The organism is Mesorhizobium sp. M0166 (genome assembly GCF_040322255.1).
Classification (GTDB): Bacteria; Pseudomonadota; Alphaproteobacteria; order Rhizobiales; family Rhizobiaceae; genus Mesorhizobium.
Genome location: NZ_JAMYTD010000003.1, coordinates 221,560 through 279,031, shown reverse-complemented (window position 1 = coordinate 279,031; position 57,472 = coordinate 221,560). Strand labels below are relative to the sequence as shown.

50 protein-coding genes (2 of these 50 running past the window's edge) are annotated in these 57,472 nt (G+C 63.4%); 27 read left to right on the top strand and 23 right to left on the bottom strand.

The window, feature by feature from the left end; translation table 11 throughout:
• The 5 genes from NKJ46_RS05955 to NKJ46_RS05935 form a co-directional block, all read left to right on the top strand.
• Window positions 1-1,519 carry the 3' portion of a trimethylamine methyltransferase family protein gene (locus NKJ46_RS05955; protein WP_352663052.1) on the top strand. The gene continues 32 nt to the left of window position 1, outside the view, so only the last 1,519 of its 1,551 coding nucleotides appear in the window; its start codon lies beyond the left edge, outside the window; its stop codon occupies window positions 1,517-1,519.
• Between the two features lie 41 nt (window positions 1,520-1,560).
• The gene (locus NKJ46_RS05950) at window positions 1,561-3,210 is read left to right on the top strand and encodes an ABC transporter substrate-binding protein (RefSeq protein WP_352663049.1); all 1,650 of its coding nucleotides are present in this window, start codon (window positions 1,561-1,563) and stop codon (window positions 3,208-3,210) included.
• A gap of 105 nt (window positions 3,211-3,315) precedes the next feature.
• Window positions 3,316-3,795: a DUF3828 domain-containing protein gene (locus NKJ46_RS05945; RefSeq protein WP_352663046.1), complete on the top strand. Its 480-nt coding sequence runs from the start codon at window positions 3,316-3,318 to the stop codon at window positions 3,793-3,795.
• 4 nt (window positions 3,796-3,799) lie between these two features.
• Window positions 3,800-4,357 (top strand): hypothetical protein, encoded by a 558-nt coding sequence (locus NKJ46_RS05940; protein ID WP_352663043.1) that lies wholly within the window; start codon window positions 3,800-3,802, stop codon window positions 4,355-4,357.
• Between the two features lie 11 nt (window positions 4,358-4,368).
• Window positions 4,369-5,553, top strand: a complete 1,185-nt coding sequence (locus NKJ46_RS05935) for a mandelate racemase/muconate lactonizing enzyme family protein (RefSeq protein ID WP_352663040.1) — start codon at window positions 4,369-4,371, stop codon at window positions 5,551-5,553.
• Between the two features lie 29 nt (window positions 5,554-5,582).
• Here NKJ46_RS05935 and queF read toward each other — a convergent pair whose 3' ends face one another.
• Window positions 5,583-6,044 carry a preQ(1) synthase gene (queF, locus tag NKJ46_RS05930; RefSeq protein ID WP_023674394.1) on the bottom strand — a complete coding sequence of 154 codons (462 nt, stop codon included), beginning with the start codon at window positions 6,042-6,044 and terminating at the stop codon, window positions 5,583-5,585.
• A gap of 114 nt (window positions 6,045-6,158) precedes the next feature.
• Here queF and NKJ46_RS05925 point away from each other — a divergent pair, with 114 nt between their 5' ends.
• Complete coding sequence (locus NKJ46_RS05925; protein WP_352663037.1) at window positions 6,159-8,204, top strand: oxidoreductase; 2,046 nt, start codon at window positions 6,159-6,161, stop codon at window positions 8,202-8,204.
• Between the two features lie 140 nt (window positions 8,205-8,344).
• Here NKJ46_RS05925 and NKJ46_RS05920 read toward each other — a convergent pair whose 3' ends face one another.
• Window positions 8,345-8,752, bottom strand: a complete 408-nt coding sequence (locus NKJ46_RS05920) for a hypothetical protein (protein ID WP_023674396.1) — start codon at window positions 8,750-8,752, stop codon at window positions 8,345-8,347.
• Window positions 8,753-8,870: 118 nt separating this feature from the next.
• Here NKJ46_RS05920 and NKJ46_RS05915 point away from each other — a divergent pair, with 118 nt between their 5' ends.
• A complete protein-coding gene (locus tag NKJ46_RS05915) occupies window positions 8,871-9,299 on the top strand; it encodes a MarR family winged helix-turn-helix transcriptional regulator (protein ID WP_352663034.1) in 429 nt (142 codons plus the stop codon).
• A gap of 22 nt (window positions 9,300-9,321) precedes the next feature.
• Window positions 9,322-9,564, top strand: coding sequence for a type II toxin-antitoxin system Phd/YefM family antitoxin (locus NKJ46_RS05910; RefSeq protein WP_352663031.1), 243 nt, complete (start codon window positions 9,322-9,324; stop codon window positions 9,562-9,564).
• Between the two features lie 5 nt (window positions 9,565-9,569).
• On the opposite strand, the gene NKJ46_RS05905 is transcribed toward NKJ46_RS05910, so the two are convergent.
• A complete protein-coding gene (locus NKJ46_RS05905; protein WP_352663028.1) occupies window positions 9,570-11,642 on the bottom strand; it encodes a putative bifunctional diguanylate cyclase/phosphodiesterase in 2,073 nt (690 codons plus the stop codon).
• A gap of 264 nt (window positions 11,643-11,906) precedes the next feature.
• Between NKJ46_RS05905 and NKJ46_RS05900 the strand changes: the two genes are divergently transcribed.
• The gene (locus NKJ46_RS05900; RefSeq protein ID WP_352663025.1) at window positions 11,907-13,094 is read left to right on the top strand and encodes a glycine C-acetyltransferase; all 1,188 of its coding nucleotides are present in this window, start codon (window positions 11,907-11,909) and stop codon (window positions 13,092-13,094) included.
• 67 nt (window positions 13,095-13,161) lie between these two features.
• On the top strand, window positions 13,162-14,196 hold the full coding sequence (tdh, locus tag NKJ46_RS05895; protein WP_352663022.1) for an L-threonine 3-dehydrogenase: 1,035 nt from the start codon (window positions 13,162-13,164) through the stop codon (window positions 14,194-14,196).
• Window positions 14,197-14,438: 242 nt separating this feature from the next.
• Here the strand turns inward: tdh and NKJ46_RS05890 are convergent, their stop codons facing one another.
• Entirely contained in the window at window positions 14,439-14,882 is a 444-nt protein-coding gene (locus NKJ46_RS05890) for a MarR family winged helix-turn-helix transcriptional regulator (protein ID WP_352663019.1), read from the bottom strand.
• A gap of 140 nt (window positions 14,883-15,022) precedes the next feature.
• Here NKJ46_RS05890 and hmgA point away from each other — a divergent pair, with 140 nt between their 5' ends.
• From hmgA to NKJ46_RS05865, 5 genes are all read left to right on the top strand, one after another.
• On the top strand, window positions 15,023-16,336 hold the full coding sequence (gene hmgA / locus NKJ46_RS05885) for a homogentisate 1,2-dioxygenase (protein WP_352663016.1): 1,314 nt from the start codon (window positions 15,023-15,025) through the stop codon (window positions 16,334-16,336).
• 10 nt (window positions 16,337-16,346) lie between these two features.
• Window positions 16,347-17,210 carry an MBL fold metallo-hydrolase gene (locus NKJ46_RS05880; protein WP_352663013.1) on the top strand — a complete coding sequence of 288 codons (864 nt, stop codon included), beginning with the start codon at window positions 16,347-16,349 and terminating at the stop codon, window positions 17,208-17,210.
• Window positions 17,211-17,576: 366 nt separating this feature from the next.
• Window positions 17,577-18,599, top strand: a complete 1,023-nt coding sequence (locus tag NKJ46_RS05875) for a fumarylacetoacetate hydrolase family protein (protein ID WP_352663010.1) — start codon at window positions 17,577-17,579, stop codon at window positions 18,597-18,599.
• The gene (locus NKJ46_RS05870; RefSeq protein ID WP_352663007.1) at window positions 18,596-18,889 is read left to right on the top strand and encodes a hypothetical protein; all 294 of its coding nucleotides are present in this window, start codon (window positions 18,596-18,598) and stop codon (window positions 18,887-18,889) included. The genes NKJ46_RS05875 and NKJ46_RS05870 overlap by 4 nt, the downstream gene beginning before the upstream one ends.
• Before the next feature lie 4 nt (window positions 18,890-18,893).
• Window positions 18,894-19,454 (top strand): DinB family protein, encoded by a 561-nt coding sequence (locus NKJ46_RS05865; protein ID WP_352663004.1) that lies wholly within the window; start codon window positions 18,894-18,896, stop codon window positions 19,452-19,454.
• Here the strand turns inward: NKJ46_RS05865 and NKJ46_RS05860 are convergent.
• The 3 genes from NKJ46_RS05860 to hppD all read right to left on the bottom strand — a co-directional run bounded on the left by NKJ46_RS05860 (window position 19,433) and on the right by hppD (window position 21,216).
• The gene (locus NKJ46_RS05860) at window positions 19,433-19,807 is read right to left on the bottom strand and encodes a type II toxin-antitoxin system VapC family toxin (RefSeq protein WP_352663001.1); all 375 of its coding nucleotides are present in this window, start codon (window positions 19,805-19,807) and stop codon (window positions 19,433-19,435) included. The two genes, NKJ46_RS05865 and NKJ46_RS05860, sit on opposite strands and share 22 nt — an antisense overlap.
• Window positions 19,804-20,031 carry a type II toxin-antitoxin system Phd/YefM family antitoxin gene (locus tag NKJ46_RS05855; protein WP_352662998.1) on the bottom strand — a complete coding sequence of 76 codons (228 nt, stop codon included), beginning with the start codon at window positions 20,029-20,031 and terminating at the stop codon, window positions 19,804-19,806. The genes NKJ46_RS05860 and NKJ46_RS05855 overlap by 4 nt, the downstream gene beginning before the upstream one ends.
• 69 nt (window positions 20,032-20,100) lie before the next feature.
• Entirely contained in the window at window positions 20,101-21,216 is a 1,116-nt protein-coding gene (hppD, locus tag NKJ46_RS05850) for a 4-hydroxyphenylpyruvate dioxygenase (protein ID WP_352662995.1), read from the bottom strand.
• A gap of 153 nt (window positions 21,217-21,369) precedes the next feature.
• Between hppD and NKJ46_RS05845 the strand changes: the two genes are divergently transcribed.
• Window positions 21,370-21,837 carry an Lrp/AsnC family transcriptional regulator gene (locus NKJ46_RS05845; protein ID WP_023674409.1) on the top strand — a complete coding sequence of 156 codons (468 nt, stop codon included), beginning with the start codon at window positions 21,370-21,372 and terminating at the stop codon, window positions 21,835-21,837.
• A gap of 218 nt (window positions 21,838-22,055) precedes the next feature.
• On the opposite strand, the gene NKJ46_RS05840 is transcribed toward NKJ46_RS05845, so the two are convergent.
• From NKJ46_RS05840 to aztA, 4 genes are all read right to left on the bottom strand, one after another.
• Window positions 22,056-22,394, bottom strand: coding sequence for a protein tyrosine phosphatase family protein (locus NKJ46_RS05840; RefSeq protein ID WP_352662992.1), 339 nt, complete (start codon window positions 22,392-22,394; stop codon window positions 22,056-22,058).
• A gap of 185 nt (window positions 22,395-22,579) precedes the next feature.
• On the bottom strand, window positions 22,580-23,521 hold the full coding sequence (aztC, locus tag NKJ46_RS05835) for a zinc ABC transporter substrate-binding protein AztC (protein ID WP_352662989.1): 942 nt from the start codon (window positions 23,519-23,521) through the stop codon (window positions 22,580-22,582).
• Between the two features lie 22 nt (window positions 23,522-23,543).
• Window positions 23,544-24,419: a zinc ABC transporter permease AztB gene (aztB, locus tag NKJ46_RS05830; RefSeq protein ID WP_023674413.1), complete on the bottom strand. Its 876-nt coding sequence runs from the start codon at window positions 24,417-24,419 to the stop codon at window positions 23,544-23,546.
• Window positions 24,419-25,234 (bottom strand): zinc ABC transporter ATP-binding protein AztA, encoded by an 816-nt coding sequence (aztA, locus tag NKJ46_RS05825; RefSeq protein WP_352662986.1) that lies wholly within the window; start codon window positions 25,232-25,234, stop codon window positions 24,419-24,421. The genes aztB and aztA overlap by 1 nt, the downstream gene beginning before the upstream one ends.
• Window positions 25,235-25,445: 211 nt before the next feature.
• Between aztA and NKJ46_RS05820 the strand changes: the two genes are divergently transcribed.
• Window positions 25,446-25,790: a RidA family protein gene (locus NKJ46_RS05820; RefSeq protein WP_023674415.1), complete on the top strand. Its 345-nt coding sequence runs from the start codon at window positions 25,446-25,448 to the stop codon at window positions 25,788-25,790.
• Between the two features lie 179 nt (window positions 25,791-25,969).
• Here NKJ46_RS05820 and hutC read toward each other — a convergent pair whose 3' ends face one another.
• Together hutC and NKJ46_RS05810 are read right to left on the bottom strand one after the other, a co-directional pair.
• Entirely contained in the window at window positions 25,970-26,731 is a 762-nt protein-coding gene (hutC, locus tag NKJ46_RS05815; RefSeq protein ID WP_352662983.1) for a histidine utilization transcriptional repressor HutC, read from the bottom strand.
• A complete protein-coding gene (locus tag NKJ46_RS05810; RefSeq protein ID WP_352662980.1) occupies window positions 26,728-28,080 on the bottom strand; it encodes a formimidoylglutamate deiminase in 1,353 nt (450 codons plus the stop codon). Before NKJ46_RS05810 ends, hutC begins: the two co-directional genes overlap by 4 nt.
• Before the next feature lie 98 nt (window positions 28,081-28,178).
• Here NKJ46_RS05810 and hutI point away from each other — a divergent pair, with 98 nt between their 5' ends.
• From hutI to NKJ46_RS05770, 8 genes are all read left to right on the top strand, one after another.
• The gene (gene hutI, locus NKJ46_RS05805) at window positions 28,179-29,429 is read left to right on the top strand and encodes an imidazolonepropionase (RefSeq protein ID WP_352662977.1); all 1,251 of its coding nucleotides are present in this window, start codon (window positions 28,179-28,181) and stop codon (window positions 29,427-29,429) included.
• Window positions 29,426-30,961, top strand: coding sequence for a histidine ammonia-lyase (gene hutH, locus NKJ46_RS05800; protein ID WP_352662974.1), 1,536 nt, complete (start codon window positions 29,426-29,428; stop codon window positions 30,959-30,961). Before hutI ends, hutH begins: the two co-directional genes overlap by 4 nt.
• Window positions 30,962-31,382: 421 nt before the next feature.
• A complete protein-coding gene (gene hutG, locus NKJ46_RS05795) occupies window positions 31,383-32,201 on the top strand; it encodes an N-formylglutamate deformylase (protein ID WP_352662972.1) in 819 nt (272 codons plus the stop codon).
• Window positions 32,202-32,231: 30 nt separating this feature from the next.
• The gene (gene hutU, locus NKJ46_RS05790) at window positions 32,232-33,902 is read left to right on the top strand and encodes a urocanate hydratase (RefSeq protein ID WP_352662969.1); all 1,671 of its coding nucleotides are present in this window, start codon (window positions 32,232-32,234) and stop codon (window positions 33,900-33,902) included.
• An 8-nt stretch (window positions 33,903-33,910) separates the two neighbouring features.
• Complete coding sequence (locus tag NKJ46_RS05785) at window positions 33,911-34,498, top strand: HutD/Ves family protein (protein WP_352662966.1); 588 nt, start codon at window positions 33,911-33,913, stop codon at window positions 34,496-34,498.
• A gap of 267 nt (window positions 34,499-34,765) precedes the next feature.
• Window positions 34,766-43,336: a glycoside hydrolase family 94 protein gene (locus NKJ46_RS05780; protein WP_352662963.1), complete on the top strand. Its 8,571-nt coding sequence runs from the start codon at window positions 34,766-34,768 to the stop codon at window positions 43,334-43,336.
• A 364-nt stretch (window positions 43,337-43,700) separates the two neighbouring features.
• The gene (locus NKJ46_RS05775) at window positions 43,701-45,470 is read left to right on the top strand and encodes a glucan ABC transporter ATP-binding protein/ permease (RefSeq protein ID WP_352566279.1); all 1,770 of its coding nucleotides are present in this window, start codon (window positions 43,701-43,703) and stop codon (window positions 45,468-45,470) included.
• Window positions 45,471-45,560: 90 nt separating this feature from the next.
• On the top strand, window positions 45,561-46,316 hold the full coding sequence (locus NKJ46_RS05770) for a heme ABC transporter permease (RefSeq protein ID WP_352525380.1): 756 nt from the start codon (window positions 45,561-45,563) through the stop codon (window positions 46,314-46,316).
• A gap of 328 nt (window positions 46,317-46,644) precedes the next feature.
• Here the strand turns inward: NKJ46_RS05770 and NKJ46_RS05765 are convergent, their stop codons facing one another.
• Entirely contained in the window at window positions 46,645-47,703 is a 1,059-nt protein-coding gene (locus NKJ46_RS05765; protein WP_352662960.1) for a D-TA family PLP-dependent enzyme, read from the bottom strand.
• A 146-nt stretch (window positions 47,704-47,849) separates the two neighbouring features.
• Between NKJ46_RS05765 and NKJ46_RS05760 the strand changes: the two genes are divergently transcribed.
• Entirely contained in the window at window positions 47,850-48,536 is a 687-nt protein-coding gene (locus tag NKJ46_RS05760; RefSeq protein WP_352662957.1) for a D-lyxose/D-mannose family sugar isomerase, read from the top strand.
• Window positions 48,537-48,578: 42 nt separating this feature from the next.
• Here the strand turns inward: NKJ46_RS05760 and NKJ46_RS05755 are convergent, their stop codons facing one another.
• From NKJ46_RS05755 to NKJ46_RS05725, 7 genes are read right to left on the bottom strand one after another with little or no spacing between them, the layout of a single operon-like run.
• Window positions 48,579-48,854 (bottom strand): hypothetical protein, encoded by a 276-nt coding sequence (locus tag NKJ46_RS05755; RefSeq protein WP_352662954.1) that lies wholly within the window; start codon window positions 48,852-48,854, stop codon window positions 48,579-48,581.
• 20 nt (window positions 48,855-48,874) lie between these two features.
• The gene (locus tag NKJ46_RS05750) at window positions 48,875-49,741 is read right to left on the bottom strand and encodes an RDD family protein (protein ID WP_352662951.1); all 867 of its coding nucleotides are present in this window, start codon (window positions 49,739-49,741) and stop codon (window positions 48,875-48,877) included.
• Window positions 49,728-50,759, bottom strand: a complete 1,032-nt coding sequence (locus NKJ46_RS05745) for a stage II sporulation protein M (RefSeq protein ID WP_352662948.1) — start codon at window positions 50,757-50,759, stop codon at window positions 49,728-49,730. The genes NKJ46_RS05750 and NKJ46_RS05745 overlap by 14 nt, the downstream gene beginning before the upstream one ends.
• Entirely contained in the window at window positions 50,756-52,063 is a 1,308-nt protein-coding gene (locus tag NKJ46_RS05740) for a DUF58 domain-containing protein (RefSeq protein ID WP_352662945.1), read from the bottom strand. The genes NKJ46_RS05745 and NKJ46_RS05740 overlap by 4 nt, the downstream gene beginning before the upstream one ends.
• Window positions 52,060-53,016: an AAA family ATPase gene (locus NKJ46_RS05735; RefSeq protein ID WP_352566293.1), complete on the bottom strand. Its 957-nt coding sequence runs from the start codon at window positions 53,014-53,016 to the stop codon at window positions 52,060-52,062. Before NKJ46_RS05735 ends, NKJ46_RS05740 begins: the two co-directional genes overlap by 4 nt.
• Window positions 53,003-54,202, bottom strand: coding sequence for a DUF4350 domain-containing protein (locus tag NKJ46_RS05730; protein ID WP_352662941.1), 1,200 nt, complete (start codon window positions 54,200-54,202; stop codon window positions 53,003-53,005). The genes NKJ46_RS05735 and NKJ46_RS05730 overlap by 14 nt, the downstream gene beginning before the upstream one ends.
• A complete protein-coding gene (locus NKJ46_RS05725; protein WP_352662938.1) occupies window positions 54,199-54,831 on the bottom strand; it encodes a DUF4129 domain-containing protein in 633 nt (210 codons plus the stop codon). Before NKJ46_RS05725 ends, NKJ46_RS05730 begins: the two co-directional genes overlap by 4 nt.
• A 143-nt stretch (window positions 54,832-54,974) precedes the next feature.
• On the opposite strand from NKJ46_RS05725, the gene NKJ46_RS05720 reads away from it, so the two are divergent.
• Complete coding sequence (locus NKJ46_RS05720; protein ID WP_352662935.1) at window positions 54,975-55,754, top strand: hypothetical protein; 780 nt, start codon at window positions 54,975-54,977, stop codon at window positions 55,752-55,754.
• A gap of 47 nt (window positions 55,755-55,801) precedes the next feature.
• Here the strand turns inward: NKJ46_RS05720 and NKJ46_RS05715 are convergent, their stop codons facing one another.
• Entirely contained in the window at window positions 55,802-56,581 is a 780-nt protein-coding gene (locus NKJ46_RS05715; RefSeq protein ID WP_352662932.1) for an N-formylglutamate amidohydrolase, read from the bottom strand.
• Window positions 56,581-57,472, bottom strand: partial view of a type I glutamate--ammonia ligase gene (locus NKJ46_RS05710; protein ID WP_352662929.1) — the 3' portion only. Its footprint extends 422 nt past the window's final position; the window shows 892 of its 1,314 coding nt (coding positions 423-1,314); its start codon lies beyond the right edge, outside the window — the gene reads right to left on this strand; its stop codon occupies window positions 56,581-56,583. Before NKJ46_RS05710 ends, NKJ46_RS05715 begins: the two co-directional genes overlap by 1 nt.

The following is a 57,472-nucleotide window of genomic DNA, read 5'->3' as shown; positions in this document are numbered from 1 at the left end:
CACCAATCGTCGCGCGGGTGGCCGCCTGGGGCGCAAGGCGCTGCGGGGAGCTCCCGTAGCGTCATTTCCGACCCTGGTTCGCAAGATTCCGGTGTATCAGATGGTCCCGGACGAGGCGGTGGAGCTCATCCACCAGGAGTCGCTCTCGATCCTCGAAGAGGTGGGATGCGAGTTCCGCGACGACGAGGCTATCGCACTGTGGAAGGCGGCGGGCGCCGATGTCTCGGAGACAAGGGTCCGCATAGACCGCGCCCTGCTGATGGACCTCGTATCGAAGGTCCCGTCGGAGTTCACGCTCAATGCGAGGAATCCCCAGCGTTCCGTACGTGTGGGTGGCAACAACTCCATCTTCGTGCCGATGTACGGGGCGCCTTACGTGCGCGACCTCGACAACAACAGGCGCTACGGCACACTCGCCGACCTCAACAATTTCCACAAGCTCGCCTACATGGCGCCGGCGCTGCATTCGTCGAGCTCGATCATCTGCGAGCCGATGGAAATCGCGGTGCCGAAGCGTCACCTCCACATCATCCATTCGGCGCTGAAGCACTCCGACAAGCCGTTCATGGGCATCGTGACCTCCAAGGATCGAGCCGAAGATACGATGGCGATGGCAGGCATCGTGTTCGGCGAGGACTATGTCCGCGACAACCCAGTCCTGGTGGCCATCACCAACTGCAATTCGCCGCTGGTCTGGGATGCCACCATGCTGGACGCGATGAAAGTCTATGCGCGCCACAACCAGCCGCTGATCCTCGCGCCCTTTGCCCTTTGCGGCGCCTCGACTTCGGCCTCTGCCGTCGGTGCGGTCGCGCAGGTCAATGCCGAAGCGCTGGCGGGCGTCGCGTTCACACAGCTCTTGCGTCCGGGTTCGCCGCAGATCTACGGACAGTTCATGGTGACGGTCGACATGAAGACCGGCGCTCCCATGGGCGGCACGCCGGAGGCGGCCCAGATGATGTATCTCATGGGCGCGCTCGCGCGGAAGTATCGGCTGCCGTGGCGCACGTCCGGTTTCCATGTCGGCTCGAAGCTCAACGACGCCCAGGCGGGCTACGAGGCGAACATGCTGATGCATGCCGCCATCCTTGCCGGCGCCAACTACATCTGGCACTCCGCCGGTTGGCTCGAGGCCGGCCTGACCTGCGGCTATTCGAAATTTGCGACCGACTGCGAGCAGCTTGTCGGCTGGTACAAATATGCTGGCGGGCTGCCGTTCGACGATTTCAAGGAGGCTATGGCGGCGATCCGCGAGGTCGGACCGCAGGGCCATTTCCTTGGCACCCAGCACACGCTCGAACATTTCGAGTCCGCCTTCTTCATACCGAGCATCATGGACTTCAATTCGTTCGAACAGTGGAAGGCGGAAGGAGCAAAGGACCACGACACCCGCGGCCGCGAGAAAGCGCGCAACATGCTCGCCGATTACGAGGAGCCGAAGCTCGATGAGGGCATCGCCGATGGTCTCAAAGATTTGATTGCGCGGCGCGAGGAGAAACTGCCGGACAGCGTTAGTTGATAACGGGCGAAGACCCGATGGGAACCATAACGGAGGAAAAAATGACACTCTTCAGAAGCAACGGTGATCGCGTACCGAGCGCCATCGAAGCGATGGCCAGCGAGGCTCGTGCAGGTCGTGTGGATCGGCGCGAGTTTCTGGCTCTCGCAAGCGCCTTCGGCGCATCGACGGCCTTTGCCTACGGCATGATCGGCCTCGCCGTGCCGCAGCGGGCCTTGGCTGAAGAGCCGAAGAAAGGCGGCACGCTCCACGTTTCGATGTCGGTGAAGGCACAAAAGGATCCGCGCACCTACGACTGGGTGGAACTTGCGAACATTTCGCGCTGTTGGCTGGAGCCGCTTGTCCGCTACACGCGCCAGTTCACTTTCGAGCCGGTTCTGCTCGAAAGCTGGGAGGTCAACGACGACGCCACCGAATACGTGCTGCATGTGCGCAAGGGCATCGCCTGGAACAACGGCGATGCTTTCGGCGCCGATGATGTGGCCTATAATCTGACGCGCTGGTGCGAGAAGGCTGCCGCCGGCAATTCCATGGCCGCGCGCGTTGGTGCGCTGATCGATGCAAAGACCGGCAAGGCCAGGGAAGGGGCGATCACCAAGGTCGACGACAACACGGTGAAGCTGAAGCTGAACGAACCGGACATCTCGCTGATCCCGAACTTCACCGACTATCCGGCGCTCGTGGTCCATCGCAACTTCGACGCCGACGGCGCCAATCCGATCGAGAAGCCGATTGGCACCGGGCCGTTCGAACTGGTGTCCTATTCGGTCGGCCAGAAAGCGATCGTCAAGCGTCGTGAGACTGGCAAGTGGTGGGGCGGTGAAGCGCTTCTCGACGGCGTCGAATTCATCGACTACGGAACCGATTTCAACGCCTCGATAAATGCATTCGACTCCGGCGAAATCGATCTCAACTTCGAGACGCCGGCCGACTTCATAGACATTCTCGACAAGATGGGGCTGGTAAAATCGGAGGTCGCGACAGCGACCACGCTCGTCGCCCGGACCAACATCACGAACAAGCCCTATGAAGACAAGCGGGTTCGCAACGCCCTCCAGATGGCCGTCGACAACAAAGCGGTGCTCGAACTTGGCTACGCCGGGCGAGGCACTGTTGGTGAAAACCACCACGTCAGCCCGATTCATCCGGAATACTACGCGCTGCCCAAGAAGACACGCGACGCCGCGGGCGCCAAGAAGCTTATGACGGAGGCCGGGCAGGACGACTTCGAGCATGAACTGATCACCGTCGAGGACGATTGGCAAAAGAACACCGGCGACGCTATTGCCGGCCAATTGCGCGATGCCGGGATCAAGGTGAAGCGCACCGTGCTGCCGGGGTCGACCTTCTGGAACGACTGGACGAAATACCCCTATTCGATGACCATCTGGTACATGCGCCCGCTTGGCGTCCAGGTGTTGGCGCTCGGCTATCGCACCGGCGAGGCCTGGAATGAAACCGGCTACTCGAACCCTGATTTCGACGCCAAGCTCAAGCAGGCTCTCTCGCTCATCGACGTCGAGAAGCGCCGCGAGGTCATGAAGGACATCGAGCAGATCCTGCAGGATTCGGGCGTCATCATTCAGCCGTTTTGGCAGAAGCTGTTCAGCCACATGAACGAGAAGGTGAAGGACTACGGTGTCCACCAAACCTTCGAGATGGATCTCCAGAATGTCTGGCTGAACGCCTGAGTTGCCAGCAGAGGAGGCGTTGCAGGATTTCATGGACCGCAAGAAAGCCGACGGGCAAGATGCGTGGTACTGATAGCTTCCGTCAGTGAACAATCGGGGACACGCATGAAACTGCCACTTTTTGTTGCCGCGCTTTCGATGGCCTTGCCGGCGGCCGCGTTTGCCGGCCCGGCTGCCAACGCCGTGAAGTTCTTTTATGTCCCGTCGGTCAAATTCGAGGCCGATGCGCAATATCGCGACCGCTTCACCGCGCCAGTGACGAAACTGTTTGAACTGAACGACAATGCGGCAAAGAACCATCCGGATGAAGTTCCCTGCATCGACTTCGCCCCTGGTCTCGATGCGCAGGACTATGACGAGAAGACCGTGGCCAAGACGCTGACCCTGGCTGAAACGCTCAATGGCGACAGCGCCGAGGTGACGGCGACGTTCAACCTTTTCCCGGAAGGCGATGATTCCAAACGCGAAATGGTCTGGTCGTTGAAGAAGATCGACGGCCAGTGGAAGGTCGCCGACATTACCTCGAAGACCAGCGGCTGGACGCTGAGTGCGCTCGAATGCCTGGCCGGGCAGCCCCCGGAGTGATGCCGTGCCTTGCCGCCGTCCCTGGGTTCTGGCGACTGCGTGCCTGCTGGCCGGATTGAGCAGCGCCGCCGCTCAGGGCCTGTTGGGCGCGCCACCAGCAGACGCGCCGGCCGACAATGCGGCACCTCCGCTCGCAGTTTTGCCGCCGGCAGAAAACGCGCCGGCCGCACCCGTGCAGCCGGGCTCGCCGACTGCGGTGGTGAAGCCGTTCTACGAGCATGCCGGGCTCGAGGTCGATCCGGCTCAGCGGGGCCATTTCACCGACCCGGCAAAGTCGGTGCTGGACAAGAGCGACGTGCTGCGCAAGTCGGGGCAGGGCGAGTGCCTCGATGCCAACATGGCGCTCGACAATGCCGAATACGACAAGGCGGAGATCGACAAGAGCCTGAAGACCATCGAAGCGGTCAGGGGCGACGAGGCCAAGGTCGTCGTCGCCTTCGTCGTCTCCGGCAATCCGCACCGGCTGGAATGGAAGTTCAAAAAGGTCGACGGCGACTGGAAGATATCGGACCTGCTCTCGGTGACCGGCGAATGGGCGCTAAGCCAATACCAGTGTGAGTGAGAACGGAACCGATGAAGATCAGCAACATCCGCGTCACCCACGTCAACGTCCCGCTCGATGCTCCGTTCTGGTGGACGGCTGGTCTCTACGGCGGCGCCTCGAAATCGATCGTAGAGGTCGAGACGGACGAAGGCGTGGTCGGACTGGGCGAGGCGCCATGGTGGCATTTCGGCGAGGTGATCAAGGCCGAGATCGCGCCGGCGCTGATTGGCGCCGATCCGCTCGACATCGCCGACTGCGAGGCGCGCTGTGTGCCGCCCTGGCAGATCACCGCCAACACCGGCGAAAACGCAGCCACGGTGGCGTTCGGCGCCGTCGAACTGGCGCTGTGGGATATAAGAGGCAAGGTCTTCGGTATGCCGCTCTATAAGCTGCTCGGCGGCGCGGTGCGCAAGGACATTCCGTTTTCGGAATATTTCGCCTTTCGCGCCGCTCAAGGCGGAGCCGGCGGCGAGATGACCGCCGAAGCGATCGTCGACTACTGTCTCGGCATGCGAGAACAGCACGGCTCGACGATCTTCGAGGGCAAGCTGATTATGGGCGATCCCGAGCTCGAGATCAGGACAGTGCGCACGCTGCGCGAGGCGCTTGGCGATAAGGCGCAGATCAAACTCGATTCCAACATGCAGTGGTCGCTGACCACAGCGCGTTGGGTACTGCGCGAGATCGAGCCATTCAACATCCGCAATTACGAGGATCCGGTCGCGACCTTCGAGGAGATGGCAGCGCTGCGCCAGCATTCGCGCATTCCTTTCTCCACGCACATCCCGGATATCAGACGGGCAGTCGCGCTCGGTGCGCCGGATTACTTCGTCTGCAATTTCGCAGCACTCGGCGGATTGTCGAAAACTCTGAAATTCATCGCCGCCTGTGAGGCGATGGGCAAGGGGTTCTGGTGCTATTCGAACGATCTCGGCATCATGACATCGGCTTATCTGCACGTCGTGGCGGCGACACCGTGGATCACCGAAGCATCGCAGTCGCTGTTTCGCTGGCAGATCGGCGATGTCATCAAGGACGGTCCTTTCCGCCAGACGGGCAATACGGTGCGCGTGCCGGAGGGTGACGGGCTGGGCGTCGAACTCGATCCGGCTGCGATGAAGCGCTGGGCGGGCCACTTCGCTGAACACGGGCCGATGGGCCATTTCAGTGACCCGAACAATCCCGGCCGCTACCGGCGGCTCCCGCTCAACTGATGCTACGTATTTTCCTCAGAAACTCAGGCTCACCCGCGCCCGCGATAGGGGGCGACGCCGGTGTCGGGCAGCCACACACCTTCCGGCGGCGCGCCGGTTTGCCAGAACACGTCGATCGGAATGCCGCCGCGCGGATACCAGTAGCCGCCAATGCGCAACCACAACGGCTTGGTCGCGGCGATGATGCGGCGGCCGATCATGACGGTGCATTCTTCGTGGAAGGCGCCATGGTTGCGAAACGAGGTCATGAACAGCTTGAGCGACTTCGATTCCACCAGCAGCGCATCGGGTGCGTAGTCGATGACGATATGGGCGAAGTCCGGCTGGCCGGTGACCGGGCAGAGCGAAGTGAATTCCGGGCAGGTGAAGCGAACGATGGCCGGCGGGCCGTCGCCGCGCGAAAACGGCACGGTTTCCAGGACTGCCGCTTCGGGGCTCTGTGGCGCCTCGACGTTGGTGCCGAGCTGGGTGAGGTTTTTCGTATCGGTCATGAGCAGGTTCCTTGCTGCATGTCGCCCAAAACTGCGCAGCGATTTTGGGATAGCGACATGCGTAAAAACAAAAATTTGCCGCTCATTAGCACAATTTGAAACAGCAGGAAGACGATGACTAGCAACGACCCGCTCCTCCAGCCCTATCAGCTCAAGCATCTGACGCTGAAGAACCGGGTGATGTCGACCAGCCATGAGCCGGCCTATTCCGAGGACGGCATGCCGAAGGAACGCTACCGGCTCTACCATGCCGAAAAGGCCAAGGGCGGCATGGCGCTGACCATGACCGCCGGTTCGGCGATCGTCTCGCGCGACAGCCCGGCCGCTTTTGGCAATCTGCATGTCTATGACGACCGCATCGTGCCATGGCTCGCCGAGCTTGCCGATGCCTGCCACGAGCACGATTGCAAGGTGATGATACAGATCACCCATCTCGGCCGCCGCACCGGTTGGAACAAGGCCGACTGGCTGCCCGTTCTGTCGGCTTCGCCGGTGCGCGAACCGGCGCATCGCGCCTTTCCCAAGACTATCGAGGACTGGGATATCGAGCGCATCGTCGCCGACTATGCGGCGGCCGCCCAGCGCTGCCAGGCAGCCGGTCTCGATGGCATCGAATTCGAGGCCTACGGCCACCTGATGGACGGCTTCTGGTCGCCGGCTACCAACCAGCGCGACGACGATTTCGGCGGCTCGCTCGACAACCGGCTGCGCTTCACCGGCATGGTGCTCGATGCGGTGCGTGCCGCGGTCGGCGAAAAGTTCGTCGTCGGCATCCGCATGGTCGCCGACGAGGACTTCGAGAAAGGCCTGTCGAAACAGGAAGGCGTCGAAATCGCCAGGCGGCTGGCCGGCTCCGGCAAGGTCGATTTCCTCAACATCATCCGTGGCTCGATCGAGACCGACGCCGCGCTGACAAAAGTCATCCCGGTGACCGGCATGCGGTCGTCACCGCATCTCGACTTCGCCGGGGAAGTGAGGGCGGCGACGAAATTCCCGACCTTCCATGCGGCGCGGATTTCCGACGTCGCCACCGCGCGCCACGCCATCGCCGCCGGCAAGCTCGACATGGTTGGCATGACGCGTGCCCACATTGCCGACCCGCACATCGTCAGGAAGGTGATGGAGGGCCGCGAGCACGAGATCCGCCCTTGCGTCGGCGCCACCTATTGCCTCGACCGCATCTATGAGGGCGGCGAGGCGCTGTGCATCCACAATGCGGCGACGGGCCGCGAGGCTGATATCCCGCATATCATACCGAAAACCGAGGGACCGAAGCGGAAGGTGGTCGTCGTCGGCGCCGGCGCCGGCGGGCTGGAGGCAGCGCGCGTCGCCGCCGAACGCGGGCACCGGGTGACGGTGCTGGAAGCGTCGGGCCAGGCCGGCGGCCAGGTACGGCTGGCAACGCAGAACCCGCGCCGCAAGGAATTGATCGGCATCATCGACTGGCGCCTGGCCGAACTCGACCGGCTCGGTGTCGAGATCCGCTACGATACCTGGGCGGAGAAGGACGACGTACTGGCGCTGTCGCCGGACGTGGTGGTGATCGCCACCGGCGGCCTGCCGCAGAACCCGCCTCTGACGGCCGGCGACGATCTCGTCACATCGAGCTGGGACATCATGGCTGGCAGCGTCAAGCCGGCCGAGAATGTACTGCTCTATGACGACAATGGCGGCCATCAGGGTATGGGTGCTGCCGAACTGATCGCCAACAGCGGCGCCAGGCTGGAGCTGGTTTCACCCGAGCGCTTCTTCGCCCCAGAAATGGGCGGAATGAACCATGTGCCCTACATGCGCGCCTTCCAGGAAAAGGGTGTCACCGTCACCATCAACACACGGCTGCGTTCGGTGCGGCGCGAGGGCAACCAGCTGATCGCCGAGCTCGCTTCCGACTTCGCCGATGGCTGGCGCGGCGAGCGGCGAGTCGATCAAGTGGTGGTCGAGCACGGCACGCTGCCGCTCGACGATCTCTATCTGGCGCTGAAGCCGCTGTCGAAGAACGCCGGCGCGATCGATTACGAAAAACTGATCAATGGCGGCGACATCTTTCCGGTCCGCAATCCGCAGAGTGGCTTCGTACTCTTCCGCATCGGCGACGCTGTCGCCTCCCGCAACATCCATGCCGCCATCTACGACGGCATCAGGTTCGGCTTGCGGATCTGAGGAATATTTTGGATTGATTGGTGGCGCGCAGCCGAACCTCCGTACGGAGAGCCACCACGGTACTTCGGTCCGGTCTGCGCGCCGCGCACGCCGCCGGCCATCGCCGGGCACCGTACGATCTTGCGATTGCGGCAGGACGCTCAAAACATCCTGGCGGTGGCCATGCAGAACACGGTGATGACCAGCAGTCCGCCGGCGATGCGCTCGCCTTTTGTCATCTTCGCGCGCAACTGGGTTTGCTTCGCGGCATCAGCGCCAGCCAACTGCCTGCTGGCGGAACCCACCAGCGCGCCCTGAACCCCGGCGGCGATCAACGCCGTCAAGATGCCCAGCGCCAGTACCTTCTCCATCGAGCCGAAAGAGCCGTTGTGGAAGAAATACCACAGCAGCAAACCCGTGAGGAAAACCACGCCGGCCGCGCCCATTTGCGGCCGGAAGAAACGTTCCGCCCTGATCTCCGGTTCGCGGGCAACCGCGATGGTGGTGCCGGCCCAGAACACACCCGCCATGACGTGAAGGCCGAGGACGATAATGTAGACATATTGCATGACCGCATTTCCTCTCTTGCCCACCGCTAACCGTATTGATAGATATCAAATGATTAGATGTCAATGCATAAGCTCCGAGCCGGTTCCATAGGCTTTGCCCTTGTTCTAGTGTTGGACCATGACGCCGTTTGACCGCCCGCCGATCGGGATGAATCTCGCCCGCACCGCCAAGCTGGTCGCGCAGGCTTTCGACGCTGCCTTGGTCGAGGCCGGCGGCACGCTGCCGGTCTGGGTCACTTTGCTGTCTGTCAAGTCGCGGGAGCTGGCCAACCAACGCGAGCTCGCCGGCATGATCGGCATCCGGGGCGCAACGCTGACCCACCACCTCAACGCCATGGAGACCCAAGGCCTGCTGATGCGGCGCCGCGATCCCGAGAACCGCCGGGTTCACCAGGTGGAGCTGACCCAAGCCGGAGAAGCGTTGTTCCTGAAATTGCGCACCGCCGCGTTAGCCTTCGACAAACGGCTGCGGAAAGGACTGTCCGACGACAGGCTGGTGGAGTTTGCAGCGGTGCTGGCTGCGCTGCGAGCCAATGTCGAGAGCTAGAAATTTAGGCTAGGAAAACGCTATGCGCGTAATTTCGCTGAAGGACGCCAGGGCCACACTCTCGGCGGTGCTCGATCAGGTCATCACGGGAGAACCGGCCGTCATCACCCGGCGTGGCCGCAAGCAGGCGGTCATTCTGTCGTTCCAGGACTACGAAAGACTGGCGCTTGTGCCCAGCTTTGGACAATTCCTGGCAGCATTTCCCGGCGATGAGGGTGACCTTCCGCCTCGGCTCATCAGGTCGGTTCGCAAAGCCGGACCATGACGGATCTACGCCAGGCGGCCCTGCAGCACCGTCAGCCTGGCCTTTTTCGGCGTTCGCGCCACCAGCCATTCGCGCACCCTGTCCGGCGGCATCGGGAAAGCAATGGAATAGCCTTGCACCTGGTCGCAGCCGATCGCCATCAGCGAGTCGAGTTCGGCTTCGGTTTCAGCGCCCTCGGCAACGATCGAGATGCCGAGACCGCGAGCCAGTTCTGTGAGGGCTCGCACGATCTTGGTGTTGCCGCCGTTCTCGTTGATATTCTGGACGAAACGGCGGTCGATCTTCAGCCGGTCGATCTCGTTTGGATTGACATGGCTGAGCGATGCGTAGCCGGTGCCGAAATCATCGAGCTCAAGATGGATGCCGGCCGCGCGAATGTGCCGCAGCTTTGCCGCGATACCGGTCTTCTCGTCGTCGAGAATGACGGATTCGACGATCTCCAGCGATAGTTTGTGCGCTGGCAGGCCAGCCCTCTCCAGCATGTCGAACAGGAAGACTTCGAAATCTGTCTCGCGCAGCTCCGAGCCGGACACATTGACGGCGATCCGCCCGAAGCCGATGCCTGCGCGGTTCCATTCGGCTGCTTCGTCGATCGCCTTGGTAATGACGATGCGGCCAATCTCGGACATCAAGCCGCATTTTTCTGCGATTGGAATGAACTCGCCCGGCGCGATCATACCGCGCTCCGCATGCCTCCAGCGAGCCAAAGCCTCGATGCCACTGATGGCGCCGTCCGACAGCGACACCTGCGGCTGGAAATAGACCTCGAATGCCTTCTCCGAGATGGCGACCCTAATGTCGAGCTCGAGCTGCTTTCGATTGTCGAGTTCGCGCCTCAGCTCATCGGAGAAGAACGACAAACTGCCGCCGCCCTGCTTCTTGGCTGAATACAGCGCCAGATCGGCATGGACGAGCAGGTCCTGCGCATTGTCGGCATCGATCGGGTAGACCGCAATCCCGGCACTTACACCCGGATGGATCGTCGTGCCTCGGAATATGACCGGCTCATTGAGTTTGGCCAGCATGCGCCTGGCGACGACATCGATGTCTTCGGTGCTGCCGGCGTCGTTGAGGACCACAACGAATTCGTCGCCTCCGAGACGCACGTTGAGATCCGACGTCCGGCAGGAATCGCGCATACGCTGCGCGGCCACCACCAGCACATAATCGCCAGCGGCATGGCCGAGCGTGTCGTTGATCTGCTTGAACCGGTCGAGGTCGAACTGCACCACGGCAACCCGTTCACGCCTTCGCCGCGCGCCGTTGATGAACGTATCGAAATGGTCGGTCAGGAAGGTGCGGTTGTGCAGGCCGGTTAGCCCGTCATGCACCGCAATAAAGGCCATGGAATTGCGTGCATCGACCAGCTCGCGCGTCCGGCGCAGGATGGCGTTCGACATCGGCCGGAAAATGAAAAGTGCCACCATCAGGATAACGCCGATGGTCGAGTAGAACAATGTCCGATGAAGATCGAGGAGCCTTTCGGAGCGCTGGTCCGCGTAGGCGCTGATGCGCTGGCCGAGTGCTGCGTAGCCCGACAATGTTGCGTTGGCAACGGATGCGTTCAGGTTGACGCGCTCCTCTCCACCTTTGTAGCCGCCGCTGCCAGTCGTGTTGAGCCGCGATTCGAATGAAGAGATCAGGCGCTCGCCGTTGGCGATAAGCCCAACCGAGAAGTAGTCGAGATGGTACGGCTTGGCGAAAAGCACGCTCTCGATCGATTTCGGATCGAACCTTGCCGGCGACACCGGATCGGCGGCGGTCCGCTCGAGTAGCAGATCGTAATTTTTCTCGAACTCCACCGTCGCTTGCTTGAGCGCGGTAACCAGGGCGCGCTGTTGATCGCGCGAGGCGCTGCCTGTCGCGCCGGCAAGGAAGACGATGCGCTGCGACAGGGCTTTTTGTGTGCTGACGATATCGAGCAGCGCTTGATTGTGCCGTTGGGTCGCCATCACCTGTTGCAGCAGGATGAAGGAGGCCACGACCATGGCGGCTATGATCAGCAGAGCCAGCCAGTAGCCCGATTTGATGAGGAGTATGAGCCTGCCTGAAACGGCGTGCACCGGCTGCTGCGACATTTTCTGAGGCGGCCTCTTGCCAACGAATTCTTGCGCGACAACCTTTGGCTTCAAAGTGTTAACAGGTTTGGGACGGCAACAGGCCGGCGGCGGCGACCGTGGCGGGAAACCCGCAAAGTGGTTATTGCAATCTTTCGCGGCGCCTCCGCATTTGAACATCGTGGCCTCTGCCGTGCCATTGCCGCCACCGGAGCGGTCGCTTTTGCGATGGATTTTTCGCCCGCGGGGCGCGACAGTCCTCATCGATCTCAACAGGGCCTGATCATGACCGAAGCATTCCTTTCCCACATCGACAGCGAGCTTGAAGGACTGAAAACGGCAGGCCTCTATAAATCCGAGCGGGTGATAAGCTCGACCCAATCGGCCGAGATCGAGGTCGGCGGCGAGAAGGTGCTGAATTTCTGCGCCAATAATTATCTCGGCCTCGCCGACAGCGCCGAACTGCGCGAGGCGGCCAAGCAGGCGCTCGACCGTTACGGCTACGGCATGGCGTCGGTGCGCTTCATCTGCGGCACGCAGGAAGAACACAAGCAGCTCGAGGCGACCATTTCTGACTTCCTCGGCATGGAGGACACCATCCTCTACGGCTCCTGCTTCGACGCCAATGGTGGCCTGTTCGAGACGCTGCTCGGCGAGGAGGATGCGGTCATCTCCGATGCGCTGAACCACGCCTCGATCATCGACGGGGTGCGGCTGTCGAAGGCAAAGCGCTTCCGCTACGCCAACAACGACATGGCCGATCTCGAAGCGCGGTTGAAAGAGGCGCGCGACTGCCGGTTCCGGCTGATCGCCACCGACGGCGTGTTCTCGATGGATGGCATCATCGCCAATCTGAAGGGCGTCTGCGATCTCGCCGACAAATATGATGCGATGGTCGTGGTCGACGACAGCCATGCAGTTGGTTTCGTCGGCAGGAATGGCCGTGGCTCGGCCGAACATTGCGGCGTCGAGGGCAGGGTGGACATCATCACCGGCACGCTTGGGAAGGCATTGGGTGGGGCGTCCGGCGGCTACACGTCGGGCAGGAAGCAGGTGGTCGACTGGCTGCGCCAGCGCTCGCGCCCCTATCTGTTTTCCAACACGCTGATGCCGGCGATCGCCGGCGCCTCGATCCGGGTGTTCGAACTGATCCGCAATGGCGATGCATTGCGTCAGCGCCTATATGCCAACGCAGCGCGGTTTCGCTCCGAGATGGGCAGGCTCGGCTTTACACTGGCTGGCGCCGACCATCCAATCATCCCGGTGATGCTGGGCGACGCGACGCTGGCGCAGGAGATGGCGGCGCGGATGCTGAGGCGCGGTATCTATGTCATCGGCTTCTCCTTCCCGGTGGTGCCGAAGGGCCAGGCGCGCATTCGCACGCAGATGTCGGCCGCCCATTCCAGCGCCGACATCGATCGTGCGGTTGAGGCGTTCGCCGCAGTCGGTCGCGAACTCGGCGTGATTTCCTGAACGGCCGGGACCGAAAAGCGATTCCGGATCAAGAGATTCAAGCGACTAAGGTTCTGGGGACGAAAGAATGTCGAACATGATGAAGGCGCTGGTCAAGGCCAAGGCCGAGCCGGGCATCTGGATGGAACAAGTGCCGGTGCCGGAGATCGGCCCCAACGACGTGCTGATCAAGATCAGGAAAACCGCGATCTGCGGTACCGACGTCCACATCTACAATTGGGACCAGTGGGCACAAAAGACGGTGCCGGTGCCGATGGTCACCGGCCATGAATTCGTCGGCACGGTCGCCGATTTCGGCGCGGCGGTGACCGAATACAAACTCGGCCAGCGCGTTTCGGGCGAAGGCCACATTGTTTGCGGCCATTGCCGCAACTGCCGGGCGGGCAGGGGGCATCTGTGCCGCAACACGCTTGGCGTCGGCGTCAACCGGCCGGGCGCCTTTGGCGAATATCTGGCGATCCCGCAGCACAATGTCGTGCCGATCCCCGACGACGTGCCCGACGAGATCGCCGCGATATTCGATCCCCTGGGCAATGCGGTTCACACCGCATTGTCCTTCGATCTCGTCGGCGAGGACGTGCTGGTCACCGGCGCCGGGCCTATCGGCATCATGGGCGCATTGGTGGCGCAGTGCGTCGGCGCGCGCAAAGTGGTCATCACCGATATCAACCCGGTGCGCCTGGCACTGGCGAAAAAGCTCGGCGTCCAGCATGTCGTCGATGCCTCGAAGGAGAAGTTGCGCGATGTCATGCCGGCGCTCGGCATGACCGAGGGTTTCGACGTCGGCCTCGAAATGTCGGGCGCCGCGCCTGCCTTCCGCGACATGATCGATACCATGAACAATGGCGGCAAGATCGCCATTCTCGGCATCGCGCCGACCGGCTTCGAGATCGACTGGAACAAGGTCATCTTCAAGATGCTGCATCTGAAAGGCATCTACGGTCGCGAGATGTTCGAGACCTGGTACAAGATGATCGCGCTGGTGCAGGGTCCTCTCGATGTCAGCGGCCTGATCACCCACCGCATCGGCATTGACGACTATATTTCCGGGTTCGAGGCGATGAAGAGCGGTAACTCCGGCAAGGTGGTGATGGACTGGTGACGCCGAGAAACACCGTGCGGGCTGAAAGCTGTTCCGTAGCGATCCTTCGCGCCCCCCTCTGTCCTGCCGGACATCTCCCCCACTTGGGGGGAGATTGGCCATCGTGCTGGCTTTCGCCAATCTCCGACGTCGCAAGACGAGCGGAGCGCCGAAGCTGCCGATCTCCCCACTTGTGGGGGAGATGTCCGGCAGGACAGAGGGGGGCGCTGTCCCGCCAGCGTGCCAGCAATTCTGCCAGGAACCTAGCTTTTTCCCAATGCCGCCTCCAATGCTGCCACTCCGCTTACAACGGCCGCTCGCTGTTCCGTGCTCAGCCTTGCCAGCAGCTCCCGCTCGAACGCTTTCGCCAGCGGCACCATTTCGCGATAGGCGGCAACGCCAGCTTTGGTCAGCGTCAGATGCTCGACACGGCGGTCTTTTTCGTCTGGCGTCCGGACGAGCCAGCGCCGCCGCTCGAGTTCGGCGACCGCGCGCGAAACCTTGGTCTTGTGCATGGCAGATTGCTCGCCGAGCGCCGTCGCCGTCATCGTGCCGTGCTGTCCAAGTCCGGCCAGCGTGCGCCATTCGGGTCGGGTCAGGCCGTGACGGTCCTTGTAGATCCTTGAGAATTCGCGGCTGACGGCATCGGCAAGCCGATAGAGCCGGTAAGGCAGGAAGGATTGGAGTTCGAGGATTTCCGGTTTCATTTTGGCCTTGACTGAGCAGGCTGGCGCCCCACGCCGAAATCACCATTGATGGTTACATTTTCAATGGTTACAAATGAAACCAGTTTGGTCAACTCGGAGCGCCCTTGGACGCTCCGGGACTATGAATTCGGGAGGATGCCATGGCCTTTTCCTACATGCCGGGTTTCGGCAATGACTTCGAAACCGAGACTTTGCCGGGCTCGCTGCCGCAGGGGCGAAACTCGCCGCAACGGCCGGCCTATGGCCTCTATGCGGAGCAGCTGTCGGGCTCGCCTTTCACCGCGCCGCGCGGCACCAATGAGCGCTCCTGGCTTTATCGGATAAGGCCGAGCGTCAGGCATACCGGCCGCTTCAAAGCGGCGAATTATCCGTTTTGGAAAAGCGCGCCGAATGTCGGCGACCACCAGCTCGCGCTCGGCCAGTATCGCTGGAGCCCCGTGCCCATGCCGAAGGAACCGACGGACTTCATCGCCGGCATGCGCTCGATCACCACCGCCGGCGACGTGCTCGGCCAGACCGGCATGGCGGCAAATGTCTATGTCGCCAACCGTTCGATGGCCGACGACCATTTCTTCAACGCCGACGGCGAGTTGCTGGTCGTGCCCCAGGTTGGAGCCTTGCGCTTCGTCACCGAGATGGGCGTCATCGAACTCAGGCCGGGCGAGATTGCCGTGCTGCCGCGTGGTCTGGTGTTCAAGGTCGAACTGGTCGATCCGCAAGTGCGCGGCTATGTCTGCGAGAATTACGGCGCCAAGCTGACGCTGCCGGATCGCGGCCCGATCGGCGCCAATTGCCTGGCCAATCCGCGCGATTTCAAGACGCCCTGCGCCTGGTTCGAGGACAAGGAGACACCGTGCCGGCTGATCGCGAAATGGTGTGGTCAGTTTCATGTCACCGAGATCGACCATTCGCCGCTGGATGTGGTGGCGTGGCACGGCAATTATTCGCCCTACAAATATGATCTTGCGACCTTTTCGCCGGTCGGTGCGATCCTGTTCGACCACCCCGATCCGTCGATCTTCACCGTGCTGACCGCGCCGAGCGGCGAGGAAGGCACCGCCAATATCGATTTCGTCATCTTCCCGCCGCGCTGGCTTGTGGCGGAAAACACTTTCCGGCCGCCCTGGTATCACCGCAACATCATGAGCGAGTTCATGGGCCTGATCCACGGCCAGTACGATGCCAAGGAAGAGGGCTTCGTGCCCGGCGGCATCAGCCTGCACAACATGATGCTGGCTCACGGACCCGATGCGTCTGGCTTCGAAAAAGCCTCGCGCGCGGAGCTGAAACCGGTCAAGCTCGACAACACCATGGCCTTCATGTTCGAGACACGCTTTCCGCAGATGGTGACCCGCTATGGCGCCGAGCTCGAAACCCGGCAGGACAATTACATCGACTGCTGGGCCGATCTGAAGAAACGCTTCAACGGCACGCCCGAGGGCGACTGGTCTTGAGCGCCGTCGCATGACGGATCGTCTGGTGCTTCTCGGCTCGAAGGGTGGCCCGGCGCTCCGGCCGGGCGGACCGTGGCCGAGTTCGTCGCTGCTGGAGATTGGCGGCCGCACCCTCGTCGTCGATTGCGGGCTGGGCGTAACGCGCGGGTTGACCGACGCCGGCGTCAGTCTGAAGGCGCTCGACCTGATCTTCATCACGCATTTGCACTCCGACCATGTGCTGGAACTCGGACCTCTCATCCACACCGCCTGGACGGCCGGCCTGGCGGCGCCCGTCACTTTGTTCGGCCCGCCCGGCATCGGCCATTATTGGCAGCGCTTTTGCCAGGCAATGGAATTCGACATCGAGATCCGCATCGCCGATGAAGGCAGGCCGGATCTCCGCGACCTGGTGTCGATCGTCGAGTTTGCTGAAGGCCAAGTGGCCGAAGAGCGCGGTCTCAAAATATCGGCCTTGCGCGTCGACCACCCGCCAGTGACGGACTGCTTTGCGCTGCGCTTCGATCATGCGGGGCAAGGCGTCGTCTTTTCGTCGGATACGGCGTTCTTTCCGCCATTGGCGGATTTCGCCGAGGGCGCCGACGTCCTGGTCCACGAGGCCATGCTGGAAGAGGGTACCGAGCGGCTGGTCGCGAAGACCGGCAACGGCGCAAGGCTGAGAGAACACCTGCTTGCCAGCCACAGCTTTGCCGAGGAAGCGGGCCGCATCGCCAGCGATGCAGGCGTCAAAAGACTGGTCCTCAACCATCTCATTCCCGCCGACGATCCCGAGATCGGCGAGGCCGACTGGATTGCCGCCGTCAGGAAAACATGGGCCGGCGACTTGACGATCGCCCGCGACGGCCTTGTTGTGGGGCTTGGGAGTGAGACGTGACCAACGACAAGCTTTGGGAAGAGGTGCAGAAATCCGAGGAGACATCCTGGGTGCAGCTCTCCTTGTTTCTCGATAGGGTGGAAGACTTGCCGTCTTTCGTCCGGTTCCTCGATGCGCTGCGAAACGACCGTGAGGACGCCGACCGCAAGGAGGCATTGCGGTCGGCAGGACCTGACATCAGCTGGAATGGCTGGGAAAACAATTCGTTAGCCACTTTTCTTGAATCGGCTGTCGCTTGGGCGTCACCTGGACCGATGGTAGTCGGCGCGGCGACCTGGCATTGCTGGCAAATGAAAATCCCTGGAGAGCCGCAGCCAGAATTATCTATGCCGGCAAATATTACGAATAAACGCCTTGGGAGGAAGCATGAAGCTTGCCACATTGAAGGACGGGACGCGCGACGGAAAGCTCGTCGTCGTATCGCGCGACCTGACGCGATTTACCGATGCGTCGTTCCTGGTGCGGACGCTGCAGGCCGCGCTCGACGACTGGCGTCGCATCGCGCCGCACCTCGCTGCCATGGCCGAATCGCTGGAGAACAATGCGGTGCCGTCTGCCCGCTTTCACGAGCATGACGCCCATTCGCCGCTGCCGCGTGCCTATCAATGGGCCGATGGCTCGGCCTATGTGAACCATGTCGAGCTGGTGCGGAAGGCGCGCGGCGCCGAGATGCCGGCAAGCTTCTGGACCGATCCGCTGATCTACCAGGGCGGCTCGGACTGCTTCCTCCGGCCGCGCGACCCGATCCGCATGACCGACGAGACCCTTGGCATCGACATGGAGGGCGAGGTCGCTGTCATTGTCGACGACGTGCCGATGGGTACAGGCCTCGATGAGGCGCGGGCAGCGATCCGGCTGGTCATGCTGGTCAACGACGTGACGCTGCGCGGCCTGACCGGACCTGAACTCGCCAAGGGGTTCGGCTTCTTCCAGTCGAAACCCTCATCGGCCTTTTCGCCGGTTGCGGTGACGCCCGATGAGCTGGGCGATGCCTGGGATGGCGGCAAGGTCAGCCTGCCGCTGCTGGTCGACCTCAACGGCAAGCCGTTTGGCCGGGCGAATGCCGGCATCGACATGACCTTCGATTTTCCGGCGCTGATTGCGCACGCCGCCAGGACACGACCACTTGCCGCCGGCACGATCATCGGCTCGGGCACCGTTTCCAACAAGCTCGGCGGCGAGCCCGGAAAACCTGTCCCTGCAGGCGGCGCCGGCTATTCCTGCATCGCCGAATTGCGCATGATCGAGACCATCGAAGCCGGCGCGCCGAAAACGCCGTTCCTGCGCTTTGGCGACACGGTGCGCATCGAAATGAAAAACAAGGCCGGACAGTCGATTTTCGGCGCCATCGAGCAGAAGGTCGAGAAATACGAGGGGGCAAGAGAATGACGGGCGAGACATTCTATCTGCTGTACGGTGTCTGGGCCCTTGCCATGCTGGCGATCTTCATCCTGGCGATCCGGCTGAGCTATCGCATCGAGGCGCGCTCGCCCGGCCTGACCAACCGCAGCGGCTTTCCGCGCAAAGCGATGATGTTTCACACCGTCACCAACACGAATGTCGCGCTGGACCAGGAAACGCAAGCCATGCGGCGGCGCATGATCGGGCTGCTGCTGATTGTTTTGGCTGGGTTTGCGCTTCTATGGGCGGGTGTGTCGCTGTTCCGGATCGCGCCGTGAAGTCATGGACCTGCTGAGCCATTTCCGCCGCATGGCAGCTAACAATCTGTGGTCCAACGACCGGCTCTATCGTGCCGTGCTGCAGCTTGAGCCCGGCGAATTCGAGGCTGAAAGGATAAGCTTCTTTCCCTCGATCAAGGCAACGCTCAATCACATCCTGGCCGTCGATTATCTCTATCTCGATTTTCTCGAAGAGGGCGGCCTCGGCGCCGCGGCTTACGATGAGTTCTTGCTCTTCGACGAAGCGGACGCGCTCTTTGGCGCGCGGGCGGAGGCCGACCGGCGGCTGATCGCTTTTTGCGACCGCCTGTCGACGGACGATATCGAGCGCCGCGTCGTCACCGACCGGCGCGAGAACGGCATGATACCGGAACGGATCGGCGATTTGCTCGCCCATCTCTTCATCCACGACATCCATCATCGCGGCCAGGTGCACGCGATGCTGTCCGGCACCTCGGTGACACCGCCGCAACTCGACGAGTTCTTCCTCGATTACGATGTGAAGTTGAGGAAAGCCGAAGTCGAGCGGCTGGAGCTGGATGATCAGACCAACGCGACGTCGTAGGCTGAGAAATGTCGATCCGCAGTGATCACCGTCAGACCTTCAATTTGAGCCTGTGCGATGAGCAGACGGTCGAAGGGATCGCGATGATGGAACGGCAGATGCTCAAGCCTCGCTGCGTGTAGTTCATTCACACTGAGGATCGGAATGCCGTTCGATCGCAGGATTTCCACGATGTTGCCTGTGAGCGTGACTTTGCCGAGCGATTTCTTAATGGCGATCTCTGCTACCGAGACGACGCTGACGACCACATCCTCGCCCGCAAGAAAGATCTCGCGATGGTGATCCGAAAGGCGTGAATCCGCGTTGAGTACCCAAAGCAGAATGTGAGTATCCACCAGATATTGGCGGCTCATTTAATGTACTCGTCCCATTCGGGACCGAGTTCATCAAAATCATCCGATATCCGAATTTGGCCTTTCAGGGCCCCAAAAAGGCCTTTGCTCCCGCCAGCCCGGGTGGGCGCGCTCAGGGTCGCCACCACCTCTCCATGCCGCGTCAGATGGATCTCTTCGCCGGCCTGGGCACGTTTCACCAACTCGGAGAGTTGCGCCTTCGCTTTTGCCATCGGAACATTCATGGTCAAACCTCTTATGACCAGAATTTAGGTCATAACTGATCAAACCACAAGCCACCTCGGCCGAGCTGGCTACGCTGCCTTGCCGTCCACCTTCAGCACGCCGCGCTTGATCTGGTCCTGCTCGATCGATTCGAACAGAGCGCGGAAATTGCCCTCGCCAAAACCTTCGTCGCCCTTCCTCTGGATAAACTCGAAGAAGATCGGGCCGATCACGGTTCTCGAAAAAATCTGCAGCAGGATCTTGGTCGTGCCGCCGTCGACCACGCCTTCGCCGTCGATCAGGATACCGTGCTTTTTCATGCGCTCGATCGGCTCTTCATGGCCGTTCACGCGGGCATAAGACATGTCGTAATAGGTCTCGGGCGGGCCCGGCATGAACTTCAGGCCGTTGGCGGCCAGCCTGTCGGTGGCGCCATAGATGTCGTCGGTGCCGACGGCGATGTGCTGGATGCCCTCGCCATTGTACTTCTTCAGATATTCGGCGATCTGGCTGGTCTCGTCCTTGGACTCGTTCAGCGGGATGCGGATCTTGCCGCAGGGCGAGGTGATGGCGCGGCTGACCAGGCCGGTGATCTTGCCGTCGATGTCGAAGAAATGGATCTGCTTGAAGCCGAACAGGTCGCGGTAGAAATCCCACCATTTGTCCATTTGGCCGCGATAGACATTGTGGGTGAGGTGGTCGAGATAGTAGAAGCCGACGCCTTCAGGCTTTGGATCGCGCTCGCCCAGCCAGTCGAACTCGGCGTCGTAAGCCGAGCCCTTCTCGCCGTAGGTTTCGATGAAATAGAGCAGCGAGCCACCGATGCCGACGATCGCCGGCACGTCGAGCGTCTTGTCGGCGCCTTCATAGGGCGTCGCGCCCTTGGCTACCGCGTGATCGAAGGCATGCCTGGCATCGACCACGCGCCACGCCATCGAGGCGGCGCAAGGGCCGTGCTTGTCGACGAATTTCATCGCATGCGAGCCGGGTTCGGCATTGACGACATAGTTGATGTCGCCCTGCCGCCAGACGGTGATGTCCTTGCTGCGGTGCTTGGCCACCTGCACATAACCCATGCGGGTGAACAGCTCGGCGAGCTTTTCCGGCTCGGCATGCGCGAATTCGACGAATTCGAAGCCGTCGGTACCGGCGGGATTGGTTTTGCTGATCTTGGCGGGCGGTGCGTCGTGCGGGAAGGGACCCATGGCATTGCTCCGAAATCTGGCCCGAAATCTGGCATTGGCCGCGTCGGCCATGTCTGAGCGCAATTATAGCGCGGAGCGAGTGCAAATTGCTTGCATTCAAACGCTTGAAATGCTCTGGTCATGCGCGAGTTGTGCATTGCGGAGCCGAAATTCATGGATGAGGCGCGCATCGACCAGTTTGACCGCAAGATAATGGCTCTGCTGCAGGGCGATGCGCGGCTGACCAACAACGATTTGTCGGAACGGGTGAACCTGTCAGCGTCGCAATGCTCGCGCCGTCGCCAGCGGCTGGAGGAGGACGGTTATATCAAGGGCTACCGGGCGGTGCTCGACCGCGACAAGCTCGGCTTTTCCCTGGTCAACGTCATTTCGGTGACGCTCGCCACCCACAACCGCGACAATGCGCGGCGTTTCGGCGAATTGGTGGCGCGGCTACCGCAAGTGCAGGAAGCGCACGCGCTGACCGGCGAGATGGACTACATATTGAAGGTGGTGACGCCCGATCTCAAATCATTGTCGGAGTTCGTCAACGGCGTGCTGCTGCCGCACGAATCCGTGCAGCATGTGAAGACGGCGATCGTGCTGGAGACGCTAAAGGAAACCGGCGCGCTGCCGATTTAGGCTGGGTGAATTAAGCGCGATATGTCGGAGGGACAGCACCCCCCTCTGGCCTGCCGGCCATCTCCCCCGCAAGGGGGGAGATCGGCAGCTCTGACCTCGTGCCCCACTCCGCAACATTGAAAATTGGCGAAAGCCAACGCGGCATCCAATCTCCCCACTTGCGGGGGAGATGTCCGGCAGGACAGAGGGGGGTGCGAAGGATCGCGGCGGCTAGCCAGTCACCCCTTCTGCTGCTGGATCAGCCCATACAGATTGGTGCAACGGGCGCCGGACCGGCAGTAAGCGAAGACCGGGCCATCAAGCTCATCCAGCGCCTCGGCCTGGTCCTCGACATTCTCGGCCGTGATCTGGCCGCTGATCACCGGGATGTAGCGGAAGGCGAGCCCGGCTCCTTCGACCGCCGCTTTGACGGTGTCGGCGGATGGCTGGCCCGGTTGCTCGTTGTCCGGCCGGTTGCAAATCACGCTCTTGAAGCCGGCATCCTTGATGGCGGCGACATCCTCGGGCTGGATCTGGCCCGAGACCGAATAGTCCTCGCTGATCTGACGGTATTCCATGGCTGGGGTCCTCGCAATTTGGTTAGCGGCAGTCTTGCCACTCCCTGACCCGGTCGGCAATCCGCGCGAAAAGAAATCCATCCGCGCAGATAGAGATTTCGATGCCAGAAATCCAGCCGGGCTAACGCCGCATGTCGCCAGACGCATCATGCGCCAGCCCGGCTGGATGAACCGGATCGGTCGGCTCAGCTGCCGAGGATCGCGCCTTTGATCTGGGCGATGTTGTTGTGCATCAGGTCGATATAGGTCGCGGCCGGGCCGTCGGGCTGTGACAGCGCATCGGAATAGAGCGTGCCGCCCACCTTGATGCCGGTCTCGCTGGCGATCTGCTCGATCAGCCGCGGGTTGGTGATGTTCTCGACAAAGATCGCCGCCGCCTTGTCCTGCTTCACCTGGCTGACCAGCTTGGCGACGTCGGCAGCGGAAGGCTCCGACTCGGTCGACACGCCTTCCGGGGCCAGGAACGTCAAGCCGTAGGCCTTCTCGAAATAGCCGAAGGCGTCATGCGAGGTAATGACGACGCGCTTCTCTTGCGGGATCGACTGGATCGCCGCCTGCACTTCGCCCTCAAGCGCATTGAGCTTTTGTGTATAGGCGGCTGCATTGGCTTTGTAGCTGTCGCAACCGGCAGCGTCGGCCGTGCAGAAGGCGTCGGCGATGTTCTTCACATAGATCTTGGCATTGGCGATCGACTGGAAGGCATGCGGATCGGTGACCGTCTTGCCGCCATCGGTTTCCGCGCCTTCGGCGGCATCGGCCTCGGCGAATTCGGGTTTGAAATTGATCGGCGTGACCCCCTTGGTCAGCACGGCAATCGAAGCCTTGGTGGCGCTGGCGTCGACCAGGCGCTGCAGAAAACCTTCGAAATGCAGGCCGTTGACCAGCACGATGTCGGCCTTGGCCATCGCCACCGCATCGGCGGGGCTCGGCTCGTAGACGTGGGCGTCGCCGTCCGGCCCGACGACGGTGGTCAGATCGATCCGGTCGCCGCCGACATTCTTGGCGAAATCGGCGATGATGGTGAAGCTGGCGACGACTTTCAACGGCTCAGCAAAGGCCGAAGATGAGCCAAGGGCGGTTAATGTTATAACGCTCACGGCCAAGGAGGCGCGGATCGATTTCAGCATGGACAGGTTCTCCTTGTTGGGATCAGGCGGTTCTGTGGCGGTGATGGACGATACGGGCGCGCAGGATGCCGCGCGTGCCGAACAGGATCGAGGCGAAATAGACGACGCCGGCGGACAGGATGATGGCCGGGCCGGAGGGCAATGACGCATGGTAGGACAACAGCAGCCCGGCAATGCAGGAGGCAAAGCCGATCACTGTGGCCAGCACGCACATCGGCTCGACGCGTGAGGTCCAGAAGCGGGCCGCCGCTGCCGGCAGCATCATCAGCCCGACCGACAGCAAGGTGCCGAGCGCCTGGAAGCCGCCGACGAGGTTGAGCACGACGAGGCCGAGGAAGATGAAATGCACCGGGCTGCCCATCCGGCTGACCGAGCGCAGGAACAAGGGGTCGAGGCATTCGGCGACCAGCGCTCGCCAGAAGATGGCGAGACTGACCAGCGTCACCACGACGATGCCGCCGATCAGCGTCAACGCCTCGTTGTTGAGTGCCAGCACGGTGCCGAAAAGCACATGCATGAGATCGACGCTGGAGCCGCGGATCGACACCATAAGCACGCCGATCGCCAGCGAAATCAGATAGAAGGCCGCCATCGAGGCGTCCTCGCGCTGGATGGTGAAGCGCGAGACGGCGCCGGCGCCGAGCGCCACGATGATGCCGGCGATCAGTCCGCCGATGGTCATCGGCAGGATTTCCAGGCCATAAAACAGGAATCCGGCGGCGGCACCCGGCAGGATGGCATGGGCCATGGCGTCGCCGGACAGGCTCATGCGCCGCAGCATCAGGAACACGCCGACCGGGCAGGCGCCGAGCGACAACATCATCGAACCGGCGAGCGCCCGCTGCATGAAGGCGTAGTCGGCAAACGGGGCGACGAAAAGACCATAAAGCACGTCCATCATGCCGCCCTCGGCCCGGAGCCGTGATGATGGTCATGGCTGTGCTCGTGGCTGCCGTGCTCGTGCCCACTGTGATCATGCTCGCCGGGCTCACACCATGGCGCGTTGTCTTCCCAGGCTTCGTGGAAGCGGCGCGCGCGCAACAGATTCTCCGGCCGCAGCGTCTCCCTGGTCTCTCCCCAGGCGACCGGCTGGCGCGCCAGCAGCAGCGTTTCGGGGAAATTCTGCCGCACCAGATCGAGATCGTGAACGACGACCATGATCGTGCGTTCCTCGCCGTGCCAGCGCTTGATCAGCGCGATCAGGTCGCCGACGGTCTTGCTGTCGACCGCGTTGAACGGCTCGTCGAGCAGGATGAGCTCGGCATCCTGCAACAGCACGCGGGCAAACAGGGTGCGCTGCAGCTGGCCGCCTGAGAGTGTGTCGATCGGGCGCTTCTCGAAACCGCCGAGGCCGACGGCCATCAGCGCCTCGCCGACCGAGTCGCGGTCTTCTCTTGTATAACGGCCGAGCATGCCGCGCCGCGGCCACAGGCCCAGCGAAACCAGGTCGACGACCCGGGCCGGAAAGGAGCGGTCGAGCTCGGACTGCTGCGGCAGGTAGGCGGCGCGCACGCCCGGCGCCCGGATCACCGCACCGGCCATCGGCTTCAGGACGCCGACAATGCCCTTCATCAGCGTCGACTTGCCGGAGCCGTTGGCGCCGACGACCGCTGTCAACGATCCCTTGCGGATCGTACCATCGAGGTGGTGGATCGCCGGATGGCTGTTGTAGCCCAGCGTCAGGTCGCGGAAGGTCAGGCAGGTTTGGCTCATGTGACGATCCATGGGGCGACGATCTGTGCTGCAGGGGCGGATTCGATATGTGATGTTATTACATTAGTCAACAAGCCAATCGGGCGGAATTGCGGCCGGCCGTCATGTTGTGTGCTTTGGCTTGGCTCAAGAAGTTCCGCTCGAGCGACCTTGCTCCCGGCGAACCCGGCCCCTAAACAGGCGCAGCTGACAAGAGGAGAAGGAATATCCAATGAGCATTCGTCGTATCGATGTAGGCCCGCGCATGAGCCAGATCGTCATCCACGGCAACACCGTCTATCTGGCCGGTCAGGTCGGCAAGCCGGGCGGAAACGTCGGCGCCCAGACCAGGGACATTCTAGCGGCGATCGACGAATTGCTGGCCAAGGCCGGCACCGACAAGACCAAGATCCTGCAGGCGATCATCTGGCTGGCCGACATGAGCACCTTCGCCGAGATGAACGCGGAGTGGGACAAGTGGGTACCACAGGGCAACACGCCGGCCCGCGCCACCGGCGAAGCCAAGCTTGCCGGACCGGAATATCTGGTCGAGATTATTGTTACTGCGGCGATTTGAGAATGCGGCGGCTCTAACCCTCCCCCTCGAGGGGAGGGTCGGCGAGTAGTCGAAGCGAAGCGGAGACTGCGAGACGGGGTGGGGTCGGCGAGGTTGCTCCGACCCCACCCCGCGTCACAAAATGCCGCCGTGCGGCAATTTGCTCCGCGACCCTCCCCTCAAGGGGGAGGGTTAGGAGCTCACCCCTGCGACGGCGTGAACCGCGCCACCAGCGTGTGGTTCTCTGCCGCGTAGGTGAACCGGACGTGGGTGACCGGGTGCTCGGCGCTCCATGTCCGCCGCTCGATCACCAGGCACGGCGCGCCGGTCTCGATGTCGAGCGCCGCGGCGATAGACCTTTCGGCGGCAACGGCGCGGATGCGATGCTCGGCGGCACTCCACGGGACGCGCCCGATCAGCCACGGACCGGGCGCGGTGTCGAAAAACGCCTCTTCGGCGGCCTCCGGCACGGCAGACAGGTTGATCAGCCGCTGCTCGTGGGCGAACGGCCGGTTGCCGGCGAAATGCCGGCATTCCAGCACCAGCACCGGCCCGGCGACGTCGAGTTCCAGCAGGGCGCGGTCGTCGGCGCTGCTGCGCCTTCTGCTTCGCGCCATGCGCTCATAGCGGTAGGGCAGGCCAAGCGCCTCGACCTCAATCCGGATGTCGTGGATTTCGAGAACGGCCGCCTGCGACTGCGGCCGGCGGACAAAACTGCCGGAGCGACGCCGGCGCTCGATCAGCCCGGCCTTGGCCAGTTGTGACAGCGCCTTGTTCACCGTCATGCGCGAACAATTGTATTCGGCCGTCAGTTCATGCTCGAACGGAATGCGGTGGCCGGGCGCCCAGGCACCGGACAGGATCCGTTCGCTGATGTCCGACAGGATGCGCTGGTGCAGCGAAAGAACCTCGCCGCCATCCGCGCTTCCAGAATCCGCGCTTATTATCCCGATCATGCTCATGCCGAAAGCGCCGTCATGACCTTGCGGAACCGCTCGGCAATGGCATCGCGCTTCGCATGCATGCCGTCGCTGACCAGTTTCCTGCCATGCACCCAGACGCAATCGACCTTGGTGCCGTTGGCAAAAATCCAGGCGTCAAGGATTGCATCGCCCGTCTTGCCGGCCAGCGATGGATGCTTGCCGTCGAGCGAGACGAAATCGGCCGAGGCACCTGCGGCGATCTGCGAAGCGCCGGCGCCCAGCGCGGCACTGCCACCATCGAGCGCAGCATCGAACAACGCGCGACCGGTCGAGCCGCCGGCCACCGCCAGAACATTGCGGGCGCGGTGGGCGAGGCGTTGCGAATATTCGAGTTGCCGCAACTCGTCCGGCAGGCCGATCAGTACGTTTGAATCCGAGCCGATGCCAAAGCGGCCGCCATGCTGCATGAACAGCGGCGCGGCAAAGGTGCCGTCGCCGAGATTGGCCTCAGTGATCGGGCAGAGGCCGGCAACGGCGCCGCTTTTCGCCATCTGGATCGTCTCGGCTTCGGTCATGTGGGTAGCGTGGATCAGGCACCAGCGCTGGTCGACGTTGGCGTTGGCAAGCAGCCATTCGACCGGCCGCGCCCCGGACCAGGCAAGACAATCCTCGACCTCCTTCATCTGCTCGGCGATATGGATGTGGATCGGCCCCTCCGGCGCCATCGCCGTGATGATCTCCAGTTCCCCCGGCGTCACGGCGCGCAGGCTGTGCGGGGCGACGCCGACGACGCCTTGATTCAGCGCGCGAATGGATTCGCGGCTTTTCTCAACAAGTCGCGAGAACTGATTCACATAGTTGATGAACCGCCGCTGGCCTTCATTTGGCGCAGCGCCGCCGAAAGAGGAATGCGCGTAGAACACGGGCAGCAAAGTCAGCTCGATGCCTGTCTCGGCGGCTGCAGCAACGGTGCGCTCCGCCATCTCGGCAATATTGGCATAGGGCCGGCCGTCACGGTCGTGGTGTAAATAGTGAAACTCGCCGACGCGCGAGAACCCGGCCTCCAGCATCTCGACATAGAGCTGGGCCGCGACCGCCTCGACCTGGTCCGGCGTCATCGACAGCGCGAAACGGTACATCACCTCGCGCCAGCTCCAGAAACTGTCGGCGGAGGGCCCGCGCAATTCGGCAAGGCCGGCCATGCCGCGCTGGAAGGCGTGGCTGTGCAGGTTCGGCATGCCGGACAAAAGGATGGCATGGCGCTCGTCGCCAGGCAGGAGCGAGGTATTCGCCTCGACCGTGGCGATCCTGCCGTCGGAGATGACGATCCGCACATTACTGTGCCAGCCGTCGGGCAGAAGTGCCTGTTCCGCAAAGATTGCCGTCACGTTTTTCTCCAAATCCCGGCCTGCCATGCGATGATAGCGCTTGCAGTGCCTTTTGATATGTATATACATAATCATCACCGATTGAAACGGAAAAGATGATGGCTGCAGAGAGCAAAAGCCGGGCAGGGGAGGTTCGCCTCTGGCGCAATGCGCGCCTCGCGACCATGGCCGAAAGCAGCGCCGGGTTAGGCGTCGTCGAGCACGGTGCAATCGCCGTGCGCAACGGCCGGATCGTCTATGCCGGGCCGGAAGCCGACATGCCGGCAGCACTCCGCCCCAGAGCACTTGGTAAAGACGCCGAGGCGACCGACTGCGAAGGCCGCTGGATCACGCCCGGCCTGATCGACTGCCACACCCATCTGGTCCATGCCGGCAACCGTGCCAATGAATTCGAGATGCGGCTGGCCGGCGCCAGCTATGAGGAGGTTGCCAAGGCCGGCGGCGGCATCGTTTCCTCGGTCAAGGCATTGCGCGCGGCGAACGAGGACGAACTGGTCGCCCAGTCGTTGCCGCGCCTCGATGCGCTGATTGCCGAAGGCGTCACCACCGTCGAGATCAAATCCGGCTACGGCCTCGACCTCGAAAACGAGAAGAAGTCGCTGCGCGCCGCGCGACGGCTGGGCGATGAGCGGCCGGTGACGGTCAGGACCACTTTCCTAGGCGCTCATGCGCTGCCGCCCGAAGCAAAAGGTGACAAGGACGCCTTTATCGATCTTGTTGCAAAGCAGATTTTGCCGGCCGTCGCTGCCGAGGGCCTGGCCAATGCCGTCGATGGTTTTTGCGAAGGCATCGCCTTTTGGCCGGAGCAGATCGCCCGCGTGTTCGATGCGGCCAAGGCGGCCGGCCTGCCGGTCAAGCTTCATGCGGACCAGCTGTCCAATCTGCACGGCGCCGAACTTGCGGCGCGCTATGATGCGTTATCGGCCGACCATCTCGAATATACCGACGAGGCCGGTGCGGCGGCGATGGCGAAGGCCGGAACCGTGGCGACCATCTTGCCCGGCGCCTACTACTTCATCCGCGAGACCAAGAAGCCGCCGATCGCCCTGTTTCGCCAGCATGGCGTCAGGATGGCCGTTGCCACCGACAACAATCCCGGCACGTCGCCGCTGACCTCGCTGCTGCTGACCATGAACATGGCCGCGACGTTGTTCGGCCTGACCGTCGATGAATGCCTTGCCGGCGTCACCCGCGAGGCTGCCCGCGCGCTCGGGCTGCTTGGACAGACCGGCACGCTGGAGGCCGGAAAATCCGCCGATCTGGCGATCTGGAACGTCGAGCGCCCGGCCGAACTCGTCTACCGCATGGGCTTCAACCCGCTGCATGCCCGCATCTGGAGGGGACAATGACCGAACTCAAGCTAAGGCCAGGCAATGCCACGCTGGCCGATTGGCGCGCCATCTATCGCGGCGCCGCACTGAGGCTCGACGATGCCTGCCGGCCGAAGATCAAGGCCAGCGCCGAGGCCGTCGCCAGGATCGTTGCCAAGGGCGAGCCGGTCTATGGCATCAATACCGGCTTCGGCAAGCTGGCCAGCGTCCGCATCCCCGCCGCCGATCTGGAAACGTTGCAACGAAACATCGTGCTGTCGCATGCCGCCGGCGTCGGCGAGCCGATGCCCGTCGCAATTTGCCGGCTGATGATGGCGCTGAAGCTGGCCAGCCTGGCCCAGGGCGCCTCCGGCGTGCGGCCGCGGACCATCGAACTGCTCGAGGCGATGCTGGCCAACGACGTTATCCCCGTGGTGCCGGCGCAAGGCTCGGTCGGCGCTTCCGGCGACCTTGCGCCGCTGTCGCACATGACCGCGGTGATGATCGGCGTCGGCGAATGCTTTACCCCGCATGGCCGCTTTCCCGCCAAGGTCGCCTTCGTTTCGCACGGCCTGGAGCCGGTGATATTGGGCGCCAAGGAAGGCCTGGCGCTGCTCAACGGCACCCAGTTTTCGACCGCCTATGCGCTGGCGGCTTTGTTCGAGGCGGAAGTGCTCTACCAGTCGGCACTGGTCGCCGGCGCGCTGTCGACCGATGCCGCCAAGGGTTCGGACGCGCCGTTCGACCCCCGTATCCATCTGCTCCGGAAACATCGCGGCCAGATCGAGACGGCCGAGGCGTTGCGCAATTTGATGGCCGGCAGCGCCATCCGTGAATCGCACCGCGTCGGCGACGAGCGCGTGCAGGATCCCTACTGCCTGCGCTGCCAGCCGCAGGTAATGGGCGCAGCGCTCGACGTGCTCCGCAAGGCCGCCGACACGCTCGCCACCGAGGCCAACGGCGTCACCGACAATCCTCTGATCTTTGCCGAGGATGACTCAGCACTTTCGGGCGGCAATTTCCACGCCGAGCCGGTCGCCTTCGCCGCCGACATGATCGCGCTTGCCGTCTGCGAGATCGGCTCGTTGTCGGAAAGGCGCATCGCCATGCTGGTCGACCCGGCGCTGTCCGGCATGCCGGCCTTTCTGACACCCAAGCCGGGTCTGAATTCCGGTTTCATGATCCCTCAGGTGACGGCCGCGGCACTGGTTTCTGAAAACAAGCAAAAGGCCTATCCGGCCAGCGTCGATTCGATCCCGACCTCGGCCAACCAGGAAGACCACGTTTCGATGGCGGCGCATGGCGCGCGCCGGCTCATCGGCATGGTCGAGAATGCGACGGCCGTCATCGGCATCGAATTGCTGGCCGCCGCGCAGGGCTGCGATTTCCATGCGCCACTGGCCTCGAGCGCGGCACTGGAGGCGGTGCGCCGGCTGGTCAGGGCAGAGGTGCCGCATCTCGACAACGACCGGCACTTCCACCCCGACATGGAGAAGGCCATCGCCATGGTACGCAACGGCGCGGCGGTGGAAGCGGCAAGCGCGGTAAGGCTGCCGGGGGTGACGTCGTGAAGCCGTCGTCGCTGCGTTACGCCGGCACGGGTCGTGTTCCGTCGCGCCCCCCTCTGTCCTGCCGGACATCTCCCCCTCCAGGGGGGAGATTGGCAGCTGCGGTCCTGCGTTCATTACTGCAACGTTGGAGATTGGCGAAAGCAGTCGTGACCGCCAATCTCCCCACTAGAGGGGGAGATGTCCGGCAGGACAGAGGGGGGCGCTGTCCCGCCAACCTCAGCCCGGCAACACCGAAACTTTCAAGGTCAGGAACAAAAAACCCGCCTCGAAGGCGGGTCGTGGGGCCGAATCAGCACCATACCGAAATTAGTAGCATAGCTGCCGGCACAAAGCAAGAACAAAATACGACACGGCCGGCAAAAAGCGAGGTCGGTGTTCACGGACAATTGCAAGGTCGCGTTCTGTCGCGCGGAGACTTCCGATGACCTCACCCTCCTGGCTCACTGTGAAGCGTGGCACAGCACCCTTGCTGGTTTCGATCCCGCATACCGGCATCGACCTCGCCGGCCTCGACAGCCGACTGGTCTCGCCCTGGCTCGGGCGCCGCGACTGTGACTGGTGGATCGACAAGCTCTATGACTTTGCCAAGAGCCTTGGTGCGACGGTGGTGCATACGGCGATTTCGCGCACCGTCATCGACGTCAACCGCGATCCGTCGGGCGTTTCGCTCTATCCCGGCCAGACGACGACCGGGCTCTGCCCGACCGAGACCTTTGACGGCGATCCGCTCTACCGTGAGGGCGAAGAGCCGGGACCGTCGGAGATCGACGAACGCCGCGAAAAATTCTTCGTACCCTATCATGCCGCGCTGCAGGCGGAGATCGACAGGCTGCGCGCTTTGCAGGGGAAGATCGTCGTCTACGACTGCCATTCGATCCGCTCGGTGCTGCCGCGTCTTTTCGAAGGCAAATTGCCGGTCTTCAATCTCGGCACCAATGACGGCAAGAGCGCCGATCCAACGCTGCAGGAGAACGTCACGCAAATCCTCACCGAAACCGGCGAGAGCTTCGTCGTCAACGGCCGCTTCAAGGGCGGCTGGATCACGCGCCATTTCGGCCAGCCGCAAGCCGGCGTCCACGCGCTGCAGATGGAGCTCTCCAACCGCGGCTATCTGCGCGAGCCCGAAGGCAAGGGCATGCCCGGCAATTGGCCGGTGCCTTACGACGCCGAATTCGCGGCGCCGATCCGCGTTACGCTGAGAAAGATCCTGGAAACCGCGATCGCGTGGGCCCAGCGCTGATGCGGTGCACCTCATTCGAAAGGGACAATCATGACCGATCCTCGCCACAACATCCGTGAAGTGCGCAGCCCGCGTGGCAGCGAGCTCACCGCCCGCACCTGGCTGACCGAAGCGCCGTTGCGCATGCTGATGAACAATCTCGACCCGGACGTTGCCGAAAACCCCAACGAGCTGGTCGTCTATGGCGGTATCGGCCGGGCGGCGCGCACCTGGAACGATTTCGACCGCATCGTTGCCTCGCTGACGACGCTCGGCGACGACGAGACGCTGCTGGTGCAATCCGGCAAGCCGGTCGGCGTGTTCCGCACCCATCCGGACGCGCCGCGCGTGCTGATCGCCAATTCGAACCTCGTGCCGCACTGGGCGACATGGGAGAAGTTCAACGAGCTCGATAGAAAGGGCCTGATGATGTACGGCCAGATGACGGCCGGCTCATGGATCTACATCGGCACGCAAGGCATCGTGCAGGGCACCTACGAGACCTTCGTCGAGGCCGGCCGCCAGCATTATGGCGGCAATCTCAGGGGCAAATGGATCCTGACCGGCGGTCTCGGCGGCATGGGCGGCGCCCAGCCGCTCGCCGCGGTCATGGCCGGCGCCTGCTGCCTGGCGGTCGAATGCGATCCCGACCGCATCGATTTCCGGCTGCGCACCCGCTATGTCGACGAGCGCGCCGACACGCTCGACGAGGCTCTGGAAAAGATCGAGCGCTGGACCAAAGCCGGTGAGGCGAAATCGGTCGGCCTGGTCGGCAACACCGCCGATATCGTGCCGGAACTGGTGCGACGCGGCGTGCGCCCCGACATCGTCACCGACCAGACCTCGGCGCATGACCCGCTCAACGGCTATCTGCCCAAGGGCTGGTCGCTGGCCGAGTGGCGCGAGAAGCGCACCAGCGACCCGAAGGCGGTCGAGAAGGCGGCGCGCGCGTCGATGCGCGAGCATGTCGAGGCGATGGTGGCGTTCTGGAACGCCGGCGTGCCGACGCTCGATTACGGCAACAACATCCGCCAGGTGGCAAAGGAGGAGGGGTTCGAGAATGCCTTTGCCTTTCCGGGTTTCGTGCCGGCCTATATCCGTCCGCTGTTTTGCCGCGGCATCGGCCCGTTCCGCTGGGCAGCACTTTCCGGCGATCCCGAGGATATCTACAGGACCGATGCCAAGGTGCGCGAACTCACGCCCGGCAACACCCATCTGCACAACTGGCTCGACATGGCACGCGAGCGTATCGCCTTCCAGGGACTGCCGGCGCGCATCTGCTGGGTTGGGCTTGGCGATCGCCACCGGCTCGGCCTCGCCTTCAACGAGATGGTCGCCAGGGGCGAACTGAAGGCGCCGGTGGTCATCGGCCGCGATCACCTCGATTCCGGCTCGGTCGCCTCGCCGAACCGCGAGACGGAGGCGATGAAGGACGGCTCCGATGCCGTCTCCGACTGGCCGTTGCTCAATGCCTTGCTCAACACGGCGTCCGGCGCCACCTGGGTGTCGCTGCACCATGGCGGCGGCGTCGGCATGGGCTTTTCGCAGCATGCCGGCATGGTCATCGTCGCCGACGGCACACCCGAGGCGGCCAAGCGCCTGGAGCGGGTTCTGTGGAACGATCCGGCGACCGGCGTCATGCGCCACGCCGATGCCGGCTATGACATCGCGATCGAGTGCGCCCGGGAGAACCAGCTCAACCTGCCCGGCATATTGGGCTGAGCCGCGCCTTGCGCATCCTTCGGGCTCCGGAATACCGCTCGATGCCGTGGAAGAACGGTGGCGGGGTGACGACGGAGATTGCCGTCTCGCCGCCAGGTGCCGGGCTCGACGATTTCGACTGGCGCGTCTCGATGGCGCGCGTCGAGAGCAGCGGGCCGTTCTCCGGCTTCGCCGGCGTCGACCGGACCTTGGCCTTGCTGGAAGGCGAGGGCATGGTCCTCGACATCGCCGGCCGGCCGCCGGTCGAAATCACCCGGGCTTCCGCACCGCTTGCCTTTCCAGCCGATGTGCCGACGCAAGCGACGCTGATCGCCGGTCCGATCACCGACCTCAACGTCATGACGCGCCGCGCCCGGGCGGCCCACACGGTCGAGCGCCTGCTGATTTCGGCTCCGACGGAGATCCGGGCCGACGCCGATGCGGCGCTCATCCTGTGCGTCGACGGCGAGCTCAGGGTGGCCGGCGCAGCGTCCGTGCAACTGGGGCCGCTCGATGCGCTGTTGCTCGGGCCGCAAGCACCTGAACTGCGCCTGCATCCCGTCCGGCCGGCGATGCTGTTCGTGATCCGCATCGACCGCATTGCCGGCAACGATTAACGCCTGTTTCCAAACATGATCGCGATGCCGGCCAAATATCGCGTAAGCTGGTCGCTGCATCACGAAAAAGCCTGAATCTTCCGCCGATCAGAAGCCGAAACGATGCTCGGAGCGCTCGCCTGGAACTTGTCGAAAGACGACACCTTGTCGTGGTGCGGAAACAAACATTCGGCCAAGTGTTGCGATGCAACCAATTGCATTTGGACCGGTTTTAGGGACATTGCCGTGGCGGTGACGCCGCACCGCGTCCCCAACACGGAACCTTAGATGAATATCCAGACCAATCTCGCACAAATCGAAAAGACGAGCGCCAGCTTCCCGGCTGTCACCGACGAGCCGATCCGCTCCAATTTCCTGCCGGAAGATCGGCTGCGCGCATTGGGCGCAGCCCTTGCCAATGGCGATGCCAAGGATTTGTTCGGTCTGACACCTTTCGACTTTCAGGCGCGCATCCGCGACAGCGCCAGGAAGATTCTCGATGTTTACCGTTCCACCAACGCTGCCCAGGCGAGGGGCGAAACGATCACGCCGGCGGCGCAGTGGCTGCTCGACAACAATTACCTGGTCGAGGAGACCATTTTTCAGGTCAAGCGCGACCTGCCGCGCCGCTTCTACCGTCAGTTGCCGACGCTGAAACTGTCCGACGGATCCAGCGTGCCGCGCGCGCTGGCGGTCGCATGGACCTATGTGGCGCATTCCGACAGTTCCGTCTCGTCGGCCATGTTCAGGGCGATCGTTGAAGGCTTCCAGTCCGTCGAGCCGCTGAAGATCGGCGAATTATGGGCGCTGCCGTCGCTGCTGCGCTTCGTCCTGATCGAGAACCTTCGCCGCATCGCGGTCCGCGTCAATCGCACGCGGGAACTGCGCCAGATCGCCAACGAGGTCGCCGACCGTGTGCTGGCGACGGACGACAGCGCCGACCGGCAGGCGATACTTTCCCACTACAGCGCCCATGCGCAGGACACCACCTTCGCCACCCAGTTGCTCTACCGGCTGCGTGACGGCTCGCAAAATGCCGGCAGGGCGCTGGAATGGCTGGAGGGCGAGCTGGAAAGGACCGGCTCCGACGCCGAGGAGATCATCCTCAGCGAGCACCACACGCTGTCCAGCGGCAACGTGACCACTGGCAACATCATCCGCGGCCTGCGCCTCATCAACGACATCGACTGGACGGTGTGGTTCGAGGGCGTCAGCCGCATCGACACCTTGCTGCGCGAACGCACCGATTTCGCGGCGCTCGATTTCTTTTCGCGCGACCAGTACCGGACTGCGATCGAGGAGTTGGCACGCCGTTCCGATCTCTCCGAATTTCGCGTTGCCGAAAGGGCGATAGAACTCGCCGGCCATGCTGCCGATGCACCGGGCTCCGAAACCGGTCCGATCGCTCACACCGACATCGGCTTCTTTCTGGTCGGCCCGCGCCGGATGGAGCTCGAGCGGTCGATCGGCTACCGGCCGACCATCGGCAAGACGATCACCCGGACGTTCCGCAAGACCGGATGGCTGGGCATCGTCGTGCCGGTGTTTGCGCTGACGGTCCTGCTTCTGGTCGTTTCCGGCAATGCGCTTGCCAATCTCGGCCTGTCGGTGCCGTCGATCGTCCTGATGCTGGCCCTATTCGCGGTGCCAGCCAGCGAAGGTGCGCTCGCATTCTTCAACACCGTCGTCTCGCTGTTTTTGAAGCCGACGCGTCTCATCGGCTATGATTTCAGGCACGGTGTGCCGGCCGAGGCGCGCACGCTGGTGGTGGTGCCGTCGCTGATCGGCTCGCGCGACGATGTCGAGGAGAACATCCGCAACATCGAGGTGCATCACCTCGCCAACACGGCGGGTGAGGTCTATTTCGCGCTGCTTTCCGACTGGCCGGACTCGAAGACCGAAATCGATACGGCGGATGTCGAAATCCTCGAATTCGCCCGCGCCGAAATCGCCAGGCTGAACGCCCGCTATCCCTCGGAAGGCGCGCCGCGCTTTTATCTGCTGCATCGGCGCCGGCTCTACAACGCGTCGCAAGGCGTCTGGATGGGCTGGGAGCGCAAGCGCGGCAAGCTGCACGAATTGAACCTTCTGCTGCGCGGCGACAGCGACACCACCTTCCTGCCGCTGGAAGTGCCATTGCCGGAGAGCGTCGTCCACGTGATGACGCTGGACGCCGACACCCGCACCACCCGCGACGCCGTCGCTGCGCTGGCCGGCAAGCTTTGCCACCCGCTCAACCGTCCGCATTTCGACGTGGCCCGGCGCGAGGTCATCGCAGGCTATTCCATCCTGCAGCCGCGCATCACCGCGTCGCTGACCAGTGGCGACGAGGCGTCGTTCTTTCAGCGTGTCTTTTCCGCCAATCGCGGGCTCGATCCGTACGTCTTTGCCGTGTCGGATCTCTACCAGGACATCTTCGGCGACGGTTCCTTCACCGGCAAGGGTCTCTACCATGTCGACGCCTTCGAGGCGGCACTGAAGGGCCGCATCGAGGAAAACACCATCCTCAGCCACGATCTGCTCGAAGGGGCGCTGGCGCGCTCGGCTTTGGTCACCGACGTCGAACTGGTCGAGGACTATCCCACCCGCTATTCGGTCGACGCGTCGCGCCACCATCGCTGGGCACGCGGCGACTGGCAGCTTCTGGGATTCATCCTCGGCCCGCGCTCAAATGTGCCTGCGCTGTCGCGCTGGAAGATGGTGGACAATCTGCGCCGCTCGGTGACGCCGATCTTCTGGATGATGGCCGCGATCGCCGGCTGGACGCTGCTGCCCTTCACGCAGGCCGCGCAATGGCAGGCGCTGCTGATCCTTACGCTGTTCATGGCGCCCACTTTCGACATCGTCAACGCCATCCTGCCGAAGAGCGGCGATCAGACGCCGCGCGGCCATTTCTCGGCGCTGGCGCGCGACGTTGCCTTCGGTACCGCCCTGGTGGCGCTGAAGATCGTGCTGATGGCGCATCTTGCCTGGATGATGGGCGACGCAATCATCCGCACGCTCTACCGCCTGTTCGTCAGCCGCCAGAACCTGCTCGAATGGCGCACCGCCTCGCAGGCACACAAGGGCGGCGACAACGATCTCGGCTCCTATTACAGCATCATGTACGGTGCGGTGATCATCGGCGTCGTCGGCCTCGCCGTCCCGGTGCTGGCCGATTCCACCGGCGCCTTCGTCGCCTTCTTCTTTGCCTTGTTCTGGATCGGCTCGCCCGCCATCGCCTGCTGGATCAGCCGTTCGGCCGAAACCGAGGACCGCCTGCGCATATCTGCCGCCGACATCCACGCGCTGCGCACCGTGGCGCGGCGTACATGGCACTATTTCGAGACCTTCGTGACGGCCGAGCATCACCATCTGCCGCCGGACAATTTCCAGGAAAGCCCGGCACCCGTAGTGGCGCCCCGCACCTCGCCGACCAATATCGGCGTCTACCTGCTGTCGGTGATTTCGGCACGCGATTTCGGCTGGATCAGCCTCTCCGACGCCGTCAACCGCATCGACGCGACCATGTCGACCATCGAGAGCATGCCGCGCGACCGCGGCCATCTCTTCAACTGGTACGACACGACGACCCTGAAGCCGCTCTACCCGCTTTACATTTCTGCCGTCGACAGCGGCAATCTCGCCGGCCATCTGGTGGCCGTGGCTGCTGCCTGCGCCGAATGGGCCGAAGCGCCGTCGGTGCATGTGCAGGGCGACTTCGAAGGCATCCTCGACACCGTCACCATCCTCGACGAAAGCCTTGAGGAACTGCCCGACGACCGGCGTCAATTGCGGCCCTTGCGCCAGCGGCTCGCCGACCGTCTCGACGGCATGCGGCGGGCGGTCGAATTGATCAAGGCGCAGCCGGAGATGGCGTCGATCCGCACGATCAATCTGGCCGTCCTGGCCGGCGAGATACGCAAGCTCGCAACAGCCATCCACACCGAAGCCGCATCGACCCAGAGCGACACCATCGCCGATTGGGCGGCCAGGCTCGAAGCCACCTGCGAGGCCCATGTGCACGACGCGCACAGCGACGAAAACGCCGTCGCGGCATTGCGGGCCAAGCTTCTGACCTTGCGCGAGCGCACGCGCCGTTTCGCCTTCGAGATGGATTTCTCGTTCCTGATGCGGCCCGAACGGAAGCTCCTGTCGATCGGTTACCGGGTCGAGGAGCATCAGCTCGACGAAAGCTGCTACGACCTTTTGGCCTCCGAGGCGCGGCTGACCAGCCTGTTCGCCATCGCCAAGGGCGATTTGCCGACCGAGCACTGGTTCCGGCTCGGCCGGCCGATCGTCGAGATCGGCTTCCAGGGCGCACTGATGTCCTGGTCCGGCTCGATGTTCGAATATCTGATGCCGCCGCTGGTGATGAAGGAGCCGCAAGGCAGCATTCTCAACCAGACCAGCAAGCTGATCATCAAGCGCCAGATCCAGTACGGCCGTTCGAAGAACGTTCCCTGGGGGATTTCGGAAGCGGCCTACAACGCCCGCGACCGCGAGCTGACCTATCAGTACACCAATTTCGGCGTGCCCGGGCTCGGCCTGAAGCGCGGCCTTGGCCAAAATACGGTGATCGCGCCTTACGCGACCGTGCTGGCAGCGCAGTTCACGCCGCATGAATCCGTGCAGAACCTGGCCAGGCTGAGGCGGCTGGGCGCGCTGGGCCGGCACGGCTTTTACGACGCGGTGGATTTCACGCCGCAACGCGTCCCTGAGGGCACCGACCACGCCGTCGTGCTCAACTACATGGCCCACCACTCCGGCATGTCGATTGCCGCCGTTGCCGATGCGATCTTCGAAGGGCGCCTGCGCGACCGCTTCCACAGCGATCCGGTGATCGAGTCGGCCGAATTGCTGCTGCAGGAAAGGGCGCCGCGCGACATCCCGACCGCGACCGTCAGGACCGAGGCCGACGAGCGCTCGAAGGACGAGACCGAGCTGGAAAGCCCGGATACGCGCATCGTGCTCGATCCGATCAGGGCGCTGCGCTCGACCAGTGTCATGTCCAATGGCCGCTACTCGGTCATGGTCACCGCCACCGGGTCCGGCTACAGCCGCTTGGGCGAACTTGCCGTCACGCGCTGGCAGCCGGATCCGACCGAGGACCGCCTTGGTTCCTATATTTTCCTGCGCGACGCCAGCAACGGCGACTGGTGGTCGGCCACCGCCGAGCCGAAGCGCGCCGCCGGCGAGCGTGCGCAGACGCTGTTTTCCGACGACAAGGCGAGCTTCGTCAAATCGATCGGATCGCTGCGTTCGGAAGTCGAGTGTATCGTCATCTCGGAAGGCAATGGTGAGGGCCGACGGGTGACGCTCCACAATGATGGCCCCGCCGACCGGCATATCGAAGTAACCTCGTTTGCCGAACTGGTGCTGGGCTCCGAGCCCTCGGACAATGCCCATCCTGCCTTTTCGAAGATGTTCGTGGAGACCGAGATCGCGTCGAACAACGGCGCGATCTTCGCCACCAGGCGCAAGCGCGAGAAGGACGAACCCGACGTCACCATGGTGCATTTCGTCACCGACCCGTCTGGATCGGCGCGCGACGCCGAGGCGGAAACCGACAGGCGCGCTTTCATCGGCCGCGGCCGCACCATCACCGAGGCGGCTGCCTTTGATCCCGGCGCCAAGCTTGGCGGCCATTCCGGATTCACCCTGGATCCGATCGCATCGCTTCGCCGGCAGGTGCGCGTGCCGGCCAACAAGAAGATTTCGCTGACCTTCTGGACCGTCGTTGGTACCCATCGCGCCGAATTGGATGCCGCCATCGCACGGCTCGACCATCCCGAAAGCTTCGCCCGCCAGGCGATGCTCGCCTGGACGCGCTCGCAGGTGCAGACCCGGCACCTTGGCCTCAGCCTGTCCGACGCCGCCAATGTGCAGAAGCTGGCGCGCTATCTGATCTATCCCGATCCGTTCCTGCGCCTTCCCGGCGAATCCATCGTTTCCGGGCTCGGCAGGCAGTCCAGCCTGTGGCCGACCAGCATATCCGGCGATTTTCCGATTTTCCTGGTCAGGATCGCCGATGTCGCCGATCTGGAGATCGTCGCCCAGGCGCTTCGCTTCCAGGAATACATGCGCGCTCGCGGCATGATGATCGATTTTGTCGTCGTCAACGAGCAGGCGTCATCCTACGTGCAGGACCTGCAGCGCGCGGTCGAGACGCTGTGCGAAAACAGCCGGTTGCGCGGCAAGGAGCTCGGACCCCGCCAGCACATTTTCGCGGTGCGCCGCGATCTGATGGAGGAAACGACCTACAGGACCTTGCTCGCCGTCGCCCGGGTGGTGCTGCATACGCGCAACGGCACCATCTTCGACCAGATCGAGCGCGCCGAGGCCGCGGCACTGCAGGCGCGGGACGCCGCCCTCCAGCCGGCAGACCTTGCAGCGCTTCGCGAGCCGTCCTTGCCGGTGCCGACGTCGCAAGCATCTGCCGCCCAGGCACTGATCGAGGGCCGCGTCGACGGCAGCGGGCTCGACCAATGGAACGGTTTCGGCGGCTTCGACGGGGACGGACGCCACTACGTCGTGCGTCTTGCCGGCCGGCGCACGACGCCGCAGCCGTGGATCAACGTCATCTCCAACCCGTCGTTCGGGTTCCACATTTCGGCTGAAGGCGCTGCCTTCACCTGGAGCCGCAACAGCCGCGACTATCAGTTGACGCCATGGTCGAACGATCCGGTCACCAACCGGCCGGGCGAGGGCATCTATATCTACGATCATGCCAGTGGCAGGGCGTTCTCGCCAATGGCTGCCGTGGTGCGTGATCCGACAATGACCTACGAAACCTGGCACGGGCAGGGTTTTTCGACGTTCCGTTCAAAACGCGGGCCGCTGTCGATGGACCTGACCCATGTTGTCGATCCCGTCGATCCGGTGAAGATATCGCGGCTGCGCATCCAGAATTCGGGTTCGGTGTCGATGCGGCTGCGTATCTATGCCTATGCGGAATGGGTTCTTGGCGGCCATCGCTCGCGCACCGCTGCAAGCATCGTTCCGTCGAGGGATGCCGCAACCGGCGCATTGCTGGCGCAAAATCCCTATGGGCTCGATTTCGGCGAGCGGATCGCCTTTCTGGCCGCCGACGGTGCGGTGCATTCGGTCACCGCCGATCGCGGCGAGTTCATCGGCAGGCAAGGCACGAGCGAGTTTCCGCATGCCGTGCTGAGCGGCACCGGCCTGTCGGGCCGCGTCGAGGCCGGCGACGATCCCTGCGCGGCCATCGCACGCGACATCGACATCGCTGCCGGTGGCGACGTCACGCTGCTCTGGCTGCTCGGCGATGCGGCCTCGCCCGAGGAGGCCAGCGCGCTGGTGCAGACCCATCGCTCCAGGGATTTCGATCAGCGGCTGGCCGACAACGAGCGCACATGGCGCGGCTTTCTCGACACCATCCAGGTCGAGACGCCGGACAAGGCACTCGACGCCATGGTCAATCACTGGCTGCCCTATCAGAGCCTGGCCTGCCGCATCCGAGCTCGCTCTGCGTTCTATCAGGCGAGCGGTGCCTTCGGCTTCCGCGATCAGTTGCAGGATACGTTGGCCTTGCTGGCGCATGACCCCAAGCTGGCGCGCGATCAGATCCTCAACGCGGCGCGGCGGCAATTCCCCGAAGGCGATGTGCAGCATTGGTGGCTGCCGCGCACCGAGGCCGGCGTCCGCACCATGATCTCGGACGACGTGGTCTGGCTGGCCCACGCCACGGCCCGCTACCTGCTGGTGACAGGCGACACCGCGATCCTGAAGGAGCAACTGCCCTTCATCGAAGGGCAGGCGCTGGGCGAAGGCGAGCACGATGCTTTCTTCATCCCGGAAATCTCGAAGAAGACAGCCTCGCTCTACGACCATTGCGCGCGGGCGCTCGATCTTGCCGTCAAGCGCAGCAGCCCAGCCGGGCTGCCGCTGATCCTCGGCGGCGACTGGAACGACGGCATGAACCGCGTCGGCGAGCATGGCAAGGGCGAGAGCGTGTGGCTGGGCTGGTTCCTGCTGAAGACGCTCGGCGACTTTGCCGCTGTCGCCAAGGCGGAGCGCGATGCCAAGCGCGTGCAAGCCTGGACAAAGCACGCCGAGGTGCTGAAGCGGGCGCTGGAAAGCACCGCCTGGGATGGCGAGTGGTATCGGCGCGGCAGCTTCGACGACGGCACGCCGCTCGGCTCGCGCAAATCGGACGAGTGCAAGATCGACTCGATCGCCCAGTCCTGGAGCGTGCTTTCGGGCGAGGGCGACCCGGCGCGGTCGACGACTGCAATGGGGCAGGCGATGAAAGCGCTCGTCGACGACGAGCTCAAGATCGTCAAACTGTTCACCCCGCCCTTCTCGAAGACGGAAAAGGACCCGGGCTACATCAAGAGCTATCCGCCGGGCGTCCGTGAAAACGGCGGCCAATACACGCACGCGGCGACATGGTTCGTCATTGCGCTCGCCGAGATGGGTCGCACCGACGATGCCTACCGTTGCCTTTCGATGCTCAATCCGGTCAACCATGCGCTCGACGAAGCCGCGGCAGAGCGCTACCGGGTGGAACCTTACGTCGTCGCGGCCGATGTTTATTCCGAGCAAGACAAGGGCGGCCGCGGCGGCTGGACCTGGTATACCGGGTCGGCGGGCTGGCTTTATCGCGCTGCGGTCGAGAGCATTCTCGGCATAGAGCGCCGCGGACAGCGCCTCCAGTTCACGCCGAGACTTCCCAGCCATTGGGACGGCTATTCGGCAACCCTGAAGATGCTGGGCGCCGAGATCAAAGTACGCGTCGTCCGCGACAAAAAGGCCCGGGCCATCTCACTTGAAGTGAACGGCACGAAGACCAAATCTTCGTCCTTCGAGCCAAAAGCCGGAGATAGTGCCGAGGTGGTCGTCAGAATACCGGCCTAGATTCAAGGACTTGGAGCGTCGCTCAGGGTTCCCCAGGGCACGCACGGGCGCTCCAAGTGCCTCTACCGGTTATATTTGCGTTTGACCTTGCTGAATGCCTGCACACGACTTTAGACGGCGTGCCCAGGGTCTTGCTGATTAAAATTGTGGCAGTGCTTTCCAGCTGCCATGATTTTGCCGCAACGCTGACATTTCACCTTTTATCTCAAACTGTTAGACGATCACGGCAAATTTCGAAGCGTCGTCATCTTTTGTTCGCGGAATGGGAACGGAAGAGCTAGACGAGCATTGTTTTGCGACGCGTCAACCGATACGAGTCAAAAAATGACGCACTGCACCATAAATAATTGGCGGAGTAGCTGAAGTGTCACTTCTGCAAATCTACTGGCGAGCCCTTGGTTATCTCGCTGCCGACAGGAAACGCGTTGCGTTTATCTGCGGGGCGAATGTCGCGCTTGCCATTATCGCCATTCTCGAGCCGATCATGTTCGGCCGGGTGATCGACGCCATTTCGGACCGCGGCTCGGTATTCGCGACGCTCGCAATGTGGGCCGGCCTCGGCGCGTTCAACATCATCGCCTTCGTGCTGGTGGCGCGCGGCGCCGACCGCTTTGCCCACCAGCGGCGCAGCGAGGTTCTTTGCCAGTCGTTCGAGCGCGTGATCACCATGCCGCTTGCCTGGCATCATCAGCGCGGCACCTCCAATTCCCTGCACACGCTCCTGCGCGCGGTCGAGACCTTGTTCAGCCTCTGGCTGGAATTCATGCGGCAGCATCTGTCGACCGCGGTTGCGCTGGTTCTGCTGGTGCCCACGGCGCTCAGCATGGATATCCGCATGTCGATGGTGCTGCTGGCGCTTGGCGCGCTCTATGTCGGCATCGGACGGCTGGTGATGCGGCGCACCAAGGAAGGCCAGGCGGCCGTGGAACGGCATTACCACAAGGTGTTTGCGCATGTGACCGACTCGGTCAGCAACGTCGCCGTCCTGCAGAGCTACAACCGCATCGGCCATGAGACCGAGGCGCTGAAGCGCTACGTCAAGAACCTGCTCGACGCGCAGAATCCCGTGCTCGACTGGTGGGCGATGGCCAACGCGCTGCACCGCCTGTCGTCGACGATTTCGATGATGGTGGTGCTCTTGATTGGCGCCTATCTGGTGACGCACGGCCAGTTGCGCATCGGCGACGTCATCGCCTTTACCGGCTTTGCCACGCTGCTGATTGCCCGGCTCGACCAGATGTCGGCTTTCGCCAACCAGATTTCCGAGGCACGCGCCAAGCTCGAGGAATTCTACCATCTCGAGGACTCCGCTTCCGATGCCGCCGAGCCCGACGGGCTGCGCGAGCTTGTCAACGTCACCGGTCATGTGCGTTTCGAGAATGTCTGCTTCGAGTTCGGCAATTCCGGGCAGGGCGTCGACGACGCGTCGTTCGAGGTCCAGGCCGGCCAGACCGTCGCCATCGTCGGCCCGACGGGCGCCGGCAAGACCACGCTCATCAACCTTTTGCAGCGCGTCTTCACCCCGTCCAGCGGCCGTATCCTGATCGACGGCATCGACACCCGTACGGTGACCCGCAAATCGCTGCGCCATTCGATCGCCACCGTGTTCCAGGATGCCGGCCTGCTCAACCGCTCGATCGAGGACAACATCCGCGTCGGCCGTGCGGAGGCGACCTATGACGAGGTCCATGCTGCGGCCAATGCGGCCGCCGCCCAGGATTTCATCCTGTCGAAATGCGAGGGCTACGACACGGTCGTCGGCGAACGCGGCGGACAGCTGTCCGGTGGCGAGCGCCAGCGCATCGCGATCGCCCGCGCCGTGCTGAAGGACGCGCCCATCCTGGTTCTCGACGAGGCGACCAGCGCGCTCGACGTCGAGACGGAAGATCGCGTCAAGGACGCCATCGATGAGCTGCGGCGCGGCCGCACCACCTTCATCATCGCCCACCGCTTGACCACCGTTCGCGACGCCGATCTGGTCGTGTTCATGGACAAGGGTCGGGTGGTCGAGATGGGCGGGTTCACCGAACTGTCGCTGCGCAACGGCCGCTTCGCCAGCCTGCTGCGCGCCGGCGGCCTGCTCAACGACGAGGAGGTCCGCCGCCTCAGCCGTCCGGTGAACGAAGCCGCCTGAGCGGCGCGCCTTGCCTTCTCCCGCAAGGGGAGAAGGGAAGGCGCGCCGCTGTGGTTGCCGCAACTCCGCCGGCGGTCTATGTAAAGCCGCATGAGCGACACGACTTCACGCCTCTCCGGCTGGATGGACCTTGCCAACCCGACGCGGTTCGTCGGGCTGGCCGACAAGGTCGTGCCGTGGCTGGCGAGCGTGGCCGCCATAATCCTCGCTGTCGGTCTCTATATGAGCTTCACGGCGCCTGAGGATTTCCAGCAGGGCATCACCGTGCGCATCATGTATATCCACGTGCCTTTCGCCTGGCTTGCCATGATGTGCTACACGCTGATGGCGGTCTCGGCGCTTGGCACGCTGGTCTGGCGCCATCCGCTGGCCGACGTGGCGCTGAAATCGGCGGCACCGATCGGCGCCGTCTTCACCGCCCTTGCGCTGATCACCGGTTCGATCTGGGGCAAGCCGATGTGGGGCACCTGGTGGGTGTGGGACGCCCGGCTGACCTCGGTCTTCATCCTGTTCCTGATGTATCTCGGCATCATCGCGCTGACCCGCGCGCTAGACGATGCCGGGCGCGCCGCCTGGGCCGCCGCCATCATCACCCTGGTCGGCTTCATCAACATCCCGATCATCAAATTTTCGGTCGACTGGTGGAACACGCTGCATCAGCCGGCTTCGGTGTTCCGGCTTGGTGGGCCGACCATCGATCCGAGCCTGTTGTGGCCGTTGCTGGTCATGGCCGTCGGCTTCACAGTCCTGTTCTTTGCGCTGCATCTGATGGCGATGCGCACCGAGATCCGGCGCCGCCGCGTCATTTCGATGCGCCGCGTCGCGGCAAGGCAGGCCGAGCGGTAGTAGACGCCGACCGGCTAACACCGTCCCGGGTGCGCTTGTCAGTCTGGCTTTCTGTCAAAGTATCCGGTCGATCTCAGGCTCTCCAGAGTTCTCACAATTTCCTCGTAGGAAAAATCGCCTAGAACAAAAGTATCTCTGTCTACGTGATGGTATCCTGCCCGAGATATGGAATCAGATGCCTCCTGCATCAGGCGTTGTTTTGAAATGAATTCGAAGCGATAAATCCGCTCGTTCGAAACGACATAGACGTCGCTGCACCATTCTTTTTGACGAAGCTCAAACTTTCTTACGTCGTCGATTCCGTATTCCCAGTGGATTGCAAAATTACTCATTGCATCCGCCCGCGCGCCGCGACCGGCAGCGTCTCGATCACCTTGTCGCCTTCGATCAGATGCACCTCGTCGAACAGGTTGGTGACGACGCAGCAATGGTCGGGCACGACGCGCACGCGCTCGCCGATGCGAAGCTCGGCGCCGCCCGAAAGTGTGACGTTGCCGTGCTCTTCGCTGAGGCTGGTCACACTTGCGCCTGAAATGCCCAGCAGCTCGCCGAAATCGGCGAGCCCCAGCGTGTCGCTGGACAGGGCCTTGCTGCCGGCGTCGAGGATGGCGCGTGTCGGCGTTGGATGGCTGACCACCGTCGACAGTACCGTCAATGCGCAATCGTCGAGACTGCCGACGCCTTTGGCGACCTGGTAGCGGTCGAGATAGATGTAGGTGCCGGGGCGGTATTCGGTAACGACGCTATCCTCGCCGGAACGCCACATGTCGGGCGTGCCGCCGCTGGAGATGCGCTGGCATTCAAGGCCGGATGCGGCAAGCGCTTGCTGCGCATCGGCGAGCCATGCCTCGGTCTCGGCGGCGCGGCCCGCCCCCGGGTAGGTCATCAAGCCGCCGAAGACGAGCCCTCGGACCTTGCCGATCTCGCTCGCCAGCGCGACTGCCTCGCCGGCCGACTGCACACCGCAGCGGCCTATGCCGGTGTCGCATTCGACCAGCACCGGCAGGCGGTGGCCGGGATCGGTAAAGGTGGCGGCAAGTCCCATCAGCGTGTCCATGCTGTCGGTTGTCACCGACAGGGTTACGCGGTCATGCAGCGCCTTGAGGCGCTCCAGCTTGGCCCGCCCGAGGATATTGTAGGGCAGAAAGATGTCGGTCAGTCCGGCATCGGCCATGATTTCGGCCTCGCCGATCTTCTGGCAGGTGATGCCGATGGCGCCGGCCGCGACCTGCTTCTTCGCCCAGTAGGGCAGCTTGTGGGTCTTGATGTGCGGCCGGAGCTTCAGCCCGTGCCGGTCGGCATGGGCCTGCGCCCGCGCGATATTGGCTTCGGCGCGGCCGGCGTCGATCAGGATCGCCGGCGTATCGAGGTCGTCTATGCTGCGCATGGTCTCACCATCGGAAAATTGGTTGACCTTATGGCCCTGATCGGACCGCATGTCATGAGGCCAGCGACAGCAGTTTGCATCGACACCGGATTGACGTTCGGCTATTGCGTTAGCGCCTCGAAAAGCGACGGGAAGGAACCACGATTATGAAACGCTCCGCCATCAACGACATCATCCGTGACGCCGACGCCTTCATCCGCTCGTTCGGCTACATCATGCCGCCCTTCGCCTACTGGAGCCCCGAAGAGATGAAGGCGCGCCGGCAGGATTCGTCGGCCATCTTCTCCTCCCGGCTCGGCTGGGACATCACCGATTACGGCCAGGAGAAATTCGACGAACTCGGCCTGTTCCTGTTCACCGTCCGCAACGGCCGCTACGAGGACATGAAGAAGGGCATGGGCATGCTCTATGCCGAGAAGATCATGATCTCGCGCAAGGACCAGTTGTCGCCGATGCATCGCCACAACATCAAGGCCGAAGACATCATCAACCGTGGCGGCGGCAAACTGGTGCTGGAGTTGTTCATGCACGATCGCGATGGCGGCATCGATCCGAAGGCCGAAGTATCGGTGCCTGTCGACGGAACCATCCACAGGCTGCCCGCGGGTGGACTGCTGAAGCTCGACCCGGGCCAGAGCGTCACTTTGCTGCCGGGTGTCTGGCACGCCTTCTGGGCCGAGGGCAAGGACGTGCTGATCGGCGAGGTTTCGACCGTCAACGACGATCTAACCGACAACGTCTTCCGCGAACCGATCGGCCGCTTCGCGGACATCGACGAGAACACAGCACCGCTGCATTTGCTGGTGTCCGACTACGAGAAGTGGGTGGGGTAGGGCAGAAGAGTCGGCAGGATTGTCGAAAAAAGGACCACGAATTCAATTCGTGCGATTAGCAATTCCACGTAGCCTGCGGACTTCGGCGATCAGGCGAGGGATGTCCTGGCGAGCGGCGGCAATGAAATCCTGGTCGGCAATCGTCGCGCCAGTCATTTCGATGTCTTCACCTCTATCCGGTCCTTGGCCGGTTTGGACGAAATTCGATCCTCCGGAAAAATCCCGGCCCTCGACCCACGATTTCCACGGGCCAGCCTGGGCCGCGGCAACTCGGGCTTCCATCTGTTGAAGTTCAAGCTCGGATAGAGATGTGTTCATGACAGCCCCGTGGAGCGTTGCTAACGCGCGTGCTTGTCGGCCCTCCGGTTGCCCAGCAGGAGCTTGCGTTCGAGATGCGCCCGCAACTCCCCGTAATACGCCGTCAGGAACGCGCGTGCGTCATGGGCCTGGGGTGCCGCGCCGATCTTGCGTCCGATCGTTTCGGCCACCGTCCGCAATGCGAAATAGTCGTCGCGGCGCAGCACCTCCTCCAGCTTGTGGAGTTCGGCAATTCCGTAGGCATCGAGTTGGGCGTGGCTGAACCGGAAGGCGCCGGCCGCCGGATCCTGCCGGGCCGACAGATCTTCAAGCAAGGCACGCTTCGGCGCTTCGACCACCCAGGTCCCCGCCAGCAGATCGCCGATCCGCATGCGGTCGCGATTGAACAGCGGGAACAAGGCAAACAGCAGCGTCCACACCAGTCCGAAGACCGTCGTCAGCGTGTCGGCAAGGTCGGTCCCGCTGCGTCCGGCGATGATCGACAGCGGCAGGAACACCTCGATCTCGCGCATCAGGTTGCGGGCGATGACCTGGTCGATCGACAGGCCGTCGCCGCTGCGCGACGCGACCCGGATGCCGACGATCCGCTTGCCGGGCGTAGCCGCGCGCCGGCCCGCTTCGAAGACGATGAAGTAGGCGTTGCGCAGAAAGAAGATCAGGATGATCCAGACGACGAAGAGCGGCTGAAATCCCTCGCTGCCAAGGCCGCCCACCCCGAACAGCGCGACGATCGTGATCACGATTGCAGCCACGGCGATGAACACGATGTCGAGAAGGAAGGCGGAGGCCCGCGTGCCGGCGTCGGCCAGCCTGATCCGGAGATCGACGCCTTCGGGCGTGATCAGCGGCCGTATAGCCGCGAAGGCGGCGCGTTTAACGATCGCCATGCCGCACCGCCCGGAACAGATAGAAATAACCGATCCACAGCGCCAGCATGCCACCGCCAATGGCGTAGCGCGTGACGTCGCTGGTGATGGTCTGCCTGCCAATGCCCTCGAGCAGCCCGGCAAACAGCAGCATGATCGAGACCCCGACCATGGCGTTCGCGGCGATGCGTCCGGCGCGAGCCGCTGCCGCCATGCGTGTCAATTCGCCGGGAAAGGCGATGCTGGTGCCGATGCGCATGCCCGCCGCGCCGGCCAAAGAGATTGCGAACAATTCGGTGGTGCCGTGGATGGCCAGCCACCCGCCGAGCTCCGTGGCAAGCCCTTTGGACCAATAGACTTGGAACAACGCCCCGATCATGCAGCCATTGAACAGCATCAGCAGCACCGTCGGCACCGCGAAGGCGAAGCCAAGGGCGAAGGCCAGGATTGCGACCTGGACGTTGTGCGTGAACAGATAGGCGGCAAAGCCTGAGAGAAAGCCATTGTCGCCATCATAAAGCATGCCGCGCAGCAGTTCGGCCGAGGTGTCGGGGCCGCGGCCTCCTGCCAGGCCGGGCGGGATGATCGCGTCGAACCAGCTCTTGTCGGATGCCACCAGCCAGGCGCCTGCACCAATGCCGATCACCATCAGCGCAACCGAAACCAATGTCTCGCGCCACAGGTCGCGAATGGCTTCGGGCCAGTCGTGCAGGAAGAAATCGGCGAGGCGCTGCCGCAGCCCACGGCGTGCGCCATAGAGATAGAAATAACCGCGCAACGACAGCGCTTCGAGATAGGCTACCAGCGCGTTGTCGAGCGAGGTCGCCCGTGCCACGGAAAGAGAAGACAGCGCCGATCGGTAGAGCAGGGGCAGCGACAGCAGCTCCTCTTCGGAAAGCGTTCGCGGCGCACGCTTCTCGACACGCGCGAGCAGTGCCTCGAATGCTTTCCAGTCGGCCTCGCGCTCGCGGCGGAAGCTGGCCAGCGACTGGCGTACCGCATCGCCGCGCACCGCATTGCCGGCTACCGGCGCCGTCACAGCAAATCCTCCTGCTTGAACTGCAGATAGTGCTCGACCAGCGCGGGACCGAGCCGGTTGTGGTCAGCTTCGATCACATGTGCCCCGAGCAGGCGCAGGCGGCCGATGACGACCTGCCTTTCGCGCAAGAGCCCTCCGGCAACGATAGCGCGGGCAACGTCCTCGCCGGAGCGTGGCGGCATGTCGGCCAGGCCTTCCAGCTCGGTGTCCTTCATCATCATGAACAGCACGAGATGCCGTTCGGTGAGCCGGCCCACGGTGCGCAGCATCAATTCCGCGCTGATCGGATCGACGAAATCGGTGAAGATGATGACCAGCGAGCGGCGGTCAAGCCTCGCCGCCAGCGTCGTCAACGCCAGCGTGAAGTTGGTCTCCTCGCTGGAATAGTCGATCTCGGCCGCCCGTTTCTGGATCATCGCAAAGCTGGCGGGGCCGCGTACCGCCCCGCTTGAAACGCGCGGCCTTGCATCGAAGCCGAACAGGCTGACCATGTCGCCGCCCTTCAGCGCGATGAATGCCGACAGCAAGGCGGCCGTCACCGCCCGGTCCACCTTCGGCACACCGTCGACCGGCTCGCACATCAGGCGTCCGCTATCGATGGCCAGCACGATGTTGTTGTTCTCCTCGATGCGGAACTCGCGCGCCAAAAGCTTGCCGTGGCGGGCGCTGCGCTTCCAGTCGATCATGCGCCGGCCCATGCCCGGCTGGTAATCCTTGAGCGCGTCGAACTCGCGGCCTTGACCGGCGCGGCGCTGCGCATGGCCTTCGGCAAGCGCCGCATGTTGCAGCAGCGTGATCGCCTCGCCGCGGGCGCTGCTGACGTCGGGCAGCACCGCAACCTTGCTTTCCACCGGCAGCACGACCTGGTTCCAGACCAGCCCGAACGGCCCGTGCCAGCGCACCCAGAGACGGTCGAAGCTGGCGACGCCGCGCCGCAGCGCCTGGAAGCGCAGGTAGAGCGACCCACCTCCGACGGTCGGCTGCAAGGCCCCGCCGCTGCCGTCTACCGGCGCCAGACGCGCATCGTGTCCGACGCGAGCCTCCGCTGCACGCGGCCCCGAGTGACGGGCGGCGATTTGCACGCCGAACTCGCCGCCGACACCGACCTGCTGCGGCGCGTCGATGCTGGCATTCAGTGATGCCCGTCCGCGTCCGGCCGCGGCATCCACCGCCAGGAAGGCAAGCAGCAGGCAGCTCCACAGCAATCCCAGATACCAGAACGACGGCAGTGCCAGCGCGACCAGGAAGGCCGGCACCGCGCCGGCCGCCGCTGCCCATACCGCTCGGCCGCTGGGATAGATCAACGTGGTGCTTCCGTCTGGTCGACCAGGTCGGAGACGATCTGCTCGACCAGGCGGCCATCGATCTGTGCGGCAGGCGAAAGGATGACGCGATGGCGCAGCGCCGGCACTGCCAACGCCTTGACGTCGTCGGGGATCACATAGGCGCGTCCGTCCAGCGCCGCCCGGGCACGCGCCGCCCGCGCCAGCATGGCGCCGGCGCGCGGGCTGGCTCCGACTTCGAGATCGGCATTTTCGCGCGTAGCCCGAACCAGCGCCGCTATGTAGCCGACGACATCGTCGACGAGGGTGACGGAGCCGACGACTTCAAGGGCCTCTTGCAGCGTCTCGCGGTTAGTCTGTGCCTTGATGCCATATTGCGCGATGTCGTGCGAGGCGGAGCCGCCGCCGTGATGAACGATGATTGCCCGTTCTTCCTCGGGACCGGGATAGCTGACGCGGTGCTTGAACAGGAAGCGATCGAGCTGCGCCTCGGGCAGGGGATAGACGCCCTGGTGCTCGATCGGATTCTGGGTCGCGACGACCATGAAATTGCGACCGAGCGAATGCGTGGTGCCGTCGAAGGTGACCGCATGCTCCTGCATCGCCTCGAGCAGTGCGGCCTGTGTCTTGGGCGGCGTGCGGTTGATTTCGTCGGCAAGCAGGAGATCGCAGAAGATCGGGCCGCGCGTCAGCGTGAACTGCCCGGTCTGGAAGTTGTAGATGTTCGACCCGACGATATCGCCGGGCATCAGGTCCGGCGTGAACTGGATCCGCCCGTAGGCGATCCCAAGCGCCTGGGCGAAGCAGCGTGCGGTCATGGTCTTGGCCGTGCCGGGCGGACCTTCGAGCAGGATATGCCCGCCCGCAAACAAGGCGGTCAGCATCAGGTCGACCGTATCGCGCTGCCCGGTAATCGCCTTGGCCACTTCTTCCCTGATCCGTGTCGCCAGGGCCTTCACATCATCGACGTTCACCGAGCCTCCTTGCCGTCCAGTCGTGCAGCCGTTCTGCTGCCTGTTGCATCTGCGTCAGGTTCTTCGCCTCGCCGGCGGCTTGCGAACGCGTCGTGAAACCGCCAGCTTGCTCCTTATCGCGAGAGTCGAGCCAGTGGTCGAGCGCTTTGCCTTGCAACCCTTGCGGTGCCCCGAGCAGCGCGCCGGCGCGTACCCGCATCAAGGCCGCATAGCGGCCTCCCAGCTCGTCCAGCCGGCCGGCCCGCCGCATGAGCATCGCCGTCGTATCGACCAGCGCACGCTTGCCGAAGGCAATCGCGCGCTGGTCGGCGCGCGGCGGCCCGAACCGGCCAAGGCCATGCAGGAACGCCAGCGCCGCAGCGATCAGGATCGTCAGTGTCAGCGCCAGGAACGGCGGCTCGACCAGGAGCTTGGCCAGATCATACTTTCGCCCCGCGCCGTGCAGCGTCAGATCGAACATCACCGGGCCGTCGTCGGGTTGGAGCAAGGCAATCAGCCCGAGCGCGGCTGCTGCCTTTTCGGGATCCTTGAGAGCGGCGTTGTTGATCAGGTCGGGGTCGGTCAGGATGTAGAACGGCTTGTCGTCTAGTTCGGTAAGCACAGCCTTGTCATTGCCGGCTGCGATGAGAGGGTACTTGTCGGCCACCCACTGCAATTCTTCGGGTGCGGCAACCATGTTGCCTTCGATGTCGAGTTGCTTTGCCGTGCCCTGGCCAGCACCGATCTTCGCATCGGCAATGCGGCCAAGCCATTCGTTCACCACCGAACCGGGCAATCGCCCGAATTTCATGTTCCAGCCTTCATGCCCCTGGAGCGGCAGGATCTGCCATTTGGGCAGCACGAAGAGCGTGTTCTGGTCCTGGCGAAGTTTCAGGATGTGGTCGAGCGCCTCCGGATCGCTGTCGGGCGAAATGGTGACGATCAGCAGCATGTCGGTGCCGAGATCGTCCTCGGTCCGCGCCATCAAGGGCGCTTCGCCGGTGAGCCGCAGCCATTCCGCCAGGCCGGCGTAGCCGACGCCGCTTTTCGACAGCGGCGTGGCGCCGCCATTGCCGGGCTGCCGGAAATCGGGGGCATAGGTGGACAGCAGGAAGAAACCGGCCGCCGCAAGCAGGCTGGCGAAAATCCCCCAAAACAGTGTCCTTCGATTGAATGGCTCCTGTGCCTCGACCGCTGGTGCACTCACGTCCAGGCATCCCGGAAGGCGAAACGTTCATAGGCGCCGCGTGCTTGCCGCCAGCCTTCCGCGCCGACCGGCCGGCGCGCGAACAGCGCCGCCTCGACAATGCGGGCGATCTCGGTAAACGCATGGCGTGCCCTTCCCGGCAGGGAAGGGGCATTGGCGATGTCGCGCGCGGTGAGCGACGGGCGCAGGAAGTCCGGCAGCCGGCCGGCAATATCGGCGACGCTGCGCCGAAGCAAAAGGTGAACCGCCTCGTCATAGTCGCCGCGCGCGGCCAGCGCATCCGCTTGAGATAGCAGGACCTGCGCGGCGCTGGCGTCTGGGCGCCAGGTCTCTTCGGTTTCGGCCTCGGGCCGAGCGCGCTGCCACGGCAGCCGCCAGGCGATGCCTTTCACCTCGAGGAAGACCAAAAGCAGGATGATTGCGACGCCCGATATCACCGCCCCCCAGAACAGATAGATCATGTAGGGGCCGAGCCACGACAAAAAGTCCTGCAGCGGCTTCAGCCACTCGGGCGGCTTCGGCGGCACATAGGCCGGCAGGTCGAACTGGATCGACGCATCGGCGATCAGCTGCTTGTGCAGATTGGTCAGCCGTTCGGCTTCCGCTGTGCCTGGCTGTGCCAACGCCACCCGCTCCCCTGCAACCTGTGGTTCCCAGCCGACACTGACAATGCAGCACAAGAATTGCAAGTGGGCTGGACGGCGACCACCAATCTTGGCAGATTTACCAGCGGGGCCGCCAGCCATGTGGCGGTGAGGCAGGGGGAAGCATCATGACATCAGTGACACTGGAACGGCCTGAGAAATTCCAGATTGGCCGGGTGTTCAACAATAGCTTTGCGGTCATTGGCCGCAATGCAGGGCTCTGCCTGGGGCTTGCCGCGGTATTTTCGGGCCTGCCAACACTTGTTTTTCAGCTTTGGGTTTTGACTCGGCTCGCAATGGTTACCCCGGTGCCTGCCTCGATTGAGCCAATTTTCGTGTGGAGCTATTCCAGCGTCGCGATAGGCTTCGGGCTGGTTTCCTACATTCTTTCATTGTTGCTCCAGGCATCGCTGGTGCGTGCAACCATCGAGGACTTGAATGGCAAGCAGCCTTCGTTCGGTGATTGCATCGCGAAAGCGGTCTCCTTTCTGTTGCCGACACTCGCGATTGCTCTGCTGGTCGGTTTGGGCGCGGGCATCGGTTTTATGCTGCTTATCGTGCCTGGCATCATGTTGGCGCTCCGCTGGTCGGTCGCAGTGCCAGCGTTGGTGCAAGAGCGGCTCGGCGTATTCGGCAGCATGGCGCGCAGCCGCGATCTGACCAAGGGAAGCCGCTGGGCGCTGTTCGGCCTGTTCCTTATCCTGATCATCGCCGTGGTGACCATTCAGTTGGCGCTTGGCGCCGCAATCGCCCTGTTTGGAGGAGGGATGGTAGGTGCTGTCGTGGACGCATTGGTGACGAGCGTAACGTCGATGGTGATGTCGATTGCTACTGCGGTAAGCTATGTCGAGCTGCGTCAGGTCAAGGAAGGCACCAGCGTCGAAGAACTGTCGCAAATCTTCTCATAGCGGCAAGGGATCTGGCCGCCTTCATCGCATCGGGAAGCCGAACTTGTTCAGGAAGTCTTCCTCCGCTGCGCCGGCAACGCTGCGGCCAGCCGCTTCGCCCATTCCTCGATGCCGGAGCGGCCCGCCAGCAGGTCCTGCCTGATCTCGATGAGGACGGCCGGAATGCCGCGATCGTCGCCATGGACCGGTATGGCGTAGTCGCCGTCGCGGCTGATCACGTAGGGCTCGTTTGCCGCGGCATTGAGCGCACTATCGGCGCGCAGGCCGGCAAGCATTGCCTGGCCGAAGTCGATTGCCCGGTCGTAAAGCACGCCGGCATGCCAGGCACGCGCAATACCGAGGAAGACCGGCGTGAAGGAGTGGATCGTCGCGATCCGCGTCGCTCTGCCCTGCTTCGCCCGCTCGTCTAGGTGGGCGGCCACGCGGTCATGAAACGGCGTGAACATGATCTTGGCGCGCCGGCTTCGTTCCTCAGGATCGAGGCCGACATTGCCGGGGATGCCGGTGTCTTCCGACAGCACCGGAATGCTGCCGCTGGAACCAAGCGGCCGGTTGAGATCGATCAAAAGCCGCGAATAGGAGCTGAGGAAAGCCGGAGCATCGAGCAGCTTCGACAGAGCGCGGGTCACTTCGGCGGCGCCGATGTCCCAGGCGATGTGGCGCTGCAAATCGCTGCTGTCGAGACCGAGCCTCGCATACTCGGCCGGAACATGATTGGACGCATGCTCGCATATCAGAACGATATCGGAACGGCCCGTTTCGTTGATCGCTTCGACGGCGGGTGGCCAACCCTGAGGCTGGATGGCACTGGCAAGCCGCGCAGCCATCAATAGAGCGTCCGGTAGACATCGCAGACAGCCACTGGATCAAGCCCGGCAAGGCGCTCGGTCTCATGCCGCTTGAGGCCGACAAAGGTCTCGACGAACACCGGCGCGAACCATCCGGTCACGGTCTTGTCGGCGACCAGCGCGTCGAGTGCCGCAGGCAGCGTTTCCGGCAGCCGTACGAGCCCTAGCTTCTTGCGCTCGGCAACGCTCATCTGCGTCGGGTCGCCCGAGACCAGCGGCGGCGCCGGCAGCTTGGCCTTCAGCCCCTCCAGCCCGGCGCGCACGATTGCCGCCAGCGACAGATAGGGATTGCCGGTGGCGTCGGCTGCCCGGTATTCGATGTTGTACTGCCGCGCCGGATCGCGCCCGCCGATCGTCACCGCCGGGCAGATGCGCAGGCTCGCCTCGCGGTCGCGGTCGGCAAGCCAGGTGTAGGACGAGCTCCAGCTGTGCGGTTTCAGCCGGTAGTAGGACGACACGCTCGCCGCCGTCATGGCGGTGATTGCGGGCAGGTGGCGGAGCACGCCTGCGCAGAACGAAGCGGTCTGGCCGGAAAGGCCGCCAGGCTGGGCGGGGTCGTAGGTCGCCGGCTTGCCGGCCTCGTCGACGAAACTGAAATGGATGTGGACGCCGTTGCCGACGGCATCCGGCGCGATTTTTGGCGCGAAGCTCGCCCGCCAGCCGGCACATCGCGCGACTTCGGGCGCGATCTCGCGGATGGCGACTGCGCGATCGGCCGCGGCAAGCGCATCGGCTGGCTCGCATGTCACCTCGAATTGGTCGGTGCCGAATTCGGCGATCACCACTTCGGGCGCGACGCCGGCTTCCGCCAGCGCCGCCATCAGATTGGCGGCGAACGGATCGGTGCGGCGCAATGCGGCTAACGACATC

Coding starts and splice junctions, on each gene's coding strand:
- NKJ46_RS05900 (WP_352663025.1), top strand. CDS start 11,907: ATGACCGAAGCATTCCTTTCCCACATCGACAGCGAGCTTGAAGGACTG.
- NKJ46_RS05890 (WP_352663019.1), bottom strand. CDS start 14,882: ATGAAACCGGAAATCCTCGAACTCCAATCCTTCCTGCCTTACCGGCTC.
- NKJ46_RS05920 (WP_023674396.1), bottom strand. CDS start 8,752: ATGCAATATGTCTACATTATCGTCCTCGGCCTTCACGTCATGGCGGGT.
- hutI (WP_352662977.1), top strand. CDS start 28,179: ATGGCTGCAGAGAGCAAAAGCCGGGCAGGGGAGGTTCGCCTCTGGCGC.
- aztB (WP_023674413.1), bottom strand. CDS start 24,419: ATGGACGTGCTTTATGGTCTTTTCGTCGCCCCGTTTGCCGACTACGCC.
- NKJ46_RS05925 (WP_352663037.1), top strand. CDS start 6,159: ATGACTAGCAACGACCCGCTCCTCCAGCCCTATCAGCTCAAGCATCTG.
- tdh (WP_352663022.1), top strand. CDS start 13,162: ATGTCGAACATGATGAAGGCGCTGGTCAAGGCCAAGGCCGAGCCGGGC.
- NKJ46_RS05760 (WP_352662957.1), top strand. CDS start 47,850: ATGAAACGCTCCGCCATCAACGACATCATCCGTGACGCCGACGCCTTC.
- NKJ46_RS05780 (WP_352662963.1), top strand. CDS start 34,766: ATGAATATCCAGACCAATCTCGCACAAATCGAAAAGACGAGCGCCAGC.
- NKJ46_RS05820 (WP_023674415.1), top strand. CDS start 25,446: ATGAGCATTCGTCGTATCGATGTAGGCCCGCGCATGAGCCAGATCGTC.
- hutG (WP_352662972.1), top strand. CDS start 31,383: ATGACCTCACCCTCCTGGCTCACTGTGAAGCGTGGCACAGCACCCTTG.
- NKJ46_RS05845 (WP_023674409.1), top strand. CDS start 21,370: ATGGATGAGGCGCGCATCGACCAGTTTGACCGCAAGATAATGGCTCTG.
- NKJ46_RS05935 (WP_352663040.1), top strand. CDS start 4,369: ATGAAGATCAGCAACATCCGCGTCACCCACGTCAACGTCCCGCTCGAT.
- hutU (WP_352662969.1), top strand. CDS start 32,232: ATGACCGATCCTCGCCACAACATCCGTGAAGTGCGCAGCCCGCGTGGC.
- NKJ46_RS05750 (WP_352662951.1), bottom strand. CDS start 49,741: ATGGCGATCGTTAAACGCGCCGCCTTCGCGGCTATACGGCCGCTGATC.
- NKJ46_RS05855 (WP_352662998.1), bottom strand. CDS start 20,031: ATGAATGTTCCGATGGCAAAAGCGAAGGCGCAACTCTCCGAGTTGGTG.
- hmgA (WP_352663016.1), top strand. CDS start 15,023: ATGGCCTTTTCCTACATGCCGGGTTTCGGCAATGACTTCGAAACCGAG.
- NKJ46_RS05770 (WP_352525380.1), top strand. CDS start 45,561: ATGAGCGACACGACTTCACGCCTCTCCGGCTGGATGGACCTTGCCAAC.
- hppD (WP_352662995.1), bottom strand. CDS start 21,216: ATGGGTCCCTTCCCGCACGACGCACCGCCCGCCAAGATCAGCAAAACC.
- aztC (WP_352662989.1), bottom strand. CDS start 23,521: ATGCTGAAATCGATCCGCGCCTCCTTGGCCGTGAGCGTTATAACATTA.
- NKJ46_RS05910 (WP_352663031.1), top strand. CDS start 9,322: ATGCGCGTAATTTCGCTGAAGGACGCCAGGGCCACACTCTCGGCGGTG.
- aztA (WP_352662986.1), bottom strand. CDS start 25,234: ATGAGCCAAACCTGCCTGACCTTCCGCGACCTGACGCTGGGCTACAAC.
- NKJ46_RS05860 (WP_352663001.1), bottom strand. CDS start 19,807: ATGAGCCGCCAATATCTGGTGGATACTCACATTCTGCTTTGGGTACTC.
- NKJ46_RS05840 (WP_352662992.1), bottom strand. CDS start 22,394: ATGGAATACCGTCAGATCAGCGAGGACTATTCGGTCTCGGGCCAGATC.
- hutC (WP_352662983.1), bottom strand. CDS start 26,731: ATGAGCATGATCGGGATAATAAGCGCGGATTCTGGAAGCGCGGATGGC.
- NKJ46_RS05950 (WP_352663049.1), top strand. CDS start 1,561: ATGACACTCTTCAGAAGCAACGGTGATCGCGTACCGAGCGCCATCGAA.
- NKJ46_RS05870 (WP_352663007.1), top strand. CDS start 18,596: ATGACGGGCGAGACATTCTATCTGCTGTACGGTGTCTGGGCCCTTGCC.
- hutH (WP_352662974.1), top strand. CDS start 29,426: ATGACCGAACTCAAGCTAAGGCCAGGCAATGCCACGCTGGCCGATTGG.
- NKJ46_RS05720 (WP_352662935.1), top strand. CDS start 54,975: ATGACATCAGTGACACTGGAACGGCCTGAGAAATTCCAGATTGGCCGG.
- NKJ46_RS05905 (WP_352663028.1), bottom strand. CDS start 11,642: ATGTCGCAGCAGCCGGTGCACGCCGTTTCAGGCAGGCTCATACTCCTC.
- NKJ46_RS05875 (WP_352663010.1), top strand. CDS start 17,577: ATGAAGCTTGCCACATTGAAGGACGGGACGCGCGACGGAAAGCTCGTC.
- NKJ46_RS05880 (WP_352663013.1), top strand. CDS start 16,347: ATGACGGATCGTCTGGTGCTTCTCGGCTCGAAGGGTGGCCCGGCGCTC.
- queF (WP_023674394.1), bottom strand. CDS start 6,044: ATGACCGATACGAAAAACCTCACCCAGCTCGGCACCAACGTCGAGGCG.
- NKJ46_RS05915 (WP_352663034.1), top strand. CDS start 8,871: ATGACGCCGTTTGACCGCCCGCCGATCGGGATGAATCTCGCCCGCACC.
- NKJ46_RS05945 (WP_352663046.1), top strand. CDS start 3,316: ATGAAACTGCCACTTTTTGTTGCCGCGCTTTCGATGGCCTTGCCGGCG.
- NKJ46_RS05765 (WP_352662960.1), bottom strand. CDS start 47,703: ATGCGCAGCATAGACGACCTCGATACGCCGGCGATCCTGATCGACGCC.
- NKJ46_RS05755 (WP_352662954.1), bottom strand. CDS start 48,854: ATGAACACATCTCTATCCGAGCTTGAACTTCAACAGATGGAAGCCCGA.
- NKJ46_RS05715 (WP_352662932.1), bottom strand. CDS start 56,581: ATGGCTGCGCGGCTTGCCAGTGCCATCCAGCCTCAGGGTTGGCCACCC.
- NKJ46_RS05865 (WP_352663004.1), top strand. CDS start 18,894: ATGGACCTGCTGAGCCATTTCCGCCGCATGGCAGCTAACAATCTGTGG.